A 54505-nucleotide genomic window follows, 5' to 3' on the forward strand; every position below is an offset into this window, starting at 1 on the left:
CCCGCGGCGCGGGTACCACATCGCTGCGCGATGTGCAAGCGAACACCCGCGCTTCGCGCGGGTGTTGCGCTCCCGCTTCGCGGGAGCGCTGGCGGGACGCTGCGCGTCCCGCTCACCAGGCCTGCTTCGCAGGCCTGGTGACGCTCCGTCCGCTGCGCTCCCGGAGCTCCGGGGCTTCGCCCCGCTGGCCCTGGGCTTCGCTTCGCTCCGCCCAGGGCCGGCGGGTCCGCTGCGCTCCCCCGCCTCAAGGGCCCTTCCGGCTCCGCCTCCAGGGCCCAGAGGCCCGCTGGCGCGGGCCTAGCTGGCTACGAGGAGCGGGGGTCCGTGCCTGTGCCGAGCTCCAGTGGGGTGGCTGCATTATCTGATGCAGCATGTAGGATTGGTGAAAACAGGGCATACGCTAGGGCGGGGGAAATGGCGATCGATACAGATATTCCAGCGGGGCTTACCCGTAGGGCGAGGACCTTCATCCGGTCTCATGGGTACTGGAGCGGTCGCTGTGACGTGGAGCAGTACAGGGTTCGGTGGATGACGCATGGTGTCCCTGCGGACCAGGTTGATCGGGTGGCTGCCTTCGAGGCGGTCTGGGGTGGTCTGGTCCTTCCTCCTTCTTCTCACTATGACGGAGGGCCGCGGACGCTCAGTGGGGATGTGCCCGAGGGGCCGGACCCTGACTGGCACTTTGAAGCCGGCATGCAGCGTACGGCTCTTCCCTACTCGTTCATGATTGGCCCGAACGGGGAGTTCGGTCTTCACGCCGGGAAGTGGGTGCCGTTGCATGCCAGTGTGGAGGGGTGGGTGGAAGCCCTGGCTCTGGCGGACCACGCCCGCAACTGGGCTCGCACGACCACGACGCTGAGAGGTGCTGCCGTGGACGAGGTCGTGCTCGATGGGTTCGAGACGGTGCCGGAGGTTGCCGGCCTTGCGGACACCTGGTGGCGCGGTGCCGACTCGCTGGTCGCCGTCTACCGCGGCGAAGCCGAAGTCATGGACGCACCTCAATGCCTCACCGCCACCATCTATGCCGGACTCGACGAATGGGGGCTTAGGGGCCTCGGTCCCACGGGTTGAGGCCGGGAATATCCCCGCTACCCGAGTCTCCATCCCGGAAAGGGAACCAAAAAGTGCAGGGAATCTCGCTCAGGGAACATCAGGTCGCCCAAAAGTCGGCCTTCCGAAAGTGGGTGGGATTCCCTGCAAGATCATCTGTTCCCGCTCAGGGGGCCCGGGGCACGATCGTGTCCGCGACCGGATCAGGGAAGACGATCACCGCCGCCGCGTGCGCGCTGGAGTCGTTCGCGAACGGCCGGATCCTTGTGATGGTGCCGACTCTGGACCTGCTCGCGCAGACCGCCCAGGCGTGGCGCTTGGTGGGCCACACCGCGCCGATGGTCGCGGTGTGCTCGCTGGAGAACGACTCGGTGCTGGGTTCGCTCGGGGTACGCACCACCACCAACCCCATCCAGCTCGCCCTGTGGGCCAGGCCCGGGCCGGTGGTCGTGTTCGCCACGTACGCCTCGCTGGTGGACCGCGAGGACCCGGAGGGCCCCACGCTTCGGCGGAAGGTTCGCGGGCCGCTGGAGGCCGCTCTGGCGGGCGGGGAGCGGCTCTACGGCCAGCGCATGGACGGCTTCGACCTGGCAATCGTGGATGAGGCACACGGTACTGCTGGTGATCTTGGTCGGCCGTGGGCGGCGATCCACGACAACCAGCGGATTCCGGCGGGCTTCCGGCTCTACCTGACCGCGACCCCGCGCATCCTCGCCGCCCCCCAGCCGCGAAGGGGCACGGAGGGCCAAGAGGCGGAGATTGCGAGCATGGCCGATGACCCGGAGGGCGCGTACGGGGCGTGGCTGGCCGAGCTCGGTCTGAGTGAGGCGATCGAGCGCGGGATCCTCGCGGGTTTCGAGATCGACGTGCTGGAGATCCGCGACCCCTCCCCCGTCCTCGGGGAGTCGGAGGAGGCGCGGCGGGGCCGGCGCCTGGCGCTGTTGCAGACGGCGCTTCTGGAGCACGCCGCCGCTTGGAATCTGCGCACCGTCATGACGTTTCACCAGAAGGTGGAGGAGGCAGCCGCGTTCGCGGAGAAGCTGCCGGAGACGGCGGCCGAGCTGTACGTGAACGACGCCTCAAATGAGGACCTGGTGGCTGCGGGCAAGCTCCCGGCGTCGTCGATCGACGCGGCCTTCTACGAACTCGAGGCTGGCCGCCACGTACCCCCAGACCGGGTCTGGTCGGCGTGGCTGTGCGGCGACCACCTCGTATCCGAGCGGCGCGAGGTCCTGCGGCAGTTCGCGGGCGGCATCGACGCCGCGGGCCGCCGGGTCCACCGGGCGTTCCTCGCCAGCTGCCGCGTTCTCGGCGAAGGCGTCGACATCACCGGCGAGCGAGGTGTCGAGGCGATCTGCTTCGCCGACACCCGCGGCTCGCAGGTCGAGATCGTGCAGAACATCGGCCGGGCGCTTCGCCTCAACAAGGACGGCACCGCCAAGGTCGCCAGGATCATCGTGCCGGTCTTCTTGGAGCCGCACGAGGACCCGACTGACATGGTCGCCTCGGCCAGCTACAAGCCGCTCGTGGCCGTCCTCCAGGGCCTGCGATCGCATGATGAACGCCTGGTCGAGCAGCTCGCCTCCCGCGCGCTCATGAGCGGGAAGCGCAAGGTCCACCTCCGGCGTGACGAGGACGGGCGGATCGTCGGCACCGGCCTCGGCGGTGCGGGCGACGGCGAGGACCAGGAGCACGACGACGGCGCCGACGGCGCCGAGTCGGCGCTGCTGCACTTCTCCAGCCCGCGGGATACGGCGACGATCGCGGCGTTCCTGCGTACCCGGGTCTATCGGCCGGAGTCGCTGGTGTGGCTGGAGGGCTACCAGGCCCTGCTCCGCTGGCGGAAGGAGAACGAGATCACCGGCCTGCATGCCGTCCCGTATGACGTCGAGGTCGAGGTCGGCGTCACGAAGGCGTTCCCGCTTGGCCGCTGGGTGCATCAGCAGAGGAAGGCCCTGCGCGCGGGTGAGCTGGAAGAGCGGCGCAAGACCCTGCTCGACCTGCCGGAGGCCGCCATGGTGTGGGAGCCCGGTGAGGAGGCGTGGGAGAACAAGCTCGCCGCGCTGCGCTCCTACCGGCGAGCCACGGGGCACCTCGCCCCGCGTCAGGACGCGATGTGGGGCGAGAGCGGGACCGAGGGCCTGGTGCCGGTCGGGCAGCACATGGCCAACCTCCGCCGCAAAGGCGGCCTGGGGAAGGACCCCGAGCGGGCCGCCGCACGCGCGCAACAGCTGACCGCGATCGACGAGGACTGGAACTGCCCATGGCCACTGGACTGGCAGCGGCACTACCGCGTCCTCGCTGACCTCGCCGCCGACGAACCCGGCGGCGTCCTGCCCGACATCGAACCGGGCGTCACCTTCGACGGCGACGACCTGGGCAAGTGGCTGAAGCGGCAGAAGAACCCGGGCACCTGGACGCAGCTCCTCCCCGAGCAGCAAAAGCGGCTGATCACGCTCGGCGTCCAGCCCGCCCAGGCCCCGCCACCCGCCCCCGCGGCCGCGCGTGCGCCGAAGGGCCCGAGCAAGGCGCAGCAGGCGTTCCAGCGGGGCCTGACGGCCCTCACGCAGTGGATCGAGCGGGAAGGCGCGGGGCGGCCCGTACCCCGCGGCCACGGCGAGCCAATTGCGATCGACGGTGAGACGGAACCGGTGATCGTGAAGCTCGGCGTATGGGTCTCCAACACGAAATCCAGGAGAGACCGGCTCACGACGGAACAGCGCGACGCCCTCGCGAAGCTAGGCGTGGCCTGGGCGTGACTACCGGCCGTCCCAGCGGCCGGGCACCCAGCCACGAGTCCGGATAGGTCGCAGGTCCCAGCAGTGGACCGTTGGCCACACTCCCTTCGTCGGTCTCGTGCTTTCGCTCAGGGGCTCTTTCCGCCACGGCGAGGAGTAGGTTTCCGCCATGGATAGGGGAGACGCGCCTGGGTGGGTGGGAGCAGGTCTGGGGCTGGCGGCCTTCGGAGTCAGCCTCCTGTCGCTGCGGTACAGCAGGCGCTCCGCGAACGCGGCCAGTGAAGCGGTGCTGGAGGCCCGCCGATCGGCCACCGCGGCAGAGCCAGTCGGTCACTGAGGCGCGTCGTTCTGGAACGGCGGCCGAGCGCTCGGCGGCTGTGGCGGAGGAGTCACTGGCGGATCAGGGTCGCGAGGCGGAGGAACGCCGCGCCGCTGAGGCCGAAGCGAATCGACCCCGGGCCAGGCTGCGCATTGAGTACCGTACGCGGGCGGTCTGGGAGCTAATCAACTACGGCGATGCAGACGCCGACAACATTCGGTGCCTCGATGGCCTTGGCGCTCGGGATGAGTGGCCAGTTGGCCTCAGAGTCCAGGCAGGGCACGTCTATGAGTTCATGATGGTCGGCTCCATGGGGGCGTCCATCCCCTCGGTGCTGCGTGTGACATGGGACGGGCAGGACGATCCAGTGCCGCTCCGAGTCCCGCCACGCGTAGGTTCATAGTCTCCGGGACCACGCCGAGTCCGGCCCAGGCTTGCCCACCGCTCAGCGCGTCTCCGGGCGGTGGGCAAGCCGCCGTCCGGGGCGGCTTGCCCAGGCGTTGGGCTTGCCCGCGACTATCGGCGTCGCACGTTCCGAACACGCTGCGGCTCCTGATCTCCGGAGGGTCGGCCGCCAGCGCGCGGGCAGCGGTCTCCTTCCGTACTCTGTGGGTGCTCTCGCACCTTCGCCGCTTCCCCCGGCCTCGAGGCGAGGGCTAGGGCCGCTTCCTGACAGCTGTCCCGGTGATTTTTCCGTCCGTCCCGCCGGCCGGTTCCCGGCCGGGTCGGTCGCCTGCACGCCGACGCCCACGGACGTCTGGTCCGTGGGCGTCGGTGGGTGCGAGCGGTCAGCTCTCCAGCATGGCCTGGAAGTCGCTGAGCGTCGGCTCGGCGCCTCGGCGGCGAACCGCTGCCGTCGTCTCGTCCCCTTCGAAGGGAAATATGCGGTCCGCTGAGCTGCCAGTGGCGGCAGGACCGGTATGTCGTCCTCGACGGCGGCTCGCGGACGGTGGTCGAGCAGTGGGCGCAGACGCTCCGGCGGCCACTGGTGGACTGGTTCACGGGCGCCGTTCCCCGCCGTCTACGCGGCCGCCTTTGAACGGTACGAGTACCGCGACCCAGGCACTCACGACAGCCTCGTCGTCACAATCGTCCGGGACGGCGTGAGCTCATGTCCTGGACGGGCCCGCGCGTCATCGAGCCCTGGGAGGAGTACCAGCGCGAGCAGCGGAGCTTCACCGGACGCAAGGCCTCGGAGGGCTCCGTGTCGGAAGGCGCACTCGCCGCGAGGAGCTCGCTGGTACACGCCTACTACAGCCAGGGGGGCAGCGCTCCCTTCGGGCCGGAGCTCTGGCTTGCGTGGGTTGTCGTACCCTTTGTGACCTGTGAGGCCACGGGGGGAGGGAGCCACGCATGATTCGCGTGGTCGTTGTCGATGACGAGCCGCTGGTCCGTTCCGGTCTGCGGGCGATCCTGGGTTCCGCCACGGACGTCGGTGTGGTGGCCGACTGCGGGGGAGCGGAGGCGGTCGCGACGGTCGAGAGGTGCCGCCCCGAGGTGGTGCTGCTCGACATCCGCATGCCCGACGTGGACGGCCTGACCGTACTGACACGCCTCGCTGCCATGACACCGCCACCAGCGGTCGCGATGCTGACGACGTTCGACGCGGGTGAGTATGTCGACCGGGCCCTGCGGGCGGGGGCGGCGGGTTTCCTGATGAAGAACGCCTCGCCCGAGCAACTGGTGCACGCGGTGCGGGTGCTTGCCGAGGGGGGCAGGATACTCGCGCCCGAGGCTGCGGGCCCCGTCATCGGGGGGTATCTGGCGTCGGCCCCGGCGGATGACGCGGCACGGCTGGTGGGGGCCCTGACCGAGCGGGAGCGGCATGTGCTCGTCCTGGTCGGCCGAGGCTTGTCCAATCGGGAGATCGCCTTGCGGCTACATCTGGCACATGGCACCGTCAAGGATCACGTCAGTGCGCTGCTGACGAAGCTGGGCGGTGTGAACCGGGTCCAGGCGGCCGTCGTCGCCGAACGCGCGGGGATGCTCGACCCGCTCGGTACCGCGCCCCGGCGGTGAGGGGGACGTGACGGCATACGCGCAGGGGCAGGCGCCGCGCCCGGGGCGGGAGCATGGCGCGTCCGCCGGCCGTTCTCGGGCCACCGCCCTTTACAGCGCGGTCACCGGGCGACTGCGGCGCCTCGGTCCGGCCACCCTGCCGGTCGGTGTCGCCGCCGTAGACGGACTGGCCGTCAACAGCCCCGGCGACGGGCTGGGACTGTGGCTCGCGCTCGCCGCCGCAGCCGCTCTCGTACTGCGCCACCGCTTGCCCGAGGTGGCTTTGGCCGTCGGACTCCCGGGGTTCTACCTCGGGCATCTGGCCTTCGCGCCGTTGATCGCCCTGTACTGCCTGGCTGCCGAACGCCGGGGCGCGGTCGGGGGAGCTGTCGGCGCGGTGCTGGTGGCGCTGTCGCAGTTCCTCCCGTACCCGCCCGGTGACCTGATTCTGCTGCGCCTCGACCAGGAGACACTGCTGACCTTTCTCGATTCGTGCGCGCTCGGCGCCGGGGCATTCGTCCTGGGCCGGTCGACCCGGCTGCGGCGTGACCGGCTGCGCGAGGTGGCGGAGAGCCGGGAACGCGAGCACCGGCGGCTGACGGAGCGCGCTCTGGCCGCCGAACGGGCCCGGCTGGCACGGGAGATGCACGATGTCGTCGCCCACAAGGTCAGCCTGATCAGCCTGCAGGCGGGGGTGCTTCAGGTCACCGACCCGGACGGGTCCGAGATCCGGGAGACCGCGGGACTCATCCGCGAGTTGTCGGTCACGACGCTGACTGAACTCCAGTATCTAGTGGGGGTGTTGCGGGCAGGAGACGGCACGGGCGGGGAACTCGCCCCGCAGCCCCGCGTGAGCGACCTGCACGCGCTGGTCGACGGTAGCGCCCTGCGGGTCGGGCTCCGTGTCGAAGCCGTACCGGCGGGCCTGCCCGAGGCCGTCGAACGCGCCGTCTACCGCACGGTCCAGGAGGCGCTCACCAACATCCGCAAGCATGCTCCCGGAGCCGACGCCGACGTACGCCTGTGGTCCGACGCCGAGACGCTGCACGTGGAGGTGCGCAACGCCGCGGCCGACCGGGGGGCCACTCCCCTCGGGCTGCCTGACGGCGGGCACGGCCTGATCGGCCTGCGGGAACGGGCGCAGCTGCTCGGCGGCACGTTCGGCGCTGGCCCGCTCCCCGGTGGAGGGTTCCTGGTCCGCGCCGGGTTCCCCGTCCGTCCGCGCCATGCCACGGGACACGTGCCCGCGGCGGCCACGTCGGACGGGGACCCTTGCCGGTCGGCCGCACGGCGTCGAAGCTAGCCGCGGGGCTCGACCGGGCCGAGGAGTTCGGCCGGGAGGGCGGCTCGGGCGCCGATGACCTCGATGCCGAGCAGATGCCCCGACGCGTCGAAGTCGAGGCTCAGATCCGCCTTGCCGCCCGGCGCCTCGACGGTGACCTGCCGGACGGCGGCTCCGTCCGCGATGTGCGCGGCGAGGGAGACGTACGCGATGTCGTTCTCTTGGTCGTACTCGATGTGCATGATTCTGCTCCCCGGTTTCTCGGATCAGTTGCGGCCGACGGAGACTACGTTCCCGTTGTTGTTGACCACGACCCAGATCTTCCCGCTCGTGTACTTCCAGGTGCCGGCCGTCTTGCCCCTGGACTTCTTCCCGTGCTTCACGGCGTTCGCGACCATCTGCTGGCTGATGCTCCGCTGCGCCATCCGCTGCGCGGCGTGCCTGGAGACGCTCTTGATGCCGGTGGTCAGCAGCACGCGCCCGGCAACGATGGCGAGCGGGATGAACCACGCTGGGTCGGCCACCACCGGGTAGGCGGTGTTCGGCCCGGTGCGGACCGTCTGCACCAGGGCGCCGCCCTCGATGCGGTAGTCGGTAGGCACCGCTTCGCCGTTGGCGTCCTTCGCCCACGGCGTGTCGAAGGTCCCCAGGTACTCCTCGCCCTGGCTGACCAGGATGCTGCCGTCCTCCAGCTGCTCGGTCACCGCGTCGGCGGGCAGGCCGAGCGGGAAGCGGTACTCGGTGGGGGCGTCCGCGTCCCGGAGCGTGATCAGCGTGCGCACGCCGTCCCGGTTGGGCTGGACGGCGAGGTCGAAGTCGTCGTCCGCGTCCGGGTACACCACGGTGCCGTTGGCCCCGGCCGCGGCGGGGGCGGCGGTGGCGCCGGGCAGACCGAGCCGGACGACGTCGTCACCGTAGGCGGACTCCACCGAGCCGGACGCGATGGCGGGCACGATGATGCGGGCGGCCTGCGCGTCCGCGGGCACCTCGGCGCGGGTGGCACCGTCACTCAGCATGGTCCCCGCGACGAGGTCGGCGGTGCCGGTGACGCGCTCCACCGTCTCCACCGCCTGTGCGACGCGGTCGGGGGACGGGGTGCGGGTGTCCGCCTGGGCGAGCGCGGTCGTCATCAGTACGGATCCGGCGGTACATCCCGCCACGAATATCCGGGCCATCGTCCGGTGGCGTCGGGGCGATCGGTTCATGGTGCGAGGCATGTGCGTCCTTGCTGACGGCCCGAAACGGGCATGTGGTGAACAACTCCGCCTGCCAGCCTGGCGATCGGCGCGCGTCACGGCTATCCGCCCCTCGGCGTGAACCACCCCCGCTGATCGGCGGGGGTGTCGAGGCGTGCGTGCACCGGCGCATACAGGCGTGAGGTCGTACCGGCGGAGTTCACGCAGGATCGACGCAGCGGCCGGCTGCCACTGCTCGTCACTCGCACTGCCTGGATAGGGACGGGAGATGAGGTCGTTGGGGTGGCAGTCAGCGCGGAAGCGATGCGGTTGATCAGCCCGGCCCGGTCCAGTTCGATCCGGCCCCGCTCCACCTTCGACGCCCAGCCTGGGACTTGCAGATCGCCTCACCCACTTCGGTCTGGGCCATGCCGAGACCGAGCCGACGCCGTTTGATCCGGCGGCTGATGGCCTCCTGTTCCTCCAGCTCGTACGCCATAGACCGAACGGTACCGGCGGCCGGACACCCGCGTGAGTCCCCTGCCGCTGCCCACACCCCGCGACACAACCCCGGCAGCCCGGCGCAGGACCGATGGGGACGGCAGCATCGACCACCACCTGGACGACCCGGCCGGCGACGACAGCCCCGCCCCCCTCACTGTTGGGGCGTCTTGCCCGGCGCGTGGTCAGATGAGTCCGGCTCCGATTTTGGTCAGCATCTGGCCGAGGAGGTGGAGAGCTCGTTCCCGGGTCGGCACTCCGCGTGCTGTGCCCGCCCAGTAGGTGTCGGTGAATTTCTCGGTCACCGAGAGGATCCGGCTGTCGTCTTGGGCGGCCAGCAGGAGAACGAACCGCACGTAGTCACCGATGTCGGTGCCTTGGGGATGCTGGTTCATGAAGGGGTGCAGGCGCGCTGTCAGGGCGGCCTGCGTGCGCTCCGTAGGGAAGAGGACGGCGAGGCCGGCAAGGGCGAGGCGGACTGCGGGGCATTCGGCGGGCCAGCGGGCCAGCAGATCAGGGGCGTGCAACTGGACTGCGTTGCGGGCCCGGGCCTCGCTGTCGGCATCGGCAGGTTGCGAGGTGGCCGGCCAGGTCTCGGCGAGGTGGCGCTCGGCGACGGTGGCGGCGCGAAACAACAGGCCAACGGCTTCGAACCGCTGTCGGGCGGGAACCCGGTCGTCAACCGCCAGGGCCGCGAGCAGGACGAGACCGGCGGCGGTGCAGGGCTGGCAGGTGTCCTGGTGGAGAATCTCGTTGTAGAACTCGCCGAGGAAGGACCGGTCGTCCCAGTCGGGGTCGATCTCCGAGTTGAACAGCACCGCCGCTTGGAGCGGCATGCGGTCCGGCAGGCGATCAGCGATGACGTCCCGGAAGAGCTGCCGGATCGGTGGACCACAAGCGATCGCGTCGTGCTGGGGCTGCTCGGGGGCAGCGCGGGTGTCCATGACCAGCGCAGCCTACTGGAGCGTCTCAGGCTGACGGCCCGGCGCCCGCAGGACGGCCGGCCACCGCCGCTCCCCGGGCCCGGCGGGCGTCGGGCAACGCGTTCGCGCAAGGGTTCACCGCGCGGCCCAGTACGCGCAGCGGGAAGGGCGGGCAGGCGTCCCGCGGTCCATTCGAGGACCTGACGGACGGACCGGTCAGGCTCGCCGCGTGGATTGCGAATACCCATTCCAGGCGGGCGGGACTGACCGAGGAGCAGCGGCAACTTGGTGGCGCTCGGCATCGACTGGGCATGATCACACGACACGTTTCGTTCCCCGCCGACCGCGGCCGCGCTGAGGGCCGTTGGGCGATCTGAGGCAGCGAACGGGCCCTGCCGGCGTGAAGCCGGCAGGGCCCGTTTTCGCTGCCTCGGGGGGACCGCATCGAAGGCGAGCGTGCGGGCCCGCTTCGTTCTGCACAACGAGCCTCCCCCACGGACGGACACGCAGCCGCAGCCCCTGAGGATCAGGCTGAGGCGACCTCGCCGGCCGCCGCTTCCAGGGTCCGCACGTTCGTGAGCCCGCTCCAACGCTCTTGCGGAGGGTGCTGCCCGAGTGCGGGCCTCCACCTGTCACTCCTCGCCAGAGAAGCGCTCCCACGCAGACTGACGAGTGATGCCGAAGGTCTCGCCGATCCGCGTCCAGGTCACTCCACGTCGCCGCAGTTCCTGAACCCACATGCGCAGCTCGGCCTCGGCTCGATCGATGTGCGCGGCGACGCGAGGGAGATGGTGCAAAATCTCTTTGTCCGTCATGGAGTTCCAGGCGTGGAGGCCCTGCGCGCGAGGCTCCCCGAGCGCATCGGCAACGATCCGGTCCGCCAGCGCCACGCACTCGTCGCAGATATAGACGCCGGGCCCCGAGACCAGCTTGCCGACCTCGGAACTCGGCTTGCCGCAGAAGGAACAGTGCGCGGGTTCCCCGGACTGTGCAGTGACTGCCACGACGACCCTCCTCAGTTGTCAGGGGAACCCTGACAGGGTTCTCCGGTCAGACTAGTCGGCCACCGCCGCGCTCCGGTGCCGGCCGCCCCTCCACCATCAGCACGGTGCAGCGCCCCGGAAGGCATTGCCTGTTGCGGTGGTGAAGCGGCAACTTCCCCACCTCGACATCAAGCCGCCATGGTGCCGCCGAGCGCCGGGTTGCCCTGCGTACGCGTCTGACCAGCGGCATGTGCATAAACGGCGGGCCGGGGGGAGGGTTGGGGTAGTCGGATGACATCCGGCTCTGCTGTCGGCGACCTTCCTTCCTGCCGACCGTGCTCGCCTCGACGCCGGACAGTGTCTGGAGATCCGGCGGAGGACAACGGGAGCGCGCGATGTGGAGGGCTCCTCCCCCCCCATCACAGGATCGAGGCGTATCACCGTGGCGCTCGACCGACCCATGCCAGACGCCCACCGGCCGCGACACCTCCTCTTCCACGGCTCCCCGGCCTGGCAGGCCGGCCACGGGCACGTCGCTACGCCCCCACCGGCTCCCCCGTCACCGCCGTCCTGCACCTCAGCGGTGAACTCGCCGCCGACACCATCAGTTGCCTGCGCGAAGCCATCGCCGCCGTGCACTCCTCACGCCTCGAACGCCTTCTCCTCGACCTGACCCGCATCGAGTTCGCCGGCTTCGCCCTCATCCACGTTCTGGAAGAGGCCAATCGCCTTAGCGGCCGGCTCATCCTGATAGGCCCCCTGCCCCGGCCGTCCGCCGCGTCCTCGACCTCACCCGCACCCACGACCGTTTCCACATCGTCCTCGACCAGAACGACACCTGATTCCACACACGGTCGCCCCGCCGACCCCGCCGCCCCAGCGGTTACCAGCAGGTCATCGGCGGCATTCTGGAGAAGATCAGCGGCTGGGGCACCCAGGAGATCGCCGCCGGCCGGCTACGCGACCTCCCCCCTCGTGCAGCAGATGACCCGGGCCCGTCTTCAGCTACTTCCTGCTCAGCCCGGTGCACGAGCAGATCACCCCCGCTGGTCTCTCCGACCCCGAGGAGGCCATCGAGACCTTCACCCACACCTTCCTCAGAGAGCCGCAGCCCTGCCACCGGCCCAGGCGTGAGACCCGCCCTTGCCGCCCGACCGGCTCGGGCGCAGCGGGCGGGCAGGCCCCGTCCCGGCAGGCAGGCGCGGCCGGCGCCTCGCCCAGGACGTGGCCTGGTCGCGGGTGCGGTTCCGGTCGCGCGGCCGTACGGTCACGAAGACCGCGAGGGGGAGGGCGATCAGGACGACGGCCCTGGAAGGGTTCCGACACGAGCCGGGGGGGCCTCCCCGCGCCGGCCGGCCGCCACAGCCTCCAGCACGACGAACGGCCCGCACCTTCATCCGGTGCGGGCCGTTCGGCCACCCTCGGGCCCGCCGGAGGGGGGAGTCCGGCAGAGCCCTGCATATCCCGAGCGGTCCCATGCGCTCACCGCCCCCCTGCCCCCGATCACGCCGCCCACACCCTGACCATGCGAACGAGGTGCGGGGCGGTGTTCCCGCTCTCGTATGGGCCCGCCGGTCAGCGGGCGGCGACCAAGGCCTCGTACATGGGCGACGTGCCGTCGCTGACGAAGACACGGATCGCGGCCAGGTATTCGTCCCGGCCGACACGGCCGTCGCCGTCGGTGTCCAGCGCGTCGAACGCTGTCGCGGCGTCGTCGGCCGGGTTGCCCAGGACCTCACGCAGCCGGGCGAATTCCGCCCGGACCAAGGTGCCGTCACCATCGGTGTCGGCGAGATCGAACAGGGAGCCAAGCGCCTCACGGCAGACGTCGTCGAACGTCTGGGCGCCGGCCCAGGCCGCATACTCCCCGAACGTCACCTTCCCATCACCGTCGGCGTCCATGGCGGAGTAGACACGCTCGTGCAAAGAGCGCGCCACGGCGACCAGGGGGTCGTGCGCGTCACGGCCGAGTCCCGCTGCCGCACGGTCCGGACGGGCAAGGTACTCCTCGCGGGAGATCACTCCGTCACCGTCCACATCGAGCATGCGAAAGACACGCTCCCGCGCCACCATGATGTCCACAAAGGGCTCCTGCAGTTCTTCCGACTGGATCGGACACCAGTCACGCCCCCATTCCAGCCCGCCCGCGCGCATCCCAGCACCGCCGCCCGGGTGAAGCGGCAGCGGCCTGAGGCCGTCCCGTGGCACGGATGACCGGATGCGGTGGACTCCTGACTCGCAAGAAGTTCGAGCGGCAGCAGGCGGCGGTGCTCAGCCTTGCGGCTCCTGCGGCTTGACGTCGAGCTCGCGCAGATTTCGGTCCTTGAGCTCGGTGCGGGTCTCCGTGCGGTGGCCATGGGCGATGTAGTCCCGCACGATCGCTTCAACCGCGTCCTGGGGCGAGCCGATCCCAGCCAGGACCATGACTTCCACTACAAGTTCGGCGTCGAGACTGATATTGACCTTGGCCATCCTGTCCCCCTCATCGCGTCACACGCGCACTGTAGCTGCCTCCAGGTCCACAGCGTGCGCTGAAGATCCGATCCTTGCAGAGGGCCCGAGCGGCATGGCCTTGCTGTGACCCCCCTAGGGGTTGTCGTCAAATGTCACGCCCACATCAGGAGTGAGGCGAGGGTGACGGCTGCTTCGTAAGACTGGGCGGTTTTGTCGTAGCGGGTGGCGATGCCGCGCCACTGCTTGAGGCCGTTGAAGCACCGTTCCACGACGTTACGGTGCTTGTATGCCTCGCGGTCGAAGGCCGGCGGGCGGCCTCCGCGGCTGCCTCGCCGAGCCCTGTTGCCGACCTGGTCGGCCCGCTCGGGAATCGTGTGCGGTATGCCACGACGGCGGAGCCAGGCGCGGATGGCCTTCGAGCTGTAGCCCTTGTCGCCCAGAACGTGATCGGGCCGGGCGACGCGGCTGGTAGGGACGACCACTTGGCTGCCCCCGTGCAAGTGCGCCCGCTGCACGTGGGCTCAGAGGCTCTTGCGCATGAGAGTGCACATCGTCTCGTGGCGACGGATCGACCCGTCCGGCCCTTCCTCGTCCCAGGCTTCCGGCTCGCGGCCGTAGACGACGTAGCCGAGGCGCTCGTACAGAGCGCGCGCCCGGAGGTTGTCCTCCTCCACAGCGAGTTCGGCCCTGCGCAGCCCGCGGCGCCGGATCCGCTGTTCGGCAGCGCGGACGAGCAGCGTTCCCAAGCCGCAGGACTGCAGCGCCGGCAGCACGGCAAGCTGCCACAGCGTTCCGGAGCCCTTGGAGAGCTGGTAGTCGATGCCGCCGATCGCCACCGGCAGATCCGCAGGAGTGCATACCGCCAGGTAGTCCACCTCTCCTGCCGCAGCGCGCGCCAGCTCCCGCTCCACGTGGCGTAGGTGGGTGGCCGAGCCGGACCAGGTGCACGCCGGCACATCCTGGAGCAGCAGATCGCGCACCGTGACCGGCAGGGTGACGGTGGCGTGGGTGTAGTCGTCTTCGGTGATCACGCTCTGAAGCATGCGACCACGGCGATGACACGACAACGGATTACCTCCGGCCGGGGCCGTACGTCGGTGCCGGCTGAGCTTGCTGCCGTGCCTCCCGAAACCAGGCCCGTTCCAGGCGGGCAGAGCTGACCGAGGAGCGGCGGCAGCAGCTGGGGGCGCTGGGCGTCGACGGGGCCTGATCGAGGGTCGGGGTTCGGGTGCGGTCAGGCTGGCCAACAGGTCCCCCTCGTGATCGACATACGTGTCAGCACCGAAGGTGACGGACCGTCCGGGCCAGCCACCACGGTGCACAACCAGCTGTGGAACGGGGGGGACAGGCGGGAGGACCAAGCCGCGCACCGTGCCGTGGATCCGACGTCACCTGCCGCCCAACTCGCCCTGCAGTTCCACGCCGACTTCGCCGGTGAGGCAGGCGTGGCACATGCATCGGTCCGGGTGCGGGCAATGCGGCGCGATCTCGGCGCGGTACTGGCGTGCGTACCGTTCCAGCGTCGCGGAGACGTCCGCTGCGCGGTCCGCGTCGAGGCCGCCTTCGCGTCCTGTCTCACGTAGCCGCTCCAAGACGCGTGGGGTATGGACGAGTTTCGGCCGGAAGCCGTAGAGATGGCGGGTCGCCGTATCGATGACGATCCACCGGCTGGTGTGCCGCTCGCGCCCCATTACCGTGACCCGCTCACCACCCGGACCCCAGTACACATCGGCCACGTAGACCTTCGCCCCGCCCTTGAAGAACTTCGTCCCCGGGTGCAATTCCTGGCCGCCGACTCCGCACCGACGCCAGGCCACAACGTTCGCTGCCACTAACCAGACCGGCTCCTGCTGAGGGACATCCGCCTCGGTCACTCGCCCCGCCTACCTCGCCGACGTACTGCCTGATCCGAAGTAGCAAGGGTAGTCCGGATGGTCACAACCGCCCCGTGGGGCCTTGTCATCAGCGGGTCCAGTCCCCTGAGCACAGCGGCAATCTCGCGCACCCCGGCGCGTCCCCCTTGGTGACCTGCTCGACCAAGTCGCCGGTCTCGTCGCCCTGATGTCCGGAGGCGTTGAGGTAGGCGGCGGCGACGCGCGGTTACCACCGCGGGCAGCTCATCCCCCTCACGGTCGTCACCGTGCTGCTCACCGCCGCCTTGTGCGACCGGGCCACCCCATATCCCTGGGCCTGGGGGCTTCAGTTGCCTGGTCGATCGGGGAGCTCATCCATCGCAGCCGTCAGCGGCTTCACGCCTCTATGGGCCTACGCCGCCTGCTCCGTGCGCTGGCTGCCCGCGGAGGTCTTGCTGCCTCATGACGCTGCGGGCGTGCGTCCGCCCGCGGCCTTCACCGCGGTGAGCGGGGCGTCTTCGATCAGCCGTTCCAGGCGCTGCCGCAGATGCCACCGGCCGGCACGTCACCAGCGCTGTCCCGCCCGGCGACGACCACGCCGCTCAGTGCACCGATCCTGATATCCGGTCCGCGCCTGGGAATCGGAGCGGCTCCTTCTACCGCCCCGCCGCCGTTTGCGCCCTCGCATCCTCGTCGTCGGCCAGCGGTGTGGCGCCCGGTGGCGGTTGGTGGCGTGTGCGCGAGGCATGCAGTGCCAGAAAGACGGCGGCGGCCAAGCCCACCAGCGCGATGCCCGCGCCGGACAGGCGCAGCGCCCCGACGGCGCCGAGGCCGGCCACCAGCGGCCCGCCGAGTGCTGTCCCCAGGGGCACCGACAGGACCCGGACGGCGGAGTTCGCCGCGAGGGCCTGCGGCAGTAGCGCGCCGGGCGCCGAGCGCTGGAAGAGGGTGGTCGACAGCGACGCGTACGGCGGCCAGAGCAGCCCGGCCACGCCGAAGCAGGCGACCGACACGGCCGTCGGGGCGCCCAGCCCCAGAGGAAGCATCAGCGCACCGAAGCCGACGACGATGCCGACCGTCGTGGGCCACAGCCGCCACCTGCTGAGGAAGCCGGTGAGCACCGACCCCACGACCGCGCCGATGCCGAAGGCCGTGTAGAACGCCGCCAGCACACCGGCCGAGGCGCCCAGGTCGTCCGACACGTGCAGGGGGAGCGCCACGTACACCGGACCGAAGAGGAAGAAGAACGCGAAGCTCAGGGTGAGGAGGCCGGCGAGCGCGGGGACGTTTCGGATCACCGCGAGGCCGGCGGCCCGCGAGGCCGTGTCGTCTTCGGGCTTCGGGACGGCGTCCTTGGGGACGGCGACGAGGAAGGTGGCCGCCAGGACGAGGAAGGTGACCGCGTCCACGGCCAGCACCGTCGCAGGGCCCCCGAGCGCGATCAACAGCGTGGCCAGCGGAGGCCCGGCCACGGTGGCGATCGACCCCACGCCGGACAGCACGGCGTTTCCTGCCAGGTGATCGCGCTCCGGCAGCACTCTGGCGATCAGCGTGTAGACACCGGCCTGGCCCCAGGAATGGAGAACGGAGGAGAGCGCCAGCAACGTGACGTACCCCTGGATGCCGAGGACTCCGCAGGTGTACAGGATCGGGATGGCCCCCAGCGCGCCCGCACGCAGCGCCGCGTCCCAGCCGGCGAGCCGGGCGGGATGGCGGTGGCGCAGGAAACGGCCGAGCAGCAACGCGCCCACCGCCCCTGACAGGGTGTAGGCGGCCGCCGCCAGCGCCACCCATACGCCGCGGTTCGCAGGGGGTGCCAGCTCGATCGCCAGCCAGCTCACCGCCACCACGGCCATGCCGTCGCCGAGCGAGGAGACGGCGAACCCGGGAAGGATCCGCCGCAGCGTCGGGTGCTGGACCACCGGCCGGTACGGCGAAGGGCGCATCACACGACTCAGGTCCAGGCCCACAGGCTGCTCCCCCACATCAACGTTGCACCGACGCCACGACCCTGCCCCGGAAAACGGGCCGGTGAGACAGGTCTTCTCTTTCGGCATAAGCGTTCCGCCCGACGCGAACGGCGCCTGGAGGAAGGGGCGTTACCTTCAAAATCCCATCCCGTGCCGCCCCGGCTTCATGCTGACGGGGGCGCCCTGACTGCTCGGCCGATGCGCCCGCCGCCGCCCGTGCTGCTGCCGGCCTTCGTCCTGGTCACCGCCAACGGCTCCTACGGCACGGCCGAGGTCGCCTCCCGCGGCGAGGCCCGCGCGGTCGACCAGCTCGTCGAGGCCGCCGAGTACGCGCCCGAGGCGCAGCGGACCGCGATCCAGGCCGACGCCGTCTGCTACGCCCGCGCCGTGCGCGCCCAGGAATGGCCGGCCATGGCCCGTGATGGCCCTCGGGATCTGCATCCCCCGCCGCAACAACCGGGGGCAGCTCATCACCCTCACCGTCATCACCGCCCTGCTGACCACCACGCTGTGCATCATCCGCGATGTCGACCGCCCCTTCGGCGGCATCATCGACGTGAAGCCCACCTCCATCACCGAAGCCGAGCGCCAGGCCACCCGCGGCTTCCTCGCCCACCACAGCGCCGCCGACCTGCCCTGCGACAACCGGGGCAGCCGCCGCACCGCCTGATGTGCCGTCAGTACGGCCCGGGGAGGCGGCTCGGCCGCCGGCGGACAGCAACACGCGCGGGGGAAGCGGAGGCGGCCGCTTCCCGCGGCAGCCCGGCACCGTTGGGGCGCCGGAGCTCACTCCGGCCGTGTGGGCATGGCACATCGGAATGGCCGGTGTGCGGGTGGGCTGGTTCTCGCGCGGCTCCGGGCTCCTGTGCTCGGGGCCGTGCCGCGCCACTCGAGCGGTGGCCGGTCCTCCTCGTCGAGCCGGCCCGCGGCACGGCCTGGCGATGGAGGGCATCGGCTTCGGTCCTGGGCCGCCGGGCCGTTGTCGCCGCCTTCGGAGGGTGCAGCCGTCGGGTCGGCCGGTCAGCGGGTGCGCTGGTCGCGGGTGTGGTTGCGGTCGCGCAGCCGTACGGTCACGTAGACCACGAGGGCGAGGGCGATCAGGACCAGGACGGCCTTGGAAAGGAACCCGACGTAGGTCCCCACCACATCCCACTGGTCCCCCAGCCAGTAACCGGTCAGGATCAGGGCCGCGTTCCAGATCAGGCTGCCGAGCGTGGTCAGCGTGAGGAACAGGGGCAGAGGCATCCGCTCGACCCCGGCGGGGACGGAGATGAGGCTGCGGAAGACGGGCACCATGCGGCCGAAGAAGACCGCCTTGGTGCCGTGCTTGGCGAACCACTTCTCCGTCCGTTCCAGGTCCGTGGTCTTCACCAGCGGCAGCTTGGCCCAGATGGCGCGCATGCGTTCGCGTCCGAAGAGCATGCCGATCCAGTAGAGGGTCACCGCTCCCACGACCGAGCCGAGCGTGGTCCAGAACAGGGCTGAGGCCAGCGAGAGCACGCCCTGTGCGGCGGCGAATCCGGTCAGCGGCAGGATCACCTCGCTCGGCAGGGGCGGGAAGAGATTCTCCAGCGCGATGGCCAGGCCGGCTCCGGGACCGCCAAGGGCGTCGATGAGATCGGCTGCCCAGCGCGCGGGGCCGTCCGCGGGCTGCTGCGCGGCCAAGGGCGTGAGGTGCATATGAGTCTCCAAGCTGGCGGGTCGGTCGGTCACCCAGGGCCTCGCCCCTGCTTCCCTCCTCGTCAGGTCGCACATCGGCCGGCGCTCGCGGGGCCGCCGGCCCGGGGGTGCCTTCCGTAGTACCCGCCCTGCGGCGAACCGCACCTAGAGGTGAAGAGCGGGGACGGAGGCGCGCCTGCTCGAGCCGCCTCGCCCAGCAGAGCAGAGCAGAGCACGGCGAGCCCGGGCGCGGGGTGGCGCGGATGCTGTCGAAGCGGGCGAGGAGTCTGCCGCTGACGGCGCGGGCGGCCAGGGCGCGTCCGGGCATCATCAGAACCGAGGCCGAGCTGGAGCCGGGAATTCCACCGGAGCGTGACCATGCAGGCGCCCGGACCGGGATGTCGGCACGCGACAACCGCTCTACGCACCGCCCCAGGTGTCACCGGAGTCCCCGCCACCGCCGTGCCGCCACGGCTCCTGCGTACCGAAGCGGACCCACAGCAAATAGGCGCCCGTGCCCAGCGCCAGCAGACCGACCGGGATGACGACTGCCAGCAATACGGTGACCACCACGTCCGCCTCCTCGACCACGCCTCGGCAACCCGCAGGACGCACAATGGGTCCTGCCGTCAACTTAGCCGCAGGGATCGGAGGTTGGCCCGCTGATGCAGTTCCTCATCGTCATCGGTGCGTTCGCAGGACTCTTACTCGTATGCCTCCTCCCGATGCTCGTCATCGGGGCGCCCAAGGAGTGGTGCCGCACCTGCAAGCACCAGAGCTACGACCACAGGGACGGCACGGGAGAGTGCTCGGGAGAGGACTTCGGTGTCGGTGAGTTCACGCCGAGCGGCACCTGTCCGTGCGGGGGGTACGTGCCGAACAGAAAGCCCCGATGACCGCGCTCAAGTACGGTCACCGGCGGCCACCGGGCGATCCGCCGAGCCGGCGTCGCGCAGGGCCTGCGGGCGCTTGATCCGGTGGCGGCGATCCCTGGTCGGCGGGCGTCGCTCGGGAGCGCGTGGAGGCGCTGAGGGCAGTCGTCACGGCCTGGGGAGGTGCGTCAGCTGCCATCTGGTCTCTCCGTCGTGCCACTGGTCGGTGGGAAGGAGACCGGCTCCGGCGGCAACGGCGTTGGATGCGATGTGGTCGGGGTGGATGTGGGCGACGACCGTGTGCACCGCGTGCTTCCCCAGCCAGTCGACGAGTCCTTGGGCTGCCTCGGTGGCGATGCCACGCCGCTGCCACGCGGTTCCGACTACCCAGGCGATCTCCGCAGCGGCGCCGCGCTCCTCGGCGGTGATCGTCGCTTGGACATAGCCGGTCAGACAGGAGGCGTCACGGAGGTGGATGACCCAGTTGCACCAGGATTGCCCGGGGCGGGGTGAGCCGGCCGCCAGGCGTTCGTAGCGGGCGCGCAGGTCCTCGGCGGTGTCCGGGGTGCCGCCGGTGAACGTGTGCAGGCCGGGGTCGGACAGCACCGTGACCATCTCGTCGGCGTGCTCGACCCGCAGGGGAAGGAGGGCCAACCGGTCGGTGTGGATGGTCTGGGGCTTGAGGATGATGACGCTGCCTCCGGGTTTGAGACGTTCGACGAGTATGGCCCCTGCGGAGCGGGCGCCGGCTCGGACCAGGGCGACAAGGTGGGGGCGCGTTCACCGCGTGCCACCGGTTCTGGGCGGACTCGACTCCCTTGAAGACCACCGCGCCGGCGGCGTGGCGGGCCGGGCGCGGCTAGAGGCCCTTCCCGGCGGCGGCCGGCGGGGCCGGGTCCGCGGCGACCGCCCGTCGTCAGGCCGCTGCCGAAGCACCGACAGGCATTACCTTTTTCCCTTTTATACGTTTTGGGACTTTTGGGCGTGGGAATCGAGCGGAGGTGCCGGCCGCTCCCGGCGCGGACCGAGCCCTACGGACACCGGAAAGGGGCACATCGTGAGCAAGCTCGGCGGAGCGTTCAAGGTCATCCGCGGCATGAAGCAGGAGGCCGACGGCAAGGCGCTGAGCGACCCGCGTCTTCGGGACGCCGGCCGCCGCCTCGCAGCGCAGGGCCACGACGAGATACACCGGCGCCGGCCATGAGGCCGGCCCCGGGCCAGGTGTCCTGCGCCGTCGCGGGGCCGGCCGGCCCTGGTACGGCGCGGGGAGGGTGAACGTCCGGCCGCTTCCCGGCCGGTCGCAGCCCGTTCGCGGCGCGGCCGGTCGCGCACCTTGCCGCCGGTCGCGGGAACGTTCACAGACCCCCGAGGCCGGGTGAGTCGCCGTTGAAGTCCTGCCGGAGGAGGGTCCGGTTCGCGCGCGGGAGGCGGCGAGGTGGAGGGCAGGTGGGGCGCGGGTGCGAGCGGATGCTTCTTCGGCATCCGGACGAAGCCGTACCGCATCACCGTGCGCAGCACCCGCTCCTCTATCGACGCCCTCTGCCTTCATGGCGGCCTCGACCGCGGCTTCACCGAGCCGGGTGACGCCGCCGCTCTCGCGTGGCCGGCGGGCGTGCCGGACCGCGACGGCGCTCACGGCGAGTGCCTGGGCCGCGAGCGGCAGCCACCCTCCACCGATCGCGGCGGCGGCCGTTCCGGCGGCGAGCAGGACCGGCACGGCGACGGTGCACAGCCGGCGGATGCTGCGCCGCTTCGCCTTCCAGCGCGCGACGGCCGGCGAAGTCGCCGGCACGCCGTCCGGCAGCCCCGGCTCACGGAGCAGGTGGCCGAAGGACGAGGCGTTCACGGATGACCGCCGGCGACGGTGCCCGCCGCTCGTCCCACCCCAGGTCGGCGGGCACGACGCCGTCCTGCTCGCCGATCAGGCCGAGCAGCCCGGCCTCGACGTCGTCGCGGGGCACCGAGCCGGCACCCGCACCCGGTAGGTCCCGTACTCCTTGCCGGCCACCTCCAGACGCCCCTCGGCGTGCATGCGCGCGAGGGCGACGTTCGGCACGTGGGAGAAGCTGCCCGCCCACAAGCGGGTCGTCTCGTACAGGTCCAGCCCCGCCGGTAGCCGGCGCGGCGGTCCGGCGGTGGCGGCCAGCCGCTCCCAGGCCCGCCGCCGCGCCCCGCGGGCGACCGTCCCCACCACGAGCAGCATCAGCACCGGCACCCCACCGGCGACGAGACCCCATCCGCTCCCGAGCAATCCCACGCCCCCGCCTCCCCCACACTGCGACGCGCTGCCCGAGGCGCCCCCGCGCCGAGTCCCCCGCACCCGCGCGCGGACCGGTCTCCCTGTCTGCCGGGGCGGCAGCAACGCGAGCGCCCGGCCGGCCGGATGGCGCCGGGTACTCCCCCGCTGCCGAACTACTCGCCGGTACCGTCGAGCACCACGACCACAGCCGGGATCACGCCACGCCCTGCCTGATCACCCGTCGCCGACACACCGGCTCACCGCCGTGAAGCCGCCGCGCCGCATCACCCCCCGCCGCGTTGCGCCCTGGAGTGCTTCCCGCAGAGGCGGATCCTTGTCGTGGTGCCCCCGCTGGACCTGGACGGAGCGGCTCACCGGCGGGCGGATGCGCGGCCAGCGTTCCGGGAGCCGCGAGGGGCCCTTCCGGCGGCCCGTTCAGTGCGCGCCGGGGGCCGCGGGCCCGTCCGCGCTGTAGACCCGCACGCCGCCCACGTACGTCTCGACCGTGCGGACCGCGTGGAGGTCGGCGGGGGCGATGGCGAACGGGTCGCGGTCCAGGACCGCGAGGTCGGCCAGACGGCCGAGCGCGATCACACCGGCGTCGTCCTGATGGTTGACCCATGCCGAACCGGCCGTGTAGGCGGCGAGGGCGTCGCTGAGAGCCAGGCGCTGTTCGGGCAGGAACGGGGGGCGCAGGTCCGGTTCGCCCAGCTCTTCCGCCCATACCTGGCGGTTGACGGCGACGTGGATGCCGTGCCAGGGGTCGGGGCTGGAGACGAACCAGTCGCTGCCCGCCGCGAGGACGGCGCCGGCCGCGTGCAGGGCTGCGAAGGGGTACTGGCGCCGCCCCCGTTCCTCGCCGAGGAAGGGCAGCGTCAGCTCGTCCATCGCCGGTTCGTGCGCCGCCCACAGCGGCTGCATGTTCGCGGCGGCGCGCAGGGTGCGGAAGCGCGGGATGTCGTCGGGGTGCACCACCTGGAGGTGGGCCAGGTGGTGGCGCAGGCCGGTGTGGCCGTGCGCGGCCACGGCCGCTTCGAGCGAGTTCAGCGCCTCGCGGACCGCCCGGTCGCCCAGGGCGTGGAAGTGGATCTGGAAGCCGTGGCCGTCGAGGGCGATCACGGCGTCGCGGAGCACGGCCGGGTCGACCATGGAGATCCCGGCGTTGTCGCCCGGGCAGCCGCAGGAGTCCAGGTAGGGCTCCAGCATGGCGGCGGAGAAGTTCTCCACCACCCCGTCCTGCATGATCTTGACGCTGCCGGCGGTGAAGCGCCGGCCTGCGGCCGCCTTCTCGCGGCGGGCGAGCAGCGAGTCGATCTGGCCGAGGTCCTGGTCGCGTTCCCACCACAGCGCTCCGCGCACCCGTGCGGTCAACGAGCCGTCGGCGTCGCAGGCGAGGTAGGTGTCGAGGGGGTCGGGGAAGCCCGCGTACGTGCCGACGAGGGCGTCCTGCCAGCCGGTGATCCCGAGTGAGTGCAGCAGTTCCTGGGCGGCGAGGAGCCCGGCTCGGGCTTCGGCCGCCGAGGCGGGGGGCACGAGGGCGCCGACGAGGGTCATGGCGCCCTCGTGCAGTACGCCGGTGGGTTCGCCCGTGGCGTCGCGCTCGATGCGGCCGTCCGCGGGATCGGGTGTGTGCCGGTCGACCCCGGCCATAGCGAGGGCGCGGGAGTTCACCCACGCCGAGTGTCCGTCGCGGACGGGGAAGTAGGCGGGCCGGTCGGGGAGGATGTCGTCGAGCCGGTCGCGGTGCGGCAGACCGCCCGGAAAGGCGTCGAAGGACCAGCCGCTGCCCTGGATCCAGGCGGCCCCTGGGTGGGCGGCGGCGTAGGCGGCGATCGTGGCTCGGTAGTCGGGGGCGGTGCGGCCCGCGCTCAGGTCGCATCCGAGCATGCCGATCCCGGCGATCACCGGGTGGACGTGGGCGTCGGTGAACCCGGGCTGTACGAACCGGCCGCCGAGGTCGGTCACCTCGGTGCGCGGGCCGATGTGCTCGCGGACCTCCCGGTCGGTGCCCAGGGCGGTGATCCGGCCGCCGGTGACGGCCAGTGCCGATATCCGGTGGCGTACGGGGGATGCCGTCCAGATGGTGCCGTTGAGGAGGACGAGGTCTGCGTGGCGCATGTGCGGGCTCCGGTGGGTGGGACGGGAGAGGGCTGGAGGGTAGACGGGATGGGAGAGGGCTGGAGGGTGGGATGGGGTGGGGGGTGGGGTGGGGTGGGTGGGGGCAGGCGTGGCGGCGGCCGGGTCCGGGTCGCGGTCAGCCTGCGGAGGCGGCCGGGGCGGGCGCGAGAGGGGTCGGCGGCTGGGTGAAGTAGGCGGCCCTGCGCCGGTAGCGGGTCCACAGGGCGGCGGGTATGCCGAGGGCGATGACGGTGAGCGGCAGGACGGTGAGGAAGCGCCCGTTCTCGGCGTCGAAGGCCAGGTGGTCCACCGAGTACCACTGCTGGTGGGCCACGAGGCCGCCGAGCAGCAGCAGCGCAAGGCCGCCGAGCAGCGGCAGCAGGCCCACGACGAGCATGTCCCGTATCCGGCCCCCCAGTTCGCGGCGGAAGGTGACGACGCAGGCGATGCCGCCGACCCCGTACATCAGCGAGACCAGGATGCCGACGGAGTTGACGACGGCGACGACCACTTCGGACAGCGGCCCGGCGGCCAGCCCCGCGAGTGAGACCCCGACGGCGAGGGCCGCGATGCGCACGGTGGAGGTGGCCGGCGTGCCCCAGGCGGGGTGCAGCCTGCTCCAGCTCGCACCGAGGACCCCGTCGCGGCCCATGGCGAGCGTGAGCCGGGCCCCCGCGATGACGCTCGACTGCATGCAGGCGACGGTGGCGAGGAGCATCGCGGCGAGGGCGGCGGTCGCGCCCGCGGTGCCGTAGAAGGTGCGGGCCAGTTCGGTGACGCCGGACAGCGGGTCCGCGAGCTGCCGGGGTGTCAGGGCGTGCAGGAAGCCGGTGGCCGAGAAGAGGAAGAACCCGGTGGTGAGGAGGATCGCGATGATTCCGGCCCGGCCCGGCGAGCGGACCGAGGTCGACTCCTCGACCACGGAGAAGGCGCTCTCCCAGCCCCAGAACATGTACGCCGCCATCACGGTCGCTCCGAGCAGCGTGAGCGTGTCGGGGAAGGCGAACGGCGAGAACCACGAGGCGGAGACGGGGGCCGCGTCACCCCGGACGAAGGCGGTGGCCACCAGGACGGTGACCACGACCGCGGAGACGCCGAGCAGCACGCTCTGCACCGCGGTGGCGCCCCGCACCCCCCGCAGCGCACTCACGACGATCAGGCCGCTCCACACCAGGCCGGTGGCGGTGACCGCGAGGGCGTCGTCCGCGGAGAGCGCCGTGAAACCTGCCTCCGCGAGCAGTGCGAGGGTGAACTGCCCGGTGAGCTGGCCCGCGTACGACAGGAACAGGATGTTGGTGGCGACCGAGGTCCATCCGGTGAGATAGCCGGTCCAGGGACCGAGCGCCCGGCGCACCCAGACGTACGCCGTACCGCAGTTGGGGTCACGGGCGGCGAGCCGGGCGTAGCCCCCGGAGACGGCCAGGATCGGCAGGGCCGCGAGCAGGAAGGCGGCGGGCATCGCGGTGCCGGCGAGCGCGGCGAGGAAGGCGAGGCCGATGCCGACGCTGACGGTGGGGCTGATGTTGGCCAGCGCGATGACCACGCCGTGCCGGGTGCTGAGGGTCTTGCGGAACGTGGCGACGGGCGGCGACGCCTCGCCCGAGGCGGGGCTTCCGTGGTCCATGAGCAGCACTCCTCGGTTCGGGGTGCCCCGCAGACAACCGCCCGCCGCACTATTTTGTCAACGGTGTGGGTAAAAAGATTTCACGCCGCCCGGCAGGGCTTGCGGAGGCGCTGGCCGGCCTGGTCTGATCGCCTCATGGCAGTACGAGGCAGAGGCCGTCCCCCCAAGGTCGAGCTGGACCTGCGGATCATCGTGGACGCCGCGCTCGCGCTGACCGACGAGGAGGGCGCGGCGGCGCTCAGCGTGCGGCGGCTCGCCGCCAGACTGGGTGTCGACCCTTCCGCGCTGTACCGGCACGTCAGGGACAAGGACGAACTCCATCTGGCCCTGGCCGACCGCCTGTTCGAGGAGGCGCTGACCGGGTTCGAACCCTCCGAGAGCTGGCGCGAGACGCTGCGCGACCTCGCGCTGCGCACGCGCGACACGGCGCTGCGCCACCCCGGCGCGGCGGTCGTGGCCACCTACCGCACCACCCGGCGCCCCGCCGAGATGCGGATCGTGGAGCACATCCTGGCCGCCTTCGGCCGGGCCGGCTGCTCCCCCGCGCTGGCCGCCGTACTGCACCGGGTCTACGGGGACTTCTCCCTGGCCTGGGCCGGGATGGACGCGGCGTTCGAGACACTCGACGGGGCGGCCCGTACGGGCGACGAGCAGGCATGGACCCGCGAATACCCCGCGGCCGACCCGGTCGCCTTCCCCGCGATCGCGCGGAGTGTGGCCCACATGGCGCGGCTGGACGGGACCACGGTGTTCCTCGCCGCGCTGGAGACCCTTCTGGACGGGCTCGCGGCGCGGATCGCGGCGGAGGCCGCGAGCCGGGGCCCGGACGGCCGGCGCACCGGCACGGCCTCGGCCCCCTGACCGGCGGGTGGTCAAGGGGCGGGCCGCGGCCGCGGAGTGCGAGGCGGTGCTCGCCTTCGATCGGGCCGGGTGGCGGCGAGGAAGGCGGCGCTGTCACACGGGGCGCCGTCCCGCCGGGGCCCGGGGCCCGGGGCCCGGGCAGGGGTTTGGGGGTAGCGGCGCAGGCCGGCACGCGCGACAGACAGAACGCGTGACAGGACCCGGAACAAGCGACGTGACAGGCGACGGGACAGGCGACGTGGCAGGACCCGGGGCAGGTGACGGGACAGGCCTGGGCCATCGGAGGGCGGCGACGAGGGCGACGACGGCGATGAGGGCGGAGGCCCAGGTGCGCAGGCGCCCAGCGGCGTGGCCGGACGCGGGCGGCGGCCCAGGTGCGCAGGCGCCGCCCGGCGGCGTGGCCGGACGCGGGCGGCGGCCGATCAGGTCCCGGGCCACACGGCGTGGCCCGGTGGCCGCGAGGCCGTCTACACGGCCGGTGCGCCGCTCTGTGCCGCCTTGCGGTGGCGGGCGGTCAGCCGCGAGCCGGACTCGCGCCGTGCGGCGCGGCGCAGGAGCGGTATCGCGAGGAGGAACCCGAGGACCGTCCAGGCCGTGAGGATCAGGGCGACCATGGGCAGTTCCCAGGAGCCGGCCGCCTCGGCGGTCCGTGCCGAGTCCGGGAGCAGCGCCGAACGCAGCCCTTGCGCCATCCACTTGAGCGGAAAGACCGCGGCCACCTGCTGGACCGGCACGGGCAGCGCGGTGATCGGGAACACCGTCCCCGAGGTGAGCAGCAGCCCCATCGTCGGCAGCATGACCAACGCCAGGGCCTCGCGGGGGTTGGGCAGTACGGCGCCGATGGCCGCGCCGAGCGGTATGACGGCGAGTAGCCCGAGTGTGGTGACCCACAGCAGCGTCAGCCAGTCGCCCGGCCCGTGCGGCAGCGGCCCGTCCACCAGCAGCGCCCCGGCGGCCAGGAGCAGCGCCAGGGTGCCGAGTGCCAGGACGACCATCAGCAGGCATTTGGCGATGAGGTAGGCCGGGATCCCGCCGGGCGTGGCGCGCAGCCGCAGCAGGGCGCCCTCCTCCCGCTCGGTCACGAGGAGCTGCGGAAGGTTGATCAGCCCGACCTGGAACAGCAGGTAGGCGGCGAAGCCCGCCAGCACCAGATGAGTCATCGGGGTCCGGGTCCCGGGCACGTCGTCGCTGACGTATGCGGCGACGAGCAGCGCGACGACCACATTGGCCAGATGGCCGGACATCTCCTTGCCGTTGCGCAGGAAGTGCCGCAGCTCGATTCCGCCGCGCTGGAGTCCGGCACGCCGGCTGTTCGTCCTGTTCGTCATGTCCGTCCCCCTCATGCGGCCGGTGCCTCCTCGTGCGCGTCCCTGCCCGTGCCGGCGGCTTCACCCTTGCCGGCGGCTTCATCCGTGCCGGCGGCTTCGTCCGTACCGTCTGCTTCGTCCGTGCCGGCGGCCTCCCGGTGCACCATGTGCAGGTAGGTGTCCTCCAGCGTCGGGCGGCGGACCTCCAGGTCGGCGATCGGGCCGTCCGCGTGCCGGTGGAGTTCCCAGACCAGCCGTGAGGGGTCCTTGGTGCGTTCGCGGCGGGGCGTCCCGTCGTCGGCCGTCCAGCGGACCTCGGCCTGGGCGGCCGCCCGCCGGGCCAGTTCCACGGGTGTGCCACAGGCGCGGATCCGGCCGCCGACCAGCATGGCGATCCGGTCGGCGAGCCGCTCGGCTTCCGCCAGGTCGTGGGTGGTGAGCAGGACGGTGACGCCCTCGTCGCGGGCCAGCTGTTCGACCAGGAGGTGGAAGTCGTGGCGCGCCTGAGGGTCGAAGCCGGTGGTCGGCTCGTCGAGGAAGAGGAGTTCGGGACGGCCGACGATGCCGAGCGCGACGTCGAGGCGCCGGCGCTGGCCGCCGGACAGCCGGTCCACCTGCCGGCCGGCATGGTCGGTGAGGCCGACCAGGGCCAGCAGTTCGGCCGGGTCGCGCGGGTCGGGGTAGTAGGTCGCGAAGTGGGTCAGCAGCTCGGCGACCCGCCAGCGGCGGTGGTCGCGCCAGGACTGCAGGACCAGGCCGATCCGGGCTCGCCAGGCGTCGCCGCCCCGCTCGGGATCCCTGCCGAGGACGCTCACCTGCCCGCCGGAGCGCGGTCGGAAGCCTTCCAGGATCTCGACGGTGGTGGTCTTCCCCGCGCCGTTGGGCCCGAGCAGCGCGAACACCTCGCCGCGGTGGATGTCCAGATCGACGCCGCGCAGGACGTCCGTATCGCCGTACGCCATGGTCAGATCGCGTACCCGGATCACGGGCTGGACGCCGTTGCGCCCGGACGCCGTCATCGGCCCGCTTCCGCGCGGGGCCGCTGCCGTGCCGGCCCGGCCGCGGGCGCGGCGCCGTCGACGATGGCCCGCAGCGCCGCCACATGCCCCTCGAAGGCGGTGCGGCCGCGGTCCGTCAGCCGTACCTTGGTACGGCGGTTGCGGCCGCCGCCCTCCTTGTGGGTCTCCAGGTATCCGGCCCCCTCCAGGGTGTGCAGCTGCTTGGAGAGCGCGGAGTCGCTGAGCGAGAGGCTGTCGCGGACGAACGCGAAGTCCGCCCACTCGGTGGCGGCGAGGAGTGCGACCACCGAGAGCCGGGTGGCGGGGTGGATCAGGTCGTCGAAGCCGGCGGGGGTGCTCATCGGCCCGCCTCCTGCCCGGCCGCCGGTTCGCCGCCGCTGCGCACCGAGTCGGCCGCCCAGCGGTTGGTCAGGCCGAGGGAGAGCAGGTACACGGTCACCGCGGCCGTGGCCTGGAGGGGGCCGGCGTAGATCGGCGCCAGCGGCTCGGTCAGGTGGTCCGACAGCACGGTCGTCCCGCCGACCAGGATCGCCGCCGCACCGAACGCGGCCCACGCACGTCCGGGGTAGCGGGTGTGGTGCAGCTGCATCCGCCTCCTGCGGCTGAGCATCACGACCAGCCCGCTCAACAGGCCGACGTAGGCGGCCACGAACAGTGCGACGCCCCACTGGGGCAGGTCCATGCCGACGCCGGCAAGGAAGACCCACATGAGCGCGGCCGTGCCGTAGGTCATGCCGCGCCCGCCGGACGTGGAGCGCTCGAACTCGTCGTACACCCGCTCCTGCGGCACTCGGATGCGCTGGAGATCCTTCCATGCCTGTTCGGCATCCACCGGCATGCTCACGGTCATCGCCCTCCCGCTCCCGATTACTTTCCTACAAGGAAAGTAACTCCTGGCTTTCCTCCTAGGCAAGTCGGAGGTGTGCCGGTACGTGCCGGTGCTGGGTACGGGTCCGTCATCGGCCGGGTGGTGCAAGGGGAGGTCGAGGCGCTCGGCCCCTGCGAGCCGCACGATGAGAATGACGAATCGCCAGGCGGAAGGCCGCTTCCGCGCTGCGTAAGCTCAGCAATGCGTACCGAGATCGCACAGTGAACGCACCCTCCGGCACCCTGCCGCAGATCGCACGTCCGCCTTCCGCTCTGCGGACACAGGAGCACGACGAGCAGTACAAGCGAGAAGGAAAGGAATGATGCGCCCATGAAATACACCGTCTCCACCGAGATCGCCCTGCCGCGGGAGAAGGTGGCCCAGCTGCTCGCCGACCCGGCACATTTGCCCTCATGGCTGCGGGGCCTGGTGCTGCACGAGCCGCTGAGCGGGGAGCACGGGCAGCTCGGCACCACGTCGCGGGTGGTGATGCAGATGGGCCAGCGGACGATGGAGTGCACCGAGACCATCACACGCCGAGAACCGGCGGACCTGCGCGAGATCCCGAAAACGAGCGCCGTTCACTTCGACCGCGAGATCGTCGGCGAGGGCATGTGGAGCGCCGTGCGCGACCGGCTGACCGAAGCCGGCCCGGAAACGACGCTCTGGGAGAGCGAGAACGAATACCGGTTCAGCGGCTTCCTCATGAAGCTGGCGGGACTTCTGATGCCCGGCGCCTTCCGCAAGCAGTCGCAACAGCACCTGCAGGACTTCAAGGCGTTCGCCGAGCAGGGAAAGGACGTACGCGAGGCGACGGACTGATCTGCCGTAACCGGTCAGGCGTCTGACGGTGTGGAGTGCTGTCCCCTGCGGATCCCGCCAACTGCCCGGCCTTCCGGCCGATGAACGCCCGGGCGGCGGAAGCGATCGCCCTTTTCCTGCGGCACAGCACAGCAGGACGCCCACGCCGAAGGCATGGGCAAAGGGAAGTTGTTCCGAACCACGACAGCCGACCGGGACGCTACCCGCCCGTACATGCTGCCATCAGACGGAACGCCCGCATCGGTGCGGGGCCCGCCGAGGTGCGGCGGGCGGGGCACGGTCAGGCCGCGGCCGGGGGGTCGGTCGTTTCGGTGGCGCGGCGGTATGCGGCGTTGATGCGCTGGGCTTCTTCGAGCTGGTCTTCGAGGATGATGATGCGGCAGGCGGCCTCGATCGGGGTGCCCTGGTCGACGAGTTCCCGGGCCCGGGCGGCGATGCGCAACTGGTATCGGGAGTAGCGCCGGTGGCCTCCCGCGGAGCGGAGCGGGGTGATGAGGCGGGCTTCGCCGATGGCGCGCAGGAAGCCCTGGGTGGTGCCGAGCAGTTCGGCGGCCCGGCCCATGGTGTAGGCGGGAAAGCCGTCGTCGTCGAGACGGTCGTACGTGTCGTCTGCGGTCATTGCACCTCTCTCTTGGGACGCATGGAGGGGCCCTGGTGCCGTACGGCACCAGGGCCCCGAAGGAACTGCTACACCATCTGCCGGCCCTGATCCTGCGCCGGCCTTCTGTGTCCGCGGACCCGACCGAGATGCTGTCGGGGGCGCGGGGATCGCGGTTGCTTGACCGGAGACCACCTCACTATCGATGTCCTGCGGTACCCGGGCTCACGTCTTCCGCCCGGGCGATCCTGATGGCGCTTCGTCCCTCCGCTTCTTCCCTCGGTGATCAACTACTTTCCCAACGGGAACTGCGTACTGCTGGTGATGCCGGTACTGCATTACTGCGTACTACTGGTGATGCGAACTGCTCTGCGGCCTGTGACAGCGCCGCTCTTCGACAGCCAGCCCCGTTGCCCGTCCTGCGTCTGCTCTGGCTTGGAACCCCACTGCCGAACTTCCCGGTGCGCGCGCCCGCAGCCGACGCCTTCACCGAGGTACTGCTCACTGACTTCACTGCTGGGTACTGCCACTTCGGTACTGGCGGCCCCTGATCACTGCGGGCCACCCGGTCCGGTCGTCAGTCCCGTCGCCGTCCTGCAACCACCCTGGCTTCGACACTCCACCACCGCACCGTCGTGCGAACTGCAACTGCGGGTACTGCTGCCCGGCAGTTCGTCTCTGCCGGGCCCTGCGGTCTCTCTGGCTACGAGAGAAACCATAACCACCCCACCACCCAATGTCTACTCCGGCCGAGATAGATTTTCGCGTGTTCGACAGTGAGGTAATCACCCTCGAACAGTGGCGGGGCCGTGAGCGAACCCGAGGCTTCGGCCGACCCAGCTCAGGGGCAACCGCCTCGCCCGCGCCACCGCCGCGATCCGCCCATGCGGCCGGCGGCAGGACCGTGAGCACCTCGCTCCCCCGGTCACGCCAAGGCGTCTGGCGTGGACGGTTTGGACGGTTCCCCCTGTTCGGCAAGCGCACGGCAGTCACGCGGCGCGAAGGTTCGGCTGAGCGATGAGGCGACGAGGGCGGTGGCGTCGTCCAGCCGTGGTCGACGACCCGGGCTGCTCCGCCCCGTACCGCAGGCCCACCGTGTGACGCCAGCGCCTCGCGGGCAGGCTTCCGCCGACGGCCCGCCGGGAACTACGGCAGCTGCTTGCCGGCCTCGATACGCAATTCCGCCGCAGGACACTTCTCGACCCTGACCCAGACCCAGGCCATTGGCTGGACCGGACCGGCAGACCGTATCCGTGGTGGCGTCGACGGCTGTACGTGGGCGCATGACCGTAACAGCGTTCGCTCTACGGGCTGGGGACGTCCTCTCGACCACGAAGGCGCCCTGAGGCGACTCGTCTCCTTGTCGATACGCACAGCGGCCCGCTGGAGGGATGGGCGCGCGGTGGGCGGTGTCGGCGTCGTGTGCCGGGCGGGCAGGGGGCGACGGCCGGCGGTCAGGCGGCGGGGTGCTTGATGCTCTCGATGATTCTGGCGAACCCCTCCGCCCCGTGGCCGGCGTCCACCTGGCGCTGGATGAGCCGCTGGACCATGGCGATCGGCTCGGCGCTCACGCCCTGCTCGGCGCTCGCCTCGATGAAGAGACCGAGCTGGGAGAACTCCAGACTCTGCTGTCCCGGGACGGTGTAGTCCCCGCCGTCGATGACCTCGGCGAATCCCGCGAGTCCGCCGGTCATCGCGGTCAGCCACGGTGCGGCCAGCTCCGCGAACCGGCTCGCGGACACCCCGGCCGGCGCGAGCATGGCCGCACCGTGCATGAACCCCGCGAACATCACGTACATCGACGAGAGCAGCGCGAAGTCGTACAGCGACGCCAGCCCCGCGTCCTCGCCGTAGTAGGTGCTGCTCGCCCACAGGTCGAGCAGCGCCGCGTGCTCACGGAACACCTCTTCCGAGCCGCTGTACAGGATCGAGGCACCCGGCTGTCCGATCATGGACGGCACCGCCATGATGCCGCCGTCCAGGTAGGCGATCCCGGCCTCGGCGGCCCAGGCGGCCAGCTGCCGTGCCTGCTCGGGCTTGGTCGTGGTCACGTTGATCAGCGTCCGTCCGGCCAGGTCGCCGACGAGCGGGTCGAGCACCTCGTGCACCGAGTCGTGGTCGAAGAGGCAGACGATCACCAGCCGGCTCGCCCGGACCGCCTCGGCAGCCGAGGCCGCCTCCACCGCCCCCCGCGCGACGAGCGTGCCGGCCTTCCCCGCCGAGCGGTTCCACACCGTGGTCCGCAGCCCGGCCTTCACCAGTACGTCGGCGAGCACGCTGCCCATCGCGCCGAGTCCGAGGACGCTCACGTGGGTGTGGTGGTTCTCCGTCATCTCATTCCTCCGTCGGGTCTTCGTCGGGTCTTCGTCGAGTCCGTCGATGCCTCAATCCTCCGCAGGGTCAGTAGGGTTGACCAGTACGGACTATTTAGTGGGGTACTTACCCGAGGGTGAGCGTCCCCGGACGACGCGGAGGCGCGCATGGCGACGTCGGCACGGCAGGGCCCCTACGTCTGCGGGATCGACGCGGCGATGGACGTCGTCACCGGCAAGTGGAAGTCCCTGATCCTCTGGGAACTCCAGGAGCGCGGAACACGCCGCTTCTCGGAGCTGCGGCGCGGTCTTCCGGGCGTCAGCGAGAAGATGCTCGTCCAGCACCTGCGGGAGATGGAGGAGGACGGCCTTGTGCACCGTGAGGTGTATCCCGTGGTGCCGCCCAAGGTCGAGTACTCCCTGACGGAGCACGGCGTCTCCCTCAACGCCGCGCTGGAGTCTCTGGCGGTGTGGGGGCAGGAGCGGATCCGGCGGATCGGCGCGGAGAAGATCACCGTCGAGGCTGCCTGAGACGTAGCCGGCCAGGTCGTGGCCGGTGTCCTTCGCCGGTCCCTTGAGTGTCTGCCGATCGGGGGCCGCGGGGTGGGCAGACGGAGGTCTGATGCGGCGCGTCGGTGATGTGGATCGATGGCGGGGGGACGGCTGAGTTCGGGTGTCCGCCCGAGTGTCCCCCTGACGGTCCAGCGGAGGTTGAACGCGATGTCGAGCGTGCGTGCGGATCGTGCGGGAGGGACGGCGGGGGAGGCGCGGGGGCTGCGGTTGCCCGGGATCGTCCTGGGGGTCGGTCTGGGCGGTTTCGTGGACGGGATCCTGCTGCATCAGCTGCTGCAGTGGCATCACATGCTGACCAGCACCGATCACGACCGGATCGGGGTGAAGTACTACCCGGCGAACACCGTGTCCGGGCTGGAGATGAACACGGTGTGGGACGGGATCTTCCACACGCTCTGCTGGCTGGCGGTCCTCGCCGGTCTGGCGATCCTGTACGCGCGGGTGACGCACCACCGGCGCCGGGTGTGGACATCGGCGGCGCTGTGGGGCTGGATTGTAGTCGGCTGGGGCCTGTTCAACCTGGTCGAGGGCATCGTGGACCACCACATTCTGGGCATCCACCACGTCTACGCCGGGGAGCAGCAGCTCTGGTGGGACCTCGGGTTCCTGCTGCTGGGGGCGCTGCTGGTAGTGGTGGGGTGGCTGATGCAGCGCCGGGCGGTGGCTTTCGACCCGCAGGGTGACGGCCCGGTGCGCGAAGCGCCGCACGCGTGAGCGTCCGTCAGCATCCCGCCGTGCACGAGGAGATGGGCGGCGTGCCGTGGGAGGTGCTGGCGCCGGCGGTGGTGGTCGTGGTGCTGGCGGGCGGCTATCTGCTGCTGGCCGCCCGCGCCGGCCGGCGTCACGCGCAGGCCGGGTGGAGCCGGTGGCGGACGGGCTGGTTCCTGGCCGGGTGCGCGCTGCTGGCGGCCGGGGTGCTGCCGCCGGTCGCCCCGTGGGCTCACGGTGATTTTCGTGGCCACATGCTCCAGCACCTGCTGATCGGTATGTACGCGTCGCTCGGGCTGGTCCTGGGGGCGCCCGTCACGCTGCTGCTGCGGAACCTGCCCGCAGGGCAGGGCCGGAGGCTGACCCGCCTGCTGCGCAGCCGCCCCGCGCACGTGCCGGCCCATCCGGTCACCGCGCTGGTGCTGAGCGTGGGCACGCTGACGCTGCTGTACTTCACGCCGCTGTACAACACGTTGTCGGCGGACCCCTGGCTGCACTGGCTGCTGCACGCGCACTTTCTGCTCACCGGGTGTCTGTTCGCCTACGCCATCGCCGGCCCCGATCCCGCGCCCGCCCGGCCCGGTGTGCGGGCGCGGCTGGTGGTGCTGGGGGTGGCGATCGCCGCGCACGCGGTGATCTCGCAGCTGATGTACGGCGGGTTCGGCATCGACATCCACGCGCCCGTCGAACAGGTCCGAGGCGGCGCGGAGATCATGTACTACGGCGGCGACATCGCCGAGCTGCTCCTGGCCGTCGCGCTCGTGGCGACCTGGCGCCCGCGGCGCACCGCAGGTGCTGGGCGGGTACGCGGCCGCGCCCGTGCGACGGCGGCCGCATCACCGCGGGCGTAGATCTGCCTTCTTCTGCTCCGTGGCCTTCTGGGGGGAAAGCCCCGACGCCTGGGAACGAGCACTCCCCCGGATCCGCCCGCGCTGATCCACCCGCGCTGATCCACCCGCGCCCGCCCGGGTCGGCGCCGGCCGGTGGGCCGGTGTTCCCGGCGCGGCGAACCTCGCTTGCGTACTGCCGCCCCTTGGATGCGCGGCCACCCGGCACCGGTGGGCAGGACGGGGGCGGACCCCGCGGGTGCGAACGGGGCCCGGTCTGCCGCAGGCCGAAGGAGAGGGAGAGCTTCCGGGCGAAGGCGGCCGCCGGCAGGCCGGCACAGGCGGGCGGGGCGGGGCCGGTGCAGGCGGGCGGGCGGGGCCGGTGCAGGCGGGCGGGCGGGGCGGGGCCGGTGCCCTGCAGGAAGCTTCCTCTTCGGCCTCAGACAGGCGCCCGCCGCTCCAGGGGGGCCTCCGGCACGAGGTGGCAGACGAGCAGTTTGAGGAAGAACAGCGGAGCGAACCAGGCGAGTGCGGCGGGCAGGGGCAGCCAGAACAGGTTGACCAGGACGGCGGCCATCCACAGGGCCATCGCCAGCAGCCGCCTGAGGTGCAGGGGCGAGAACTCCACGATCACCGCCCCGCCGAGCAGCAGGGCGCCGTTGACGAGCGTCCAGGTCTGGTCACCGGACAGGACGACCAGCCCCATCGCGGCGAGGTGGATCAGGTGCGCCGAGACGAACACCAGCCGGGCGCGCCTGGCCCCGGGGGCGGCCCGGTGGTACCAGCGCTTCGCGGCGTTGGTGGCGTTGGTCAGGACGCCGCCGATCAGATCGAACCCGGCCAGAGCGACCACGACGAGTTGCGTGGTGGACCAGTGGCGTGCGGCGTGCGAGGTCCACACGCCGACGGCCAGGAGCAGGGCGCAGCCGAGAAGGCCGAGGATCTCCACGGCGGACTCGGAACGGGACTTGCCCGGGCCCATGAACCGCTCGAGGCGTCCCGCGAGGCCGGGCCGGGTGGCCGGGACCTCCCAGGAGATCCGCAGATCAGTGCGCATCGGCCGGCGCCTTCCCGTCCGCTGCGGCGGCCGCCCCGCCCCACAGGCCGTACAGCAGGCTCCACAGCTGCGCCACCGTCTCGTCTTCGAGAGGGACCGCGGCCGCGCTGGGGCCGCTCGTCAGGCGGGCCAGGGCCCGGGCGTCGGCGGCCCGCACGACCGCCGCGGTCACCGACACCAGCAGCCCGTGGTCGATGTCGGTACGGATCAGCCCGAGCCGCTGCCCGTCCGTGATCATGTGGCCGAACCAGTCGAGCCAGGGCCCCGCCTGGGTGCGTTCGATGGCGGCGTCCGCGAGCGCCAGGTCGTCGGGGTGGTCGCGGAGGTGGACCGCGAGGGCGGTGGAGCCGGCGGCGAACCGGGAGCGGAACGCGGCCTCGTCACGGGCCTGGCCCCAGGGGCCGAGGGCGTCGAGCAGCCGCTGGAGCACCCCGTCGAGGACGGCGGCGAGCAGGTCCTCACGGCCGTCGAAGTAGTGATAGGCGGCGGTCTTGGAGACCCCCGCCGCTTCGATGATCTTGTTGTAGGAGGCGCCTGCGGTGCCGTGCTCGGCGAAGAGCCGGCGCGCCGCGCCCAGGATGTGCTCACGGCGTTCGACGGGCAGGCGGTCGAAACGGGGAAGAGGCATGACCTCACCGTACCGGTGGGGTGTACTACTAGTACACCCCACCGGTACCTGTAGGGCGTCCCGCGGCTACGGGCGCAGGGTGCGGCCCTGCTCGCGCAGGTGTTCCGTCAGGATGCGGACCGCCTTGGGGCCGAGACCGTGCAGGGCCAAGAGTTCGGCGGCGGTGTGCCGGGCGATGGCGTCGAGGGTGGTCAGGCCGGCGCCCGTCAGGGCCTGGGTGGCCGGGCGGCCGATGCCGGCCGGGAGGTCGCCGACGGGCCTGTCGGCGGCGGCTTCCGCCGCGGCCAGGGCCCTGGCGAGCCGTCGGGGGGCGCGGGCGGCCCAGGCGGCCCGCACCAGGGCGTTCAGCTGCCGGCCGTCGACGTCGGCCAGCGGGACGCGGAAGCCCGCCGGGCGCCCCGCCCGGAAGAGGCGCTCCCCCGTGGGGTGCGCGGTCGCCGCCTCCGCCGTCGCCTCCTCGGGCAGGCGCAGCCGTACGTCCCCGTCCTTCGTCAGCTCGGCGAACACCCTGCCGCCTACGGAGTAGGTCGCGGTCCCGGGGCGGCCGGTGTGCTCCCCGGCCTGCGGGAGGGCCAGCGCGTAGGTGCGCAGGTACGCCTTGGTCGTCATCCGCGCAGTGTTCCACGCCCTGCCGGCGCACCGTCTGCGCGGCTCTGGCCGTGGGCGTCGCCGGCCGGGGCTGCCACCGTGGACTCCTGCGGGCATGCCGTCGCACCGGGAGCTCCCGGATCTGCCGGGCGGTGGACTCGCCTTGTGGAGCGGCGGGGTCAGGGAAGGTCGCGGTGGCGGCCCATCCGGGTGGAGAAGAGGTAGAGCGGGGGCAGGAGGGCGGCCGTGCACACGGTCCACAGGGCCGCGTGGGTGCCGGCGCAGGTGGCGAGGAGGCCGGCGGTGAGCGCGCCGAGCGGCAGCGCGCCCCAGGAGACGAAGCGGACCGTGGCCATCACGCGGGACAGCAGCTGCGGGGGCGACTGGGTCTGCCGGTAGGTGCGGGTGGTGATCGAGCCGATGACGGTGCCGAAGGCGAAGCCGGCGTTGCCCAGGGCGAACCAGTACGCGTCTGCGGCCGAGGTGGTCAGCGGGGCGAGCAGGAGCAGTGCGCCGCCGGCCAGGTCGGCCAGGATGATGCCCCGGGCGGTGCCCAGGCGGGTGGTCACCCGGACCGCGACGGCGGCGCCGGCGAGCGCGCCGACTCCGTCCATGGCGAGGACGAGGCCGAGTTGGACGGGATCGAGGCCGGCCTCGCGGACCAGGTAGAGGGGGGTGAGGGCGACGAGGGCGGCGTTGACGAAGTTGGCGGCGGTCGCCCACATCATGCAGGGCCGCATGACGGGGTGCCCGGTGACGTACCGCCAGCCCTCGCGCATCAGCTGGAGCGCGTTCTCGCCGGTGTGGGGTGCCGGGCGGCTCTCCGGGAGGGTGCGCAGGAGCACCGCGGAGGCCAGGTAGCTGGCGGCGTCCACGACGAGGGCGCCGACCGGGCCGGTCGCGCCGATCAGGACGCCGCCCAGGGAGGGGCCGCCGGTGTCGGTGACGGCGTGCGTGCCGGACATGACGCTGTTGCGGGCGGCCAGCTGCCGGGCCGGGACGACGGCGGGCAGGAAGGTGGAGTTGCCGATGTCGAACAGTACGGTCGCCGCGCCGGTGACGAGCGCCGCGAGCAGCAGGTGCGGATAGGTGAGGGTGCCGAGCCACCAGGCCAGGGGCAGGGATCCGAGCGCCGCGAACCGTAGGAGGTCGAGCGCGACTTGGAGCCGGCGCAGGGGTACGCGCTGCGCGACGACGCCTGCCGGGAGGCTGAGCAGCAGCCAGGAGACCTGTCCGGCGGCGGCCAGCAGGGCGACTTCGAAGGCGGTGGCGTCGAGGACGGTGAGGGCGACGAGGGGCAGGGCGAGGGCGGTGACGGCGGTGCCCGCGCCGCTGGCGGCGGCCGCGGCCCAAAAGCGCCAGAAGACGCCCGGCGGCGAGGTCTCCCGCTCGTCGTCGTGTCGGTCGTGCTCCGGGACCGTTCGTGTTCCGCTCATACGGCGCCCACCCCCTGGGACTCGTCAGTCTCTTTTCGGAACTCACTTCTTCCGGGTGAGTTTCTATCGGGAACCGACCTGATGGCGCAAGATGGACCCGATGAGCGGCCGCCGCGCGCGCAGAAGTGGAGACGCTGTGATGAGGTCGGTGCCCGAGCGGGACGCCGCCTGCGCGATCGCGCAGGCGGCGGCGGTGGTCGGCGACTGGTGGAGCCTGCTCCTGGTCCGGGAGACCGCGCGCGGGCACCACCGGTTCGACGCGCTCCAGGAGGAGCTGGGCATCTCCCGCAAGGTGCTCACCGAGCGCCTGGCGCACCTGGTGGCGGCGGGGGTCCTTGAGAAGGTCCCGTACCAGGACAGGCCGGTGCGGCACGAGTACCGGCTGACCGAGAGCGGCCGGGGGCTGCTGCCGGTGCTGCTGTCGATGCAGGACTGGGCGGACCGCTGGGTCTTCGGCGACGGCTCGCTCAGCGGCACCGCCGGCGAGGCGAGCGCGGAGGCGCGGCGGGTCGCGGGCCTGACGGGCGAGCGGGTGCCGCGCCTGGAGCTGCCGGGCCACCGGGACGGCGCGCCGGTGGACCCGGTGGCCGGCGGGGTGGCCACCGTCCTGTTCTGCTATCCGGCGACCGGGGCTCCCGGCCCCCTGCCGGAGGGCTGGTCGCACATCCCCGGCGCCATCGGCTGCACGCTGGAGAACCGGCTCTTCCGGGACGCGTACGAGGACTTCCGCGCGGCGGGCGCGCAGGTGCACGGCGTCAGCACCCAACGCCCGGATGAACAGCGGGTGTTCGCGGTCGAGGAGGGCCTTCCCTTCGTTCTTCTCTCGGACGTCGACCTGCGCCTGGCCGCCGCCCTGCGGCTGCCCACCTTCCGTGCCGGGCAGCTGCTGCGGCTGAAGCGGGCCGTGCTGGTGGTGGACCGCGACCGCGTGGTGCGGCACGCGCGTTTCCCGGTGACGGACATCCCGGCAGCGGTCGGCGAGGCACTGACGGAGGTACGGCGCCTGGCGGCGCAGGACTGACGCCCCGGCCGCATCGAGGCTCCCGCGCCCCGCCCCCGGCAGAGCCGTCCGGCCCTCCCGTCGCCCGCTCGGCAAAAGACCCTGGGGTCGTAGCTCGTTCGACGGGAAGGGGAGGCGTGCGCTCCGGTGAGCGCAAGGGGGCGGCGCGCGAGGGCGGGCCCGGGACCGGCGGCCCTTTCGGCACTGACTGTTCCTCAGGTCATCGCGTGGGACCGGTCCGAGGCCTCAGAAGGGGGCCATGGCGCTCGGGCCGAAAGCGGCGGAGCGGTGCGTGGCATGCCGTGGCGTGAGAAGGGTTTCAGGACACCTGGCGTCCTTGAAGCCGGTCATGCTGGAGGACATGACGACCGACCTTCCCGCCCGCATGCTCCGCCTGCTCTCCCTGCTGCAGACCCGCCGCGAGTGGTCCGGCGTCGAGCTCGCCGGGCGGCTCGGTGTCACCACCCGCACCATCCGCCGCGACATCGACCGGCTGCGCGAGCTGGAATACCCCGTCGAAGGCACCACCGGGCACGCCGGCGGCTACCGGCTCGCCGCCGGGGCCGCGATGCCGCCGCTGATCCTCGACGACGAGGAGGCCACGGCCACCGCCGTCGCCCTGCGCACCGCCGCCGGCCAGCTGGCCGGCATGGAGGAGACGACCCTGCGGGCCCTGGCCAAACTCGAGCAGGTCCTGCCCACCCGCCTTCGCGCCAAGGTCGCCGCCCTGCAGCAGGCGACCAGCAGCATCGAGTGGGAGCGCCGCGGACCTCGCACCGACGCCGCCACCCTCGCCGCGCTGGCTGCCGCGTGCCGCGACCGGGAAACCGTCACCTTCGACTACACCACCCGCACCGGCACCGTCGCGGAGCGCAGGGTCGACCCCCGGCAGCTGGTCGCCTCCGGCGGCCTGTGGTACCTCCTCGCACACGATCACGCCCGCGACGACTGGCGCATCTACCGCCTCGACCGCATCACCGCGCTCGCCCCCACCCGCCGCCGCTTCACCCCCCGCCCCGTGCCCGGCGGGGACCCCGCCGCGTATGTCGCCTCGAAGATCGCCGCTGCGCCGGTGCGCTACCGCGCCGTCGCGACCGTGCGCGAACCCGCCGACGCGCTCCGGGCCCGCACCCGCGCCCTCGCCACCCGCGTGCGGGAAGCCGACCAGAACACCTGCACCGTCGACTGCTCCGGGGACCGCCTGACCACCATCGCCCAGATCCTCGCCGGCCTGGACGCCGACTACACCCTCGATGCCGACGAGGCGGTCCGCGACCACCTGCGGACAGCCGCCCGCCGCACCCTCGAAGCCACCGCCTGAACCGGCGGTGCCTGCGAGGGCGCGGGGCCCGGTTGCGGCGACCTGCCCCCGCCGCTCGCAGACCACCCGGGCACCGCCGTCCCAGCTTGTAGGACACGACGTGTCCTAAAGGAGGCCTAATGTCTTTTTTGTAGCCATTACGTCCTTGTTGTGGGCGTCTCCCTCTCTCCTGGAGCATCACTGTGAAGATCGCGATTCTCGGTACCGGCGCGGGCGCACGTCAGCACGCGGCCCGCCTGTCCGCCCTCGGCCACCAGGTCGTCGTCGGCACCCGCGACCCCGAGGCCACCCTCGCGCGGACCGAACCGGACATGATGGGCACCGAGCCCTTCGCCGCCTTCCACGCCGCCCACCCCGAGCTGACCCTGGCCACCTTCGCGGAAGCCGCCGAGGCGGGTGAGCTCGTCATCAACGGCATCGACGGCGCCAACGCCGTCGCCGCCCTGGCCGCCCTGCCCGCCGCGGCGCTCGCGGGGAAGGTCCTGATCGACTACGCGGTCCCCTACGTCTACCAGCAGCCCGGCGACCCGGAGCACTCCTGGCCCACCCCCTGGGGCGAGATGCCGCGCCTGGACCCCGTCGACACCGACAGCCTCGCCGAACAGATCCAGCGCGCCCTGCCCGACACCAAGGTCGTCAAGACCTTCGTCACCCAGGAGCAGGAGACCGTCGTCAACCCCGCCGAGTTCGGCGGCGGCGAGCACACCATGTTCCTCGCAGGCGACCACGACGACGCCAAGGCCGCCGCCTGCGAGATCCTGACCGCGTACGGCTGGAAGGACATCGCCGACCTCGGACCCCTGGCCGCGGCCCGCGGCATGGAGATGTACGCCCACTTCCACACCGCCCTCGGCCTCGCCCTCGGCAGCCGCTTCGGCGTCAGAATCGTCCGCTGACCCTCCCCCCGGGGAGAGGCGACCCGGCGCCGTCACCCCGGCACCAGGGACAGACCCGCCGGTGTCCGGCCGGCGCAGGCCGGGTGCGGAGCGGTCCGGAACTCCCCGGTGAGCGGCCGGAGTTCGCCACGGCGTGGTCATGCGCTACGAGGGGTCGTGGCGGTGGCCCCGGGGAGCGGCGCGGGCGCGGGGGGCGCCAGCGCGAGGGGCGTGCCGTGCCCGCCCCGGCGGCCGGGGCCGGCCGCGCCGCAGGTCATCCACCGCTCCGCGTGCGGGCCTGCCTCGCCGGGCGGACGGCCGCCGCGCGCCTGCCGCCGTCCGCTCCGGGCCGATGGACCCGTTCGGTGCCGCTCATGAACGCCGCGCGGCGGACGGGCCGACGTGAACGGCCAGGCCCCGGGGAGCCGTTCCCGGTGGAGCGGTGCCCGCCTGGCCGCGGGCGGCCGGGCGACGCGTGCCGTGGGGCGGCGCGCACGGGGCCGGCGTGGCCGTGGGCCACGGAGGGTGAATCCGCCACGTCTGAGCTGCGGTCACGCGGGTAGGCGGGGAGAACCGCCGCCCTGTCGACGTATGGAGTGCGAGGACCTACGGCCCCGTACCCCCGCCGCATGAGGAGATCCCGCCATGAGCCCCACCCCGGTCCTGCCCCTCCCCCGCCGGTCGGTGCGCGCAGCCGCCGGTGCGTCCGTCGCTCTGCCGTCTTCGGCGCTCGACGCGATGCTGGACGCCGCCTACGAGACGCACCGCCGTTTCCGGCACGGCGCTTTCGCCGAGCCCTGCCCGACCTGCCACGTCCCGGCGGGCGAGCTCTGCCTGGCGCGCCGCAGTGTGCACGCCGCCCGCCGGATGGCGCACCGGGTGCGGGTGGCGCAGGCCGGGCCGGCTCCCCTTGCGGCCGCGGCGGCCCGCTGACGGGACGGGCGGGCGGGCGGCATCGGCGTCCTGCGCCGGCGGGCCCGGGCCCGCCGGGCACGGGCCGCAAGAACCGCCGGGCGGGCAGGGGGCCGTGTGACGGCCGGTGGACCCCGCCCAATGACGGCCGGTGGACCCGCCCCCGTTGATTACCTTACGGGTCGACCCGTAAGGTAAATGGATGAGTTCCTCTCCGCCCTCCCGGGGGCGTCCCAGGGATCCCCGCTCACACCAGGCGATCATCGCCGCGACGGCAGAGCTGGTGGTCGAGGCCGGCTACGCCGCGACCTCGATCGGGGCGGTGGCCGCGCGGGCCGGTGTCGGCAAGGACACGATCTACCGGCGGTGGCCGGGCAAGCCGGAGTTGGTCTTCGAGGCCGTCTTCACCACCACCGACGAAGCCCCGCCCCCGGACACCGGAACGCTGGCCGGGGACCTGACCGTGCTGCTGCAGAGCCTGGTCGACGAGTTCCGCGCGCCCGCCGCCGCGGCGGCACTGCCGGGACTGCTCGCCGACTTCGCCGCCGATGCGGAACTGAAGGCCCGCATCCGCGGCGACTTCCTGGCCCCCTCCAAGCAACGGCTGCTGGTCGTCTTCGAGCGCGCGGTGCTGCGCGGGGAGATCGCCGCCGACACGCCCGTGGACCTGATCCTGGACACCCTGGCAGGCGCCGTGTTCTTCCACGTGGGGCTCGTCGGGGAGCGCCCCGGCCCGCGGCTGGCCGCGCTGCTGGCCGGCGTGGTGGCCAAAGGGATCGAGGTCCGGTGAACGGCTGGCTCCTCGCGGCGGGGATCACCGCGCTCGGCGTGGCCGCCGTACACATCGCCGGCGGACACCGCGATGTGGTGCGCCCGCTGCTGGCCTGCGGCCTCACCGACGAACCCAAGCGTGTCCTGCACGCCGTGTGGCACATGGTGAGCGGCGACCTGGTGCTCTGCGGACTCGCTCTGCTCCACCTCTCCCTGGCGGGCGGTGGGCCGGGGACCGGGCTGGTGGCGTGGTTCGTGGCCGCGCACTTCCTCGTGTACGCGGCAGTCTTCCTGGTCGTCACCCTGTCCGTCGGCTGGCCCCGGCCGCTGCTCCGACTCCCCCAGTGGATCCTGCTCCTGCCGGTCGCGGTACTGGCAGCGGCGGGCGCCGGGTAGCCGCCCGCCCGCAGAGCTCCCGGCCCCACGCTCCCCGGATTGTGGGGACATGCCGTCGGACGGCACGTCCCCACGGCGCAGATCCTGCGAGCCGTCCGGGCCGCCGCCGAGGGCCCGCACGGCAACCGCGGCCGGCCCGTGCGGGGGTGAGCGTCCGGGCGGCCACCCCTGCGCGGGCGGGGTGGCAGGTGGCTCGGCCGGGGAGTCCGGGCCCGGGTTCCCTACGGCAGGCGGGGGCGCCGCCGGCCGCTCACTTTTCCCGTGCCGTACCCGCCGGTGCGCGCCCGCGCTGCCGCTCCCGCGGCGGGCGACGACCTCGCGGCGGTTTCGCCCGGCGCCGAGTCCGAGGACGCGACGCCCGGGCCGCGGGGAGGGCGGCGGTGTTCAGCGGACGACGTCGAACACGTTCTTCTGCATTCCGTTGGCGTATGCCTCGTGCTCGACCAGCTTCAGCTTCTGGGCGTCCTTGTCGGTGGCGCTGAACAGGCGCTTGCCCGCGCCGAGCAGGAGCGGGAAGACGAGGAGGTGGTAGCGGTCGATCAGGCCGGCGTCCGAAAGAGCCCGGTTCAGTGCGGCGCTGCCGTGGACGATGATCGGGCCGCCCTCGGTCTCCTTCAGGGCGGCGACCTCCTCCAGGGAGCGCAGGATCGTCGTCTCGCCCCAGTTCGGGACGAGGTCGCCCTCGGTGAGGGTGGTGGACACGACGTACTTCGGCATCGTCTTGTAGTCGGCGAAGTCCGCCATGGCGGGCCACACCGGGCTGAACGCCTCGTAGCTGGTCCGGCCCAGCAGCATCGCCGTGGCTTCCTTCTGCTCGCGGCCCTTGATCTCGTAGGCCTCGGCAAGGAACTCCATGTCCTTGAAGGTCCAGCCGGAGTTGCGGTAGCCGGGCTCGCCGCCCGGGGCCTCCACGACGCCGTCGAGCGAGATGAAGGCCGTGCTGATCAGGGTACGCATCTGGGGTTCCTCGGTGTCTCGTAGCCGGTTCTCAGCGGTCGGATCGGCGGCAGGCCGCGGCCGCGGTCGCGGCTGCGGCGCATCGCCACATGATCAATGACTACGGATCATGAAGGAACTCATCGGTCGGTGCCCGGTCTTTTCCGGCGGCCGCTCTCGACGAACGGGACCCGCCGGCTCCAAAGGCGCGCACCACCGGAGGTGCGGGGCCGCGGCCCCGCACCTCCGGTTGGCCCGCTACATGCGGTGGCGGGCGAAGAAGGTTCCCACCCGGCGCCGTACCGCGGCCCGTGCCGCCGCCGGGTCGCCGGTGCCGACGAGCGCGGCACGTGCCGCCGCCGTCACCAGGCCGGCGGCCTGGAGTTGCGGGACGAGCGAGCCGTAGTCGGTGAACGACCAGTGGTTCGCGCCGGTGAGCAGCACGCGGCGGCCGGGCAGGTCCGCCCAGGAGGACGCGATGCGGGCGGCGCCCTCGAATCCGTCGGTGCGCAACAGCAGCAGCGGCCGGTCGAAGCCGGCCGGTGGCGGGTACAGGTCGAGATAGCCCTCCAGGTTCGCCACCGCGCCGACCCGGCGGTCGCCACCGGCCGCGTACACCGCCGCCGTGCCGCCCGCGGAGTGCCCGTACAGCCCGATCCGGCGGCAGTCCATGACCGGGGCGAGCGGAAGGCCGCCGAGCCGGTCCAGGACCAGGCGGAGGTCCGCGGTCCGGGTGTCCACCATCGTGCGGAAGGTGGCCGGGTCCGGCGGTCCGAGCAGGACGGTGTGCCGTATCCCGGTCGGCAGCTCCACCTGGGAGGCGTCGCCGGGATGGTCGACGAGGACGACCACCCGGCCGTGGCTCGCCAGGTCCTCGGCAAGACTGGTGCCGAGCGTGCGGAAGTCGCCGCCGCCCGGCGAGTACACCAGGACCGGCCGCCGGCCCGGCAGCGGCGGCGCGCCCGCGTAGCCGTGGGTGCGCACAGCGCCCCAGTCCACCGCTCCCGGCCGAGGCAGCCCGGGGCGGACGAGGGGCGCGTACCCGGCGAACTCCTCGGCCTCGGCCGGGGTGAGCTGGGGCGCGCGGCGGTGGCCGCGTACCGAGCGGGCCGGATAGAGGACGCTCAGCATCAGCTCCCGTACGCCGCCGGCCCAGGGGTCGGTACGGGCCGGGTCCGTCAGATGGACCGTGCGCACGCCCACGGGGTACGGGCCGGTGGGCGCGGGCAGCCGGAGAAGCGGACCGGCGCCGGAGACGGAAGCGGAAGCGGAGGCGGCTGTGGCTGTGGCTGTGGCGGCTGTGGGCAGCAGGGCGGCGGCACTCCCCCATAGGGTGCCTTTCAGAAGAACGCGTCGGGATGTCATAGGGACATCGTCGGGACGGGGCCGGGGCGGCGCGAAGGTTTCAGGCCTGGCCGAAAGGCCGGACGGGGACGAGGAGTTGTGCGGGTGTTGCGGGTCCACTTCACCGCCGATGACCTCGCCCGGATCCGCTTCGCGCCCCGCCCCGTGCCGCTGCAGGAGCTGCACGCCGCCCTGACGACAGCCGTGACCCGGCACGGCGGGCCCCTGTTCGCGCCGTGGCGCGGCCGGATCCTGCGCTCCCTGCCGGCCTGCGCCGGCCCGCTCGCCGATCTGGTTCCCGAAGGCCGCCCGCCCTCCTTCCTCGATGTCCTCGGTGACACCATGGCCGACGGTTTCGAACAGCTCCGCGCGGCCGGCCCCGCTCTGGTCCGCCGCGAACTGGAGCGGGTCTACGGGGCGGGGAGCGCGCCCCGCTGGATCCGCGGCCTGCACGCGGGTGACGAGACGGCCTGGCGGACCCTGCGCCGCGCCCAGCAGGGCGCGTACGAGACGGTCCTCGCCCCGGTCTGGTCCGTCGTGCAGGACCTGCACCGCGAGGAGTTCACCCGCTACGCCCTGACCGTCGCCGAGCAGGGCACGGCCGCGGCGCTGACCGCGCTGGCCCCGGGCAGCCGGTTCCACCAAGGGGTGTGGGAATGGCCCGGCCGGGGACCGGCCCAAGATGTCCGGCTCGACGGGCGCGGCCTGATGGTGCTGCCGACCTTCCACCACCCGGCGGGTCCCCTGCTCCAGGACACACCGGGCCGCCCCGCGGTCGTGACCTATCCGGCCGGGCCCGGGGCCCCGCCCACCGCCGAGTGCCCGGCCGTCTCCGCCGAGGCCCTGGCCGCCGTCCTGGGCCGCACCCGCCTCGACGCCCTGCGCCTTCTGGCCGAGCCCCACACCACGACGTCCCTGGCCCGCGCCCTCCAGGTCAGCAACGCGACGGCCTCGTCCCACGCGGCGGCGCTCCGATCGGCGGGGATGGTGACGACAGCGCGCACGGGCCGCTCGGTCACCCACCGGCGCACCGCCCTGGGCACGCTGGTCGCGGGCGGCCGGCTGCCGTAGGCCGCCCCTCGGAGGGGCGTGCCACGCGGTCGGGGCGCCGGGCGGCGCGCGGGCCGCCGGCGAACGCCGGGTCCCGGCCGGCCCTGGAGGTGGCCGTGCCCCAGCCCGGCTGGGCGGTGCCCTGATGGACCGCGCCGCTCGGACCCCGGAGGTGGCCGTGCCCCAGCCCGGCGGGCCGGTGCCCTGATGGACCGCGCCGCCCTGACCCTGGAGGTGTCCGTGTCCCAGCCCGGCGGGGCGGTGCCCGTCGCGGCCGGCCCTGGAGGTGTCCGTGTCCCAGCCCGGCGGGGCGGTGCCCTGATGGACCGCGCCGCTCGGGCCGCGGACCATACTGGTCGAGCCCTGATCACCCACTGGACGGTTCCATGGCCAAGAACAGCTCTTCATCGACCGCTGTCCCCGACACCGTGTGGCTCGGGCGGGGGCGTCACCTCGGGCCCGAGGCCGAACGGGACGTCCGGCGCAACCTGCTCGCCCTCGAGGCGGCCGGGGTGATCGACGGCTTTTTGGATCTCGATCCGGTCGAGGCGGCCCGCTCGAGCGATCTGTTCCCCCGGGACGCGTCCGCCGACCCCGGGCCCTTCGCCCGCCGGCTTTTCGAGGCGCGCTGGCGGGTGGCCGGCGGTGTCACCGTGCGCGCTCAACTGACCACGTACGAGCCGGAGTCCCGCCGCGGTGAGGGCGAGGGCGTCTTGTGGGTGCTCGCCGCCGAGGCGGAGCGGGCGTGGGAAGCGCAATGGCCCTCACCCGCGACCGTGTTCTGGCCCGACAGTGACCAGGTCGCCTGGGATCACGAGCGGGTGCCGGGCGTGCGGCTGCGCCGGACGAACCACCTGCCCAAGGACGACGGCGAGATGCGGCGCCTGGTGCGCGAGTGCGCCCGGCGGAGCTGGTCCATCCATGTCGTGGTGCACGAGGCGATGACACCGGACGCGCGGGGGCGGCAGCCGGTCACGGCGTTCCTGCCGCCGAGTCTGCGGCACCGGGTGGTCGAGCACCGGGCCACGCCGGAGCAGGCGCTGACCGCCGGGTTCGCGCTGACGCGTGAGCTGGGTGTGGGGCTGCCGCGCGGCGGGGCCGTCGTCCTGCCCACGGCGCCGCGGATGCCGGGCTACGACGCGGAGCGCTTCACCGTGCGCGATGTCTTCCTGGACGGCACGCAGCCGACCGAACTCCTGGAGAAGATCACGGAGTTCGCCGCCCTGCCGCGGCCGCTGCCGGCCGGCGCCGAAGAGGTCCTGACACGACTGCGCCAGGGCTGGCACCTGCTCACCCCCGACGAGGAGCTCGTCCACGCACGGGCCATGGTCACCAGCTACGCCAGGGCGCTGGAAGGCATGACGGCCTCCTGTGACCTGTACCGGGAAGCGGCCGAGTCGGCGCTCGCCGCGCTCGCCGAGGCGACCGGCGGCAACGGCGCGGCCCGGGTGCCCGCGCCGGCCGCGGCCGGGCAGGACACCTCGCCGCTGAAAACCCTCACGAAGACGCTCGCCCTCTTCCGCCGGCCGAACCGGTAGAGGGCCGAAAGGCCTGCGACAGGCCTTGGCGGGCCGGCGAGGGACCGGGCCGGCGGCTCCGCCAGCCCGCGGCGCCGCCCGGGCTGCCCGCCCGGGCTGCCCGCGCGGGCTGGCCGCGCGGGCTGGCCGCGCGGTCGAGGCCGCGCTTGATCGCGCGGCGGGTCGTGCGCCGCGCCCTGGCCGGTGGCCGGGACAATGCCGGTCATGGCACCCGAAACAGGCACTGCCGAAGGGGCGGCGGGGGCGCGTCTGGTCCTGTCGGCCCTGGCGGCCGGGCAGTTCCTGATGGCGCTCGACAGCTCTGTCATGAACGTCTCCATCGCCACGGTGGCCGAGGACGTCGGCACGACGGTCGCAGGAATTCAGGGGGCCATCACGGCCTACACCCTGGTGATGGCGATGCTCATGATCCCCGGCGGCAAGGTCGGGGCGCTGATCGGCCGCAAGCGCGCGTTCATGATCGGCTGTGTCGTCTACGGGTGCGGTTCCCTGACCACCGCTGTGGCCCCCAACCTTCCCGTGCTGCTGATCGGCTGGGCGTTGCTGGAGGGGATCGGGGCCGCGCTGATCCTGCCGGCGATCGTGGCGCTGGTGGCGGGCAACTTCCCCGCGGAGCGCCGTCCCGCCGCCTACGGGCTGGTCGCCGCGGCCGGGGCGGTGGCGATCGCGGCCGGCCCGCTCATCGGCGGTGTCGCGACCACGTACTTCTCCTGGCGGTGGGTGTTCGCGGGAGAGGTCCTGGTCGTCCTGGGCATCCTCCTCCTCGCCCGTCCGATCGCCGACACGGCGGGCGGGGAACGGCCGCGCCTCGACCTCGCCGGTACGGTGCTGTCCGCCCTGGGGCTGGGGAGCTTCGTCTACGGTGTGCTCCGCTCGGGCGAGTGGGGCTGGTTCCAGCCCAAGCCCGGCGCGCCCGCGCTGCTCGGGGTCTGCCTGACCGTGTGGCTGATGCTGCTGGGCATCGGACTCACCTGGCTTTTCCTGCGCTGGGAGGCCCGCCTCGTCCGGCAGCGCAGGGAGCCCCTCCTGGACCCCGCGATGCTGCGGAACAGGCAGCTGACCGGTGGCCTGACGATGTTCTTCTTCCAGTACCTCGTCCAGATGGGCGTGTTCTTCGTCGTCCCCCTCTACCTCTCCGTCGCCCTGGGCCTGTCCGCGCTCGCCACCGGTGCCCGCCTGCTGCCGCTCTCGGTGACCCTGCTCGCCGCCGCCGTCCTCATCCCGCGTTTGTTCCCCCGCGTCTCGCCCCGGCGCGTGGTACGGATCGGGATCACCGCGCTGCTCGTCGGTGCGGTGAGCCTGATGGCCGCTCTCGACGCGGGCGCCGGCGCGGAAGTGGTCACGGTTCCCCTGCTCCTGATCGGGCTCGGGATGGGCGCGCTCGCCTCCCAGCTGGGTTCGGTCACCGTCTCGGCGGTGCCGCAGGACAAGAGCGCGGAAGTCGGCGGCGTCCAGAACGCCGTCACCAACCTCGGCGCCTCGATCGGTACCGCACTGGCCGGATCGATCCTGATCGCCTCGCTCACGTCGTCCTTCCTGGCGAGCGTGGAGCGCAATCCGGCGGTTCCGGCCAGTGTGAAGAGCCGGGCGGCCGTGGAACTCCAAAGCGGCGTGCCCTTCCTCTCCGACGCCCAGCTGCGCAGTGCCCTGGCCGAAGCGGGCACCGGGGAACAGCTGACGCAGGACGCGCTGGAGGCGAACGCCGCCGCCCGGCTCGACGGGCTGCGCGCCGCACTCGCCATCCTCGCTCTCGCCGCGCTCCTCGCCCTGTTCTTCACCCACCGCATCCCCACGGCCCAGCCCGGCTCGGCCGGGCCGTGACCCGCCGCGGAAACCCCGGGGGCGCCTGAGGGCCAGGCGCCGCCCGGCCGGGAGCCCGCGGCGCGAAGGCGGAAGCGGCGGCGGGGCCGGACACCGGCAGCCCCCAGGGGCGGCGACCCGGCCCGGAGGGTGCCCCGCCCCGGTGTGCGGTGACCGGGCCCGGTGGTGCGGCGACCCGCCCCGGAGGGGCGGTGACCCGCCCCGGAGGCGCGGTGACCGGGCCCGGTCGGGGTCGTTGTCCCGGCATGAACAAGATCCTTTCCCTCGCGGCCCTCACCCTCCTCGCCGCGAGCACGGCCGGCCTCGCCCACGCCGCCCCCGGGCCCGGCGCCGCGGAACTCGTCCTGAGCGTCAGCGCAGCCGACGCAGGCCGGACCGAGGCAGTACGCCTCTCCTGCCCGGCCGGGCCGGGCACCGGCCACGTCGAGCGGGCGAGGGCGTGCGCCGACCTCGCGGAGGCCGGCGGGGACTTCGACGCGCTCCACGCCCTGCCCCGGCCCGCCGGCACCCCTGCCTGCGTCGCGGGCAACGACCCCGTCGTCGCCACCGCGACGGGCACCTACCAGGGGCGGCCCGTCGACTGGACGCGGTCCTACGCCCACACCTGCGCCCTGCAGGCCGACACCGCGAGCCTGTTCCTCTTCTGACCGGCCCGGCCCGGCCCGGACCGGGCCAGGACGGTCACCGCATCACCGCAGGCCGCTGCGGGGCCTTCCGCGGCCGGCGACGTACGGCGTGCACCGGGGGGCGGGCGGCCGCACGGCCGGTGCGGCAGACCCCGCCCTGTCCCGGGCGGTCCCGTCGCCGGCCCTCACCGGGAGCAGCCCGGGATGGTGCGGGCAGCGCGCCGGGCGGGGCGGGCCGGCCCGCGGATGCGTAAGGGGGCGGGTGACGCGACCCTGAGGGTATGACTGATCCACTCGTCCCCCCGGAGGAGACGCCTCCGGCCGAAGGCTCGACTGCCGAGGCGCACGAGGAGCGTGCGGACGGCGGTCTGTGGGAGCATCCGGGCTTCTGGATGTGGCTGATCATCGCCGGCGCGGTCCTGGTCGCCGCCTTCTTCGTCGTCCGCATGATCGCTCTGTAAACCACGGCGGTGCCCCGGCCGGCGGTACCGGCCTGCTCTGCGCGCGCCGGGTGCTGCCGCGGGCCGGCCCCGAACGTGCCCCCGAGAGGGGGGCCGGGCTCCGGCCGGGGCGGCCCTCCGGCGCGGGCGGCCCGAAAAAAGTACCTGCCGGGGCACTTCGGCGCGCTGTGCGGTTCTCCTCGGTGCCTCCCGGCGGCGGCTCCTGGTCGTGCTCTGGCGGGAGTGACCCGGCGGCCTGGCAGGCGAGCGGCTCGTACGCGTACGGCAACAAAACGCCGGCGAGGACTGCCCGCTGCCGGCAATGACGTCGGCGGCGCACGGCGGCAAGGATGGGCGAACCGATCAGGCGCCGGCCTCACCGCCGTATCCGTCTGTCCACCCCGTCGCCTGCCGTTTCGCGGCGGGCCGGTCGTGCGCCGGCTCTTTCCCGAAGCCCCTTCAGCCGACACCCTCCAGGAAGGTTCCCCTGATGAGACCGACCCGCGCTGCCCTGACCGCAGCGGCCCTCGTCCTGACGCCGGTGCTCCTGCTCGCCGCGCCCGCCTCCGCGGCCGCCGACGGCCCGGCCGCCGGCGGCCCCGGCGCCGGGGTGACGGCGGTAGCGCGCACGGGCGGCCCGGACACGCCGGTGGGCGAGATGTCCGACGACGACGTCCGTGTCGCGATCCTGCGGATCATCGGCGACCCGGCCACCGGCCGGTCCGTCCGCGACCGCGCCCAGGCGGCCATGGACGGCACCGCCGAGGACCGGCGGTACTTCCTGCAGACGGGCCGGTGGGCGGCGAAGGAGATCGACGACCGTGTCGAGGTCTTCCGCATCCTGGCGGCCGCGGGAAGCAACGGCGACAGGGCGGTCGTCCGCGAGGCCACCAAGGCGCTCCAGGCGGGTACCGCTCAGGCGCTGCGCGGGTTCCTGGAGAGCGGGCACCGCCTTGCCCGGGCCGAGGACGACGCGGTCGCCCTCTTCCGGCTGCTCGCCGATCCCGCCCTTGCGCCCGCGCTGCGCGCCGAGGCGGAGCAGGCCCTGGAGGAGGGCACGCCCGAGGCGTTGCGCTCTTTCTGGGAACGCCGCCGGTAGCAGGGGTGGTTCGTCTGGCCGGCCCCGGGCGCCGGGAGCGGGGGCACCCGCCCGCCGGAGCCGCCCCCGGCCGTGCCCCGGCCGGTCGCGGCTCGGCCGGTCGCGGCTGCGGTGGCGGCTCGGCCGGTGGCGGCTTCGGTGGCGGCTCCGGTGGCGGGCGGGTGCCTGTGGCGGTTCGCTCCCCCGCGGGTGCTGCCCGCCGCCCGGCCCGGCCCGCGGCCGGCGCTCTGTGCCCGGCCGGGCGGCCTGCCCGGCGCGGCCCGGGCGGCCCGGGGGCGGCGGGCGGGCGTGTCTCGGTGGCCGGAACGGGGGGCGTGTGGGGGCATCCGGGGGACAGTGTGCCCGGCAGGGGGATCACTGGTGGCGGGGCGCGGCGCGCGCTCTTAGCTTCGGCCCATGACCAAACGAAAGATCGCCTACGCGGCGTTCGCCCTGTCCCTGTCCGCCACCGCCGTCGGTGCCGGCGCCCCCGTGGCGGCCGGCCACACCGTGCACTGGGTGAAACCCGGTGAGTCGGTCCAAAAGGCCGTGGACGCGGCCCGGCCGGGGGACACCGTGATGCTGGCTCCCGGCACCTACCGGGAGAGCGTCAGTATCACCACCTCGAACCTGACCCTGCGGGGTTCGGGTGCCCGTTCCACCGTCCTGGTGCCGGCCGAGGCACCCGGCACCCATGTGTGCGGCAAGGCCGGGCACGGCATCTGTGTGACGGGGACCGAGGGCCGGCCCGTCGGGCAGGTCACCCTGCGCTCGCTGACCCTGCGGGGTTTCGCCAAGAACGGTCTGTGGGCGACGCGGACCGAGGGCCTGCGGGTGCAGCGGGTGAGCGCGGAGAAGAACGGGCAGTGGGGCCTGGCCCAAGAGCGTTCGGTGCGCGCCGAGTTCAGTGACAACGCCGCCCGGGACAACGGCGACGCCGGGATCTTCGTCGCCAACACCATCGACCGGGAGAAGGGCGCGGACGACGCCGAGGGGACGGTGATCAGCCGTAACGTGCTGTCCGGCAACCGGATC

Annotated in this window: 53 protein-coding genes and 3 pseudogenes (1 of these 56 cut by a window edge); 27 read left to right on the forward strand and 29 right to left on the reverse strand. The window is 72.7% G+C overall.

Annotation, left to right across the window (positions count from 1 at the left end):
* Nucleotides 1-564 precede the first annotated feature (564 nt).
* From ACZ6RC_RS27810 to ACZ6RC_RS27825, 4 genes are all read left to right on the forward strand, one after another.
* On the forward strand, nt 565-1071 hold the full coding sequence (locus ACZ6RC_RS27810) for a hypothetical protein (protein WP_469588151.1): 507 nt from the start codon (nt 565-567) through the stop codon (nt 1069-1071).
* Nucleotides 1072-1124: 53 nt separating this feature from the next.
* A complete protein-coding gene (locus ACZ6RC_RS27815; RefSeq protein ID WP_469588154.1) occupies nt 1125-3809 on the forward strand; it encodes a helicase associated domain-containing protein in 2685 nt (894 codons plus the stop codon).
* Between the two features lie 1651 nt (nt 3810-5460).
* Entirely contained in the window at nt 5461-6126 is a 666-nt protein-coding gene (locus ACZ6RC_RS27820; RefSeq protein ID WP_469588157.1) for a response regulator, read from the forward strand.
* 7 nt (nt 6127-6133) lie between these two features.
* Nucleotides 6134-7408, forward strand: a complete 1275-nt coding sequence (locus tag ACZ6RC_RS27825; protein WP_469588160.1) for a sensor histidine kinase — start codon at nt 6134-6136, stop codon at nt 7406-7408.
* On the opposite strand, the gene ACZ6RC_RS27830 is transcribed toward ACZ6RC_RS27825, so the two are convergent.
* The 11 genes and pseudogenes from ACZ6RC_RS27830 to ACZ6RC_RS27880 all read right to left on the reverse strand — a co-directional run bounded on the left by ACZ6RC_RS27830 (nt 7405) and on the right by ACZ6RC_RS27880 (nt 17222).
* Nucleotides 7405-7629: a DUF2283 domain-containing protein gene (locus tag ACZ6RC_RS27830; protein ID WP_469588163.1), complete on the reverse strand. Its 225-nt coding sequence runs from the start codon at nt 7627-7629 to the stop codon at nt 7405-7407. The genes ACZ6RC_RS27825 and ACZ6RC_RS27830 overlap by 4 nt on opposite strands.
* 24 nt (nt 7630-7653) lie before the next feature.
* Nucleotides 7654-8517, reverse strand: a complete 864-nt coding sequence (locus tag ACZ6RC_RS27835; RefSeq protein WP_469588891.1) for a DUF4258 domain-containing protein — start codon at nt 8515-8517, stop codon at nt 7654-7656.
* A gap of 213 nt (nt 8518-8730) precedes the next feature.
* A pseudogene (locus ACZ6RC_RS27840) lies at nt 8731-9061 on the reverse strand (helix-turn-helix domain-containing protein); the annotation flags it as partial.
* Between the two features lie 187 nt (nt 9062-9248).
* Complete coding sequence (locus tag ACZ6RC_RS27845) at nt 9249-10007, reverse strand: hypothetical protein (RefSeq protein WP_469588165.1); 759 nt, start codon at nt 10005-10007, stop codon at nt 9249-9251.
* 611 nt (nt 10008-10618) lie between these two features.
* Entirely contained in the window at nt 10619-10990 is a 372-nt protein-coding gene (locus ACZ6RC_RS27850; RefSeq protein WP_469588168.1) for a ClpX C4-type zinc finger protein, read from the reverse strand.
* Between the two features lie 1554 nt (nt 10991-12544).
* On the reverse strand, nt 12545-13042 hold the full coding sequence (locus ACZ6RC_RS27855; RefSeq protein ID WP_469588846.1) for an EF-hand domain-containing protein: 498 nt from the start codon (nt 13040-13042) through the stop codon (nt 12545-12547).
* Nucleotides 13043-13240: 198 nt separating this feature from the next.
* Nucleotides 13241-13441 (reverse strand): DUF2191 domain-containing protein, encoded by a 201-nt coding sequence (locus ACZ6RC_RS27860; RefSeq protein WP_469588171.1) that lies wholly within the window; start codon nt 13439-13441, stop codon nt 13241-13243.
* Nucleotides 13442-13575: 134 nt separating this feature from the next.
* Nucleotides 13576-13878: pseudogene (locus ACZ6RC_RS27865) on the reverse strand (transposase); the annotation flags it as partial.
* A 66-nt stretch (nt 13879-13944) separates the two neighbouring features.
* Nucleotides 13945-14466, reverse strand: a complete 522-nt coding sequence (locus tag ACZ6RC_RS27870; protein ID WP_469588174.1) for a GNAT family N-acetyltransferase — start codon at nt 14464-14466, stop codon at nt 13945-13947.
* Between the two features lie 345 nt (nt 14467-14811).
* The gene (locus tag ACZ6RC_RS27875; protein WP_469588176.1) at nt 14812-15297 is read right to left on the reverse strand and encodes a hypothetical protein; all 486 of its coding nucleotides are present in this window, start codon (nt 15295-15297) and stop codon (nt 14812-14814) included.
* Between the two features lie 635 nt (nt 15298-15932).
* Nucleotides 15933-17222: an MFS transporter gene (locus tag ACZ6RC_RS27880; RefSeq protein WP_469588180.1), complete on the reverse strand. Its 1290-nt coding sequence runs from the start codon at nt 17220-17222 to the stop codon at nt 15933-15935.
* A gap of 222 nt (nt 17223-17444) precedes the next feature.
* Between ACZ6RC_RS27880 and ACZ6RC_RS27885 the strand changes: the two are divergent.
* Together ACZ6RC_RS27885 and ACZ6RC_RS27890 are read left to right on the forward strand one after the other, a co-directional pair.
* Nucleotides 17445-17618: pseudogene (locus tag ACZ6RC_RS27885) on the forward strand (hypothetical protein); the annotation flags it as partial.
* A 49-nt stretch (nt 17619-17667) separates the two neighbouring features.
* A complete protein-coding gene (locus ACZ6RC_RS27890) occupies nt 17668-17916 on the forward strand; it encodes a hypothetical protein (RefSeq protein WP_469588183.1) in 249 nt (82 codons plus the stop codon).
* Between the two features lie 350 nt (nt 17917-18266).
* Here the strand turns inward: ACZ6RC_RS27890 and ACZ6RC_RS27895 are convergent, their stop codons facing one another.
* Entirely contained in the window at nt 18267-18926 is a 660-nt protein-coding gene (locus tag ACZ6RC_RS27895) for a DedA family protein (RefSeq protein WP_469588186.1), read from the reverse strand.
* A gap of 399 nt (nt 18927-19325) precedes the next feature.
* On the reverse strand, nt 19326-19478 hold the full coding sequence (locus tag ACZ6RC_RS27900; RefSeq protein WP_432121498.1) for a hypothetical protein: 153 nt from the start codon (nt 19476-19478) through the stop codon (nt 19326-19328).
* A 92-nt stretch (nt 19479-19570) separates the two neighbouring features.
* Here ACZ6RC_RS27900 and ACZ6RC_RS27905 point away from each other — a divergent pair, with 92 nt between their 5' ends.
* A complete protein-coding gene (locus tag ACZ6RC_RS27905; protein ID WP_469588191.1) occupies nt 19571-19801 on the forward strand; it encodes a hypothetical protein in 231 nt (76 codons plus the stop codon).
* Between the two features lie 144 nt (nt 19802-19945).
* On the opposite strand, the gene ACZ6RC_RS27910 is transcribed toward ACZ6RC_RS27905, so the two are convergent.
* Nucleotides 19946-20431, reverse strand: coding sequence for a GNAT family N-acetyltransferase (locus tag ACZ6RC_RS27910; RefSeq protein WP_469588194.1), 486 nt, complete (start codon nt 20429-20431; stop codon nt 19946-19948).
* A 403-nt stretch (nt 20432-20834) separates the two neighbouring features.
* Between ACZ6RC_RS27910 and ACZ6RC_RS27915 the strand changes: the two genes are divergently transcribed.
* A complete protein-coding gene (locus tag ACZ6RC_RS27915) occupies nt 20835-20981 on the forward strand; it encodes a hypothetical protein (RefSeq protein WP_453619854.1) in 147 nt (48 codons plus the stop codon).
* A gap of 343 nt (nt 20982-21324) precedes the next feature.
* Nucleotides 21325-21762 (forward strand): hypothetical protein, encoded by a 438-nt coding sequence (locus ACZ6RC_RS27920; protein WP_469588198.1) that lies wholly within the window; start codon nt 21325-21327, stop codon nt 21760-21762.
* Here ACZ6RC_RS27920 and ACZ6RC_RS27925 read toward each other — a convergent pair.
* The 3 genes from ACZ6RC_RS27925 to ACZ6RC_RS27935 all read right to left on the reverse strand — a co-directional run bounded on the left by ACZ6RC_RS27925 (nt 21699) and on the right by ACZ6RC_RS27935 (nt 25758).
* Nucleotides 21699-22034, reverse strand: a complete 336-nt coding sequence (locus ACZ6RC_RS27925; RefSeq protein ID WP_469588202.1) for a hypothetical protein — start codon at nt 22032-22034, stop codon at nt 21699-21701. The genes ACZ6RC_RS27920 and ACZ6RC_RS27925 overlap by 64 nt on opposite strands.
* Before the next feature lie 417 nt (nt 22035-22451).
* On the reverse strand, nt 22452-24134 hold the full coding sequence (locus ACZ6RC_RS27930) for an amidohydrolase (RefSeq protein ID WP_469588205.1): 1683 nt from the start codon (nt 24132-24134) through the stop codon (nt 22452-22454).
* A gap of 136 nt (nt 24135-24270) precedes the next feature.
* A complete protein-coding gene (locus ACZ6RC_RS27935; RefSeq protein WP_469588208.1) occupies nt 24271-25758 on the reverse strand; it encodes an APC family permease in 1488 nt (495 codons plus the stop codon).
* Between the two features lie 135 nt (nt 25759-25893).
* Between ACZ6RC_RS27935 and ACZ6RC_RS27940 the strand changes: the two genes are divergently transcribed.
* A complete protein-coding gene (locus ACZ6RC_RS27940; RefSeq protein WP_469588211.1) occupies nt 25894-26619 on the forward strand; it encodes a TetR family transcriptional regulator in 726 nt (241 codons plus the stop codon).
* Between the two features lie 467 nt (nt 26620-27086).
* Here the strand turns inward: ACZ6RC_RS27940 and ACZ6RC_RS27945 are convergent, their stop codons facing one another.
* Genes ACZ6RC_RS27945 through ACZ6RC_RS27960 form a run of 4 tightly spaced genes read right to left on the reverse strand, consistent with a single transcriptional unit; the run spans nt 27087 to nt 29795 of the window.
* On the reverse strand, nt 27087-27947 hold the full coding sequence (locus ACZ6RC_RS27945; RefSeq protein WP_469588214.1) for an ABC transporter permease: 861 nt from the start codon (nt 27945-27947) through the stop codon (nt 27087-27089).
* Between the two features lie 11 nt (nt 27948-27958).
* Nucleotides 27959-28945 (reverse strand): ABC transporter ATP-binding protein, encoded by a 987-nt coding sequence (locus ACZ6RC_RS27950; RefSeq protein ID WP_469588217.1) that lies wholly within the window; start codon nt 28943-28945, stop codon nt 27959-27961.
* Nucleotides 28942-29286, reverse strand: coding sequence for a transcriptional regulator (locus tag ACZ6RC_RS27955; protein ID WP_469588220.1), 345 nt, complete (start codon nt 29284-29286; stop codon nt 28942-28944). The genes ACZ6RC_RS27950 and ACZ6RC_RS27955 overlap by 4 nt, the downstream gene beginning before the upstream one ends.
* A complete protein-coding gene (locus tag ACZ6RC_RS27960) occupies nt 29283-29795 on the reverse strand; it encodes a hypothetical protein (protein WP_469588223.1) in 513 nt (170 codons plus the stop codon). Before ACZ6RC_RS27960 ends, ACZ6RC_RS27955 begins: the two co-directional genes overlap by 4 nt.
* Before the next feature lie 348 nt (nt 29796-30143).
* Here ACZ6RC_RS27960 and ACZ6RC_RS27965 point away from each other — a divergent pair, with 348 nt between their 5' ends.
* The gene (locus ACZ6RC_RS27965) at nt 30144-30635 is read left to right on the forward strand and encodes an SRPBCC family protein (protein WP_469588226.1); all 492 of its coding nucleotides are present in this window, start codon (nt 30144-30146) and stop codon (nt 30633-30635) included.
* A gap of 280 nt (nt 30636-30915) precedes the next feature.
* Here the strand turns inward: ACZ6RC_RS27965 and ACZ6RC_RS27970 are convergent, their stop codons facing one another.
* Both ACZ6RC_RS27970 and ACZ6RC_RS27975 read right to left on the reverse strand, forming a co-directional pair.
* On the reverse strand, nt 30916-31254 hold the full coding sequence (locus ACZ6RC_RS27970; RefSeq protein ID WP_453619839.1) for a MerR family transcriptional regulator: 339 nt from the start codon (nt 31252-31254) through the stop codon (nt 30916-30918).
* Between the two features lie 1433 nt (nt 31255-32687).
* Entirely contained in the window at nt 32688-33566 is an 879-nt protein-coding gene (locus tag ACZ6RC_RS27975; protein WP_469588230.1) for an NAD(P)-dependent oxidoreductase, read from the reverse strand.
* Between the two features lie 147 nt (nt 33567-33713).
* Between ACZ6RC_RS27975 and ACZ6RC_RS27980 the strand changes: the two genes are divergently transcribed.
* The 3 genes from ACZ6RC_RS27980 to ACZ6RC_RS27990 all read left to right on the forward strand — a co-directional run bounded on the left by ACZ6RC_RS27980 (nt 33714) and on the right by ACZ6RC_RS27990 (nt 35677).
* Entirely contained in the window at nt 33714-34076 is a 363-nt protein-coding gene (locus ACZ6RC_RS27980; protein WP_453619836.1) for a winged helix-turn-helix transcriptional regulator, read from the forward strand.
* Nucleotides 34077-34274: 198 nt separating this feature from the next.
* On the forward strand, nt 34275-34832 hold the full coding sequence (locus ACZ6RC_RS27985; protein ID WP_469588234.1) for a DUF2243 domain-containing protein: 558 nt from the start codon (nt 34275-34277) through the stop codon (nt 34830-34832).
* A 32-nt stretch (nt 34833-34864) separates the two neighbouring features.
* Complete coding sequence (locus tag ACZ6RC_RS27990; RefSeq protein ID WP_469588849.1) at nt 34865-35677, forward strand: cytochrome c oxidase assembly protein; 813 nt, start codon at nt 34865-34867, stop codon at nt 35675-35677.
* 415 nt (nt 35678-36092) lie between these two features.
* On the opposite strand, the gene ACZ6RC_RS27995 is transcribed toward ACZ6RC_RS27990, so the two are convergent.
* From ACZ6RC_RS27995 to ACZ6RC_RS28010, 4 genes are all read right to left on the reverse strand, one after another.
* Nucleotides 36093-36710 (reverse strand): hypothetical protein, encoded by a 618-nt coding sequence (locus ACZ6RC_RS27995; RefSeq protein ID WP_469588239.1) that lies wholly within the window; start codon nt 36708-36710, stop codon nt 36093-36095.
* Nucleotides 36700-37338 carry a TetR/AcrR family transcriptional regulator gene (locus tag ACZ6RC_RS28000; protein ID WP_469588242.1) on the reverse strand — a complete coding sequence of 213 codons (639 nt, stop codon included), beginning with the start codon at nt 37336-37338 and terminating at the stop codon, nt 36700-36702. Before ACZ6RC_RS28000 ends, ACZ6RC_RS27995 begins: the two co-directional genes overlap by 11 nt.
* Before the next feature lie 66 nt (nt 37339-37404).
* Nucleotides 37405-37947 carry a hypothetical protein gene (locus ACZ6RC_RS28005; RefSeq protein ID WP_469588245.1) on the reverse strand — a complete coding sequence of 181 codons (543 nt, stop codon included), beginning with the start codon at nt 37945-37947 and terminating at the stop codon, nt 37405-37407.
* A 158-nt stretch (nt 37948-38105) separates the two neighbouring features.
* Nucleotides 38106-39362, reverse strand: coding sequence for an MFS transporter (locus tag ACZ6RC_RS28010; protein ID WP_469588249.1), 1257 nt, complete (start codon nt 39360-39362; stop codon nt 38106-38108).
* A 139-nt stretch (nt 39363-39501) separates the two neighbouring features.
* Between ACZ6RC_RS28010 and ACZ6RC_RS28015 the strand changes: the two genes are divergently transcribed.
* The 6 genes from ACZ6RC_RS28015 (at nt 39502) to ACZ6RC_RS28040 (ending at nt 44637) form a co-directional block, all read left to right on the forward strand.
* On the forward strand, nt 39502-40383 hold the full coding sequence (locus ACZ6RC_RS28015; RefSeq protein WP_469588252.1) for a winged helix-turn-helix transcriptional regulator: 882 nt from the start codon (nt 39502-39504) through the stop codon (nt 40381-40383).
* Nucleotides 40384-40723: 340 nt separating this feature from the next.
* Nucleotides 40724-41683, forward strand: a complete 960-nt coding sequence (locus ACZ6RC_RS28020; protein ID WP_469588254.1) for a helix-turn-helix transcriptional regulator — start codon at nt 40724-40726, stop codon at nt 41681-41683.
* A 182-nt stretch (nt 41684-41865) separates the two neighbouring features.
* Nucleotides 41866-42579: an NADPH-dependent F420 reductase gene (locus ACZ6RC_RS28025; protein ID WP_469588256.1), complete on the forward strand. Its 714-nt coding sequence runs from the start codon at nt 41866-41868 to the stop codon at nt 42577-42579.
* 624 nt (nt 42580-43203) lie between these two features.
* Nucleotides 43204-43491: a hypothetical protein gene (locus ACZ6RC_RS28030; RefSeq protein WP_469588259.1), complete on the forward strand. Its 288-nt coding sequence runs from the start codon at nt 43204-43206 to the stop codon at nt 43489-43491.
* 181 nt (nt 43492-43672) lie between these two features.
* Nucleotides 43673-44260 carry a TetR/AcrR family transcriptional regulator gene (locus ACZ6RC_RS28035; protein WP_453619818.1) on the forward strand — a complete coding sequence of 196 codons (588 nt, stop codon included), beginning with the start codon at nt 43673-43675 and terminating at the stop codon, nt 44258-44260.
* Complete coding sequence (locus ACZ6RC_RS28040) at nt 44257-44637, forward strand: hypothetical protein (RefSeq protein WP_453619817.1); 381 nt, start codon at nt 44257-44259, stop codon at nt 44635-44637. Before ACZ6RC_RS28035 ends, ACZ6RC_RS28040 begins: the two co-directional genes overlap by 4 nt.
* 384 nt (nt 44638-45021) lie before the next feature.
* Here the strand turns inward: ACZ6RC_RS28040 and ACZ6RC_RS28045 are convergent, their stop codons facing one another.
* Both ACZ6RC_RS28045 and ACZ6RC_RS28050 read right to left on the reverse strand, forming a co-directional pair.
* On the reverse strand, nt 45022-45594 hold the full coding sequence (locus ACZ6RC_RS28045) for a dihydrofolate reductase family protein (RefSeq protein WP_469588263.1): 573 nt from the start codon (nt 45592-45594) through the stop codon (nt 45022-45024).
* 237 nt (nt 45595-45831) lie between these two features.
* Nucleotides 45832-46938: an alpha/beta hydrolase family protein gene (locus ACZ6RC_RS28050; protein WP_469588266.1), complete on the reverse strand. Its 1107-nt coding sequence runs from the start codon at nt 46936-46938 to the stop codon at nt 45832-45834.
* A gap of 84 nt (nt 46939-47022) precedes the next feature.
* Here ACZ6RC_RS28050 and ACZ6RC_RS28055 point away from each other — a divergent pair, with 84 nt between their 5' ends.
* The 7 genes from ACZ6RC_RS28055 to ACZ6RC_RS28085 form a co-directional block, all read left to right on the forward strand.
* Nucleotides 47023-47988 (forward strand): ArsR/SmtB family transcription factor, encoded by a 966-nt coding sequence (locus ACZ6RC_RS28055; RefSeq protein ID WP_469588271.1) that lies wholly within the window; start codon nt 47023-47025, stop codon nt 47986-47988.
* 365 nt (nt 47989-48353) lie between these two features.
* On the forward strand, nt 48354-49505 hold the full coding sequence (locus tag ACZ6RC_RS28060) for a hypothetical protein (protein ID WP_453620165.1): 1152 nt from the start codon (nt 48354-48356) through the stop codon (nt 49503-49505).
* Nucleotides 49506-49709: 204 nt separating this feature from the next.
* Nucleotides 49710-51326 carry an MFS transporter gene (locus tag ACZ6RC_RS28065; protein ID WP_469588275.1) on the forward strand — a complete coding sequence of 539 codons (1617 nt, stop codon included), beginning with the start codon at nt 49710-49712 and terminating at the stop codon, nt 51324-51326.
* A gap of 245 nt (nt 51327-51571) precedes the next feature.
* Nucleotides 51572-51973, forward strand: coding sequence for an SSI family serine proteinase inhibitor (locus ACZ6RC_RS28070; RefSeq protein WP_469588278.1), 402 nt, complete (start codon nt 51572-51574; stop codon nt 51971-51973).
* Nucleotides 51974-52233: 260 nt separating this feature from the next.
* A complete protein-coding gene (locus ACZ6RC_RS28075) occupies nt 52234-52413 on the forward strand; it encodes a DUF6480 family protein (protein WP_391146615.1) in 180 nt (59 codons plus the stop codon).
* Nucleotides 52414-52882: 469 nt separating this feature from the next.
* Entirely contained in the window at nt 52883-53491 is a 609-nt protein-coding gene (locus ACZ6RC_RS28080; protein ID WP_469588281.1) for an ALF repeat-containing protein, read from the forward strand.
* A 396-nt stretch (nt 53492-53887) separates the two neighbouring features.
* A protein-coding gene (locus ACZ6RC_RS28085) for a right-handed parallel beta-helix repeat-containing protein (RefSeq protein WP_469588283.1) crosses the window boundary here: on the forward strand, nt 53888-54505 show its 5' portion. It continues 447 nt past the right edge of the window; only the first 618 of its 1065 coding nucleotides appear in the window; the start codon lies at nt 53888-53890; its stop codon lies off the right edge, out of view.

The sequence above is a fragment of the Streptomyces sp. NPDC048353 genome, assembly GCF_055587165.1.

Bases quoted from the DNA above. Each gene is read 5' to 3' on its own strand.
- ACZ6RC_RS27820 (WP_469588157.1), top strand. From the start codon at position 5,461: ATGATTCGCGTGGTCGTTGTCGATGACGAGCCGCTGGTCCGTTCCGGT.
- ACZ6RC_RS27830 (WP_469588163.1), bottom strand. From the start codon at position 7,629: ATGCACATCGAGTACGACCAAGAGAACGACATCGCGTACGTCTCCCTC.
- ACZ6RC_RS27835 (WP_469588891.1), bottom strand. From the start codon at position 8,517: ATGACGACCGCGCTCGCCCAGGCGGACACCCGCACCCCGTCCCCCGAC.
- ACZ6RC_RS27845 (WP_469588165.1), bottom strand. From the start codon at position 10,007: ATGGACACCCGCGCTGCCCCCGAGCAGCCCCAGCACGACGCGATCGCT.
- ACZ6RC_RS27855 (WP_469588846.1), bottom strand. From the start codon at position 13,042: ATGGTGGCGCGGGAGCGTGTCTTTCGCATGCTCGATGTGGACGGTGAC.
- ACZ6RC_RS27860 (WP_469588171.1), bottom strand. From the start codon at position 13,441: ATGGCCAAGGTCAATATCAGTCTCGACGCCGAACTTGTAGTGGAAGTC.
- ACZ6RC_RS27870 (WP_469588174.1), bottom strand. From the start codon at position 14,466: ATGCTTCAGAGCGTGATCACCGAAGACGACTACACCCACGCCACCGTC.
- ACZ6RC_RS27880 (WP_469588180.1), bottom strand. From the start codon at position 17,222: ATGCGCCCTTCGCCGTACCGGCCGGTGGTCCAGCACCCGACGCTGCGG.
- ACZ6RC_RS27890 (WP_469588183.1), top strand. From the start codon at position 17,668: ATGGCCCTCGGGATCTGCATCCCCCGCCGCAACAACCGGGGGCAGCTC.
- ACZ6RC_RS27895 (WP_469588186.1), bottom strand. From the start codon at position 18,926: ATGCACCTCACGCCCTTGGCCGCGCAGCAGCCCGCGGACGGCCCCGCG.
- ACZ6RC_RS27905 (WP_469588191.1), top strand. From the start codon at position 19,571: ATGCAGTTCCTCATCGTCATCGGTGCGTTCGCAGGACTCTTACTCGTA.
- ACZ6RC_RS27920 (WP_469588198.1), top strand. From the start codon at position 21,325: ATGGCGGCCTCGACCGCGGCTTCACCGAGCCGGGTGACGCCGCCGCTC.
- ACZ6RC_RS27930 (WP_469588205.1), bottom strand. From the start codon at position 24,134: ATGCGCCACGCAGACCTCGTCCTCCTCAACGGCACCATCTGGACGGCA.
- ACZ6RC_RS27935 (WP_469588208.1), bottom strand. From the start codon at position 25,758: ATGGACCACGGAAGCCCCGCCTCGGGCGAGGCGTCGCCGCCCGTCGCC.
- ACZ6RC_RS27940 (WP_469588211.1), top strand. From the start codon at position 25,894: ATGGCAGTACGAGGCAGAGGCCGTCCCCCCAAGGTCGAGCTGGACCTG.
- ACZ6RC_RS27945 (WP_469588214.1), bottom strand. From the start codon at position 27,947: ATGACGAACAGGACGAACAGCCGGCGTGCCGGACTCCAGCGCGGCGGA.
- ACZ6RC_RS27950 (WP_469588217.1), bottom strand. From the start codon at position 28,945: ATGACGGCGTCCGGGCGCAACGGCGTCCAGCCCGTGATCCGGGTACGC.
- ACZ6RC_RS27955 (WP_469588220.1), bottom strand. From the start codon at position 29,286: ATGAGCACCCCCGCCGGCTTCGACGACCTGATCCACCCCGCCACCCGG.
- ACZ6RC_RS27960 (WP_469588223.1), bottom strand. From the start codon at position 29,795: ATGACCGTGAGCATGCCGGTGGATGCCGAACAGGCATGGAAGGATCTC.
- ACZ6RC_RS27965 (WP_469588226.1), top strand. From the start codon at position 30,144: ATGAAATACACCGTCTCCACCGAGATCGCCCTGCCGCGGGAGAAGGTG.
- ACZ6RC_RS27970 (WP_453619839.1), bottom strand. From the start codon at position 31,254: ATGACCGCAGACGACACGTACGACCGTCTCGACGACGACGGCTTTCCC.
- ACZ6RC_RS27975 (WP_469588230.1), bottom strand. From the start codon at position 33,566: ATGACGGAGAACCACCACACCCACGTGAGCGTCCTCGGACTCGGCGCG.
- ACZ6RC_RS27980 (WP_453619836.1), top strand. From the start codon at position 33,714: ATGGCGACGTCGGCACGGCAGGGCCCCTACGTCTGCGGGATCGACGCG.
- ACZ6RC_RS27990 (WP_469588849.1), top strand. From the start codon at position 34,865: ATGGGCGGCGTGCCGTGGGAGGTGCTGGCGCCGGCGGTGGTGGTCGTG.
- ACZ6RC_RS27995 (WP_469588239.1), bottom strand. From the start codon at position 36,710: ATGCGCACTGATCTGCGGATCTCCTGGGAGGTCCCGGCCACCCGGCCC.
- ACZ6RC_RS28000 (WP_469588242.1), bottom strand. From the start codon at position 37,338: ATGCCTCTTCCCCGTTTCGACCGCCTGCCCGTCGAACGCCGTGAGCAC.
- ACZ6RC_RS28005 (WP_469588245.1), bottom strand. From the start codon at position 37,947: ATGACGACCAAGGCGTACCTGCGCACCTACGCGCTGGCCCTCCCGCAG.
- ACZ6RC_RS28010 (WP_469588249.1), bottom strand. From the start codon at position 39,362: ATGAGCGGAACACGAACGGTCCCGGAGCACGACCGACACGACGACGAG.
- ACZ6RC_RS28015 (WP_469588252.1), top strand. From the start codon at position 39,502: ATGAGGTCGGTGCCCGAGCGGGACGCCGCCTGCGCGATCGCGCAGGCG.
- ACZ6RC_RS28020 (WP_469588254.1), top strand. From the start codon at position 40,724: ATGACGACCGACCTTCCCGCCCGCATGCTCCGCCTGCTCTCCCTGCTG.
- ACZ6RC_RS28030 (WP_469588259.1), top strand. From the start codon at position 43,204: ATGAGCCCCACCCCGGTCCTGCCCCTCCCCCGCCGGTCGGTGCGCGCA.
- ACZ6RC_RS28035 (WP_453619818.1), top strand. From the start codon at position 43,673: ATGAGTTCCTCTCCGCCCTCCCGGGGGCGTCCCAGGGATCCCCGCTCA.
- ACZ6RC_RS28045 (WP_469588263.1), bottom strand. From the start codon at position 45,594: ATGCGTACCCTGATCAGCACGGCCTTCATCTCGCTCGACGGCGTCGTG.
- ACZ6RC_RS28050 (WP_469588266.1), bottom strand. From the start codon at position 46,938: ATGACATCCCGACGCGTTCTTCTGAAAGGCACCCTATGGGGGAGTGCC.
- ACZ6RC_RS28060 (WP_453620165.1), top strand. From the start codon at position 48,354: ATGGCCAAGAACAGCTCTTCATCGACCGCTGTCCCCGACACCGTGTGG.
- ACZ6RC_RS28065 (WP_469588275.1), top strand. From the start codon at position 49,710: ATGGCACCCGAAACAGGCACTGCCGAAGGGGCGGCGGGGGCGCGTCTG.
- ACZ6RC_RS28070 (WP_469588278.1), top strand. From the start codon at position 51,572: ATGAACAAGATCCTTTCCCTCGCGGCCCTCACCCTCCTCGCCGCGAGC.
- ACZ6RC_RS28075 (WP_391146615.1), top strand. From the start codon at position 52,234: ATGACTGATCCACTCGTCCCCCCGGAGGAGACGCCTCCGGCCGAAGGC.
- ACZ6RC_RS28080 (WP_469588281.1), top strand. From the start codon at position 52,883: ATGAGACCGACCCGCGCTGCCCTGACCGCAGCGGCCCTCGTCCTGACG.